Source organism: Shewanella sp. 1311 (genome assembly GCF_059338235.1).
The window spans coordinates 3,514,369-3,572,039 of the sequence record NZ_CM181686.1 but is presented as its reverse complement, the minus strand read 5'-3'; the positions used below and the strand labels follow the sequence as shown (position 1 = coordinate 3,572,039).

The following is a 57,671-nucleotide window of genomic DNA, read 5'->3' as shown; positions in this document are numbered from 1 at the left end:
ACTCTTTTTAAGCATCGAAGAAGACGACGAAACCTATCTCGCCTTCTCGATTAAAATTTCCCGCGCCCAAGTGGAACAATTATTCGATCTTGAGCAGTTCAGCGCCCTGTTCGATGAACCGGGTCATGCCGAGTTAACCACGAAAGAATTACCAGCCGACTTAGCTGAAAAACTGCAACAATGGCTTGGAAAGCAATATCACCAAGTGACGTTTGCCGCTTTTGGCTATTTCCATCGTCAGGACTACCGCGGCCAAAGGCCACCACAAGACGCCAATGGCGCCACGGGTGAGCCCTTCGAGTACTATTTACTGCTCGATGACGATGAAAGCCGCGCCGTCGAAGTGGAAGTCTACGAAGGTGGCGATACAGATGTTGTCTTGACCTTATATCGCCCACTGACGGATATTCGGGAATACTGGCCAGCGAAATAAGCCAAAAATAAGATAAAGTGCGCGCTCGCACTTTATCGATAATCCCAATACAATCTCACAGATAAGCGCTAGAAACGGTTGATAGCAATAGGTAATACGCCATGAGTAAGACCAAACACCCTCTCCCCGAGCAATGGTTAAAGAACCAACAAGCCGCGAAAGCAACGCAAGTCGCCTTTGATCTCGATGAAAAATTTCAATACTCAATTCGTAAAGCCGCGTTAGATGCAGGAGTGAGCCCTTCGGATCAAATTCGCACGATTTTGGGCCTAAGCGTGTCGAAACGACCAACGCGTCCACGTCTTACTGTGTCACTCAATGCCGATGACTATGTACAACTGGCAGAAAAATATGGTTTAAGCGCCGATTCGCAGCTAGAAATTAAACGCCGAGTCCTCGACGATTTAGTTCACTTTGTAGATAAGAAATAACTCCCACAAACATTGCACAGGCTATTGAATATATAGCCTGTGCAATTAATTGACGAAATTCGATTTTATTGGCTTAGACAATTTACTCACAGCCTAAAGTCTTTTACTTTAGTTGAGACATTCGCCGCACTTAACAGGGATCATGTTTGGCATGACAGATAAAACCCCATGGTCACTTCGCACCCTTGGCAGCCCTTCTCCATTCGAAATGGCGATGATGTTGCTATCCTTGCTGTCGGTGATCATAGTGCTCGTCATGACCTTCGGCCGCCTCGATAGCGAAACCTACCGCTTACTCTTTTTCGTCGATACCAGCATTTGTATGATTTTCATGATCAACTTCTTTATTGGGTTGTTCAGAGCTCGCGATAAACGCTTTTTCATTAAACACCATTGGATTGATTTTATTGCCAGCATTCCGGCAATTGAAGCCCTGCGGATGGCACGCTTGTTCCAAATCCTGCGGGTAATCCGCCTGATCCGCATGAGTCGTTCACTGCTGCTTCCACTGATCAAACAACGTAAACAAGCGACCTTAGCCAGTTTGCTGGTCGCCATGGTGACGATTCTAACCTTAGCCTCAGTGATCATTTTGATCGTCGAGAGCGGCACCGAAGGCGCTAATATCCAAACCGCAGAACAAGCGATTTGGTGGGCGTTAGTCACTATCTCGACCGTCGGTTACGGCGATTATTATCCGGTGACGACAGCTGGCCATATCATAGGCGGTATTGTGATTGTCAGCGGCGTGAGCTTTTTTGGGGTGATCTCAGGTTATATGGCGTCGGTATTTGTCGCGCCCGATGAAACTGAGCGACAGGAGCGCCAAGAGGCCCATAAAGCCGAAATAAAGTCAGAACTCGAATTAGCCTTAGCGAGAATGGAAGAAAACCAGCAAAAGATGGAACAGAACCAAGCGCAAATGCTCGCAAAAATTGCAGAGCTGAAGCAAGTTATCGAAAACAGAAACAACTGATTTAGCTAGTAATTGGCTAATAATAGAAAGGGCTCAAGCCAATATGGATTGAGCCCTTAGCATTATAGGGCCGAGTTAGGAACAGTGCTACGCCAGTCAACGGCTTAGCATCAGTTCAACGTTATAAACATAACCCTACCAATAGGCCTGTTGTTGCATCGCATTACGGCGTGTCGATTCCATGGCAAATAACAAACTTTGCTGTTTATCTTCCAGCCATTCAGTTAAATCAATATCCAACGCTCGGCTCGCATCCTGCACCGCGCGGTAGCAGGCTAAGGTTTTAATCCCGAGTACCAAATCTTGCCAAGGTGCACGAAATGCATCCCGTGATTTCGCCTCATACAAACTGCCATAGGCATGACCGACTAAGATACTCTCATCAAGCACTGCAGCCACTTGCAGGTAATTTGCACTGGTCATGACACTATTGAGTGGCATGACATCAAGGATTGCCACCCAAGAGGCTTGCTGAGCGCGGTCGGCATGCTGGCGTAAGCTAGGCTGATTACTGATGTCCACTTCACCTGCACTGATCTTAAGCAATAGTTCAACTATCGCCAGCTGTAATCGACCATATTCAGTTTGTTGCCACAGGGAAAGTAAACGCCCCTTCAGATTCATCTCAGTCAGTTGCACCATAAGCCGCGCGTTAACTTGGGCATGTTGGCCAAGTTTTGCGAACAAGCCCCTTTGGCTCCCAAGCAAGGCGGTCAATGCCTGTGCCTGCTCGATAAAATCGAGCTGTTTTTCAATCGACATGAATTGACTAGAGAGTTTCACATTCAATAACTCGAACTGACTTAAGGTCATACGCAGCAAACGAATACAGGCACGCATTCGCCACCACAGTGCCACACAGGCTTCGGGTTCGCTTTCCTCTGCAATCATGCTTTCTATTAATTGCCAACGCTCAAGCGCGGTTTCAAGCAGGATTTGGCAGTTTGCACTTAAATCCTGTGAAGAAGAATCATGTGACTCTGTCAGTGGCAAAAATTCCAATGCGTTTAAATCGAGCGGCTTAGCTTTACCCGCTAATCGATAGCCGCGCTGTGCTTTACTGGCTTTACCTAACCGCACAGGCACCACGCTCGCCACTTGCATCGCCAGCTTAAGTAGTGCCTCAGTATCGCCACTGAGGAGTTCAAACTCGAGCTCACACAGCGCTTCTTGCTGACCATTGGCGGTGATTTCACCTATGTCTAACGCCACTTCGACCAAGCTATTATCAATTTGGACATGCCAAGCACGGCGATAAAAATCGGTGTGAAATATACAGGTCAACTGGGCTTGTGTGGCGGCTAAATCCGCATCGGCGGGCCAAATACTGGCTGGGAATAGACTTAAATCTGGGCTATCGGCTTGGATAGTCACATTATATTCGGGCCGCGAATGAATCCCGCCCACGACTTGCCCAGCGGTTTTTATGGTCTGCTCTCTATGTGCATCGTAACCGCGCACCCGCAAACCCATGTCCCACTGACGCAGTTGTAAGTCAGGTGTGTCGAAGTAACCATTCGCCAAACGACGTTTACCTTGGGGGACGGCATTATCGAGACTATCTAACTTATTTATCAGGGATTCTTGATATATCGGCAGGAAAAACAGTTTTAATTCAATCTCAGCATTCATTGCGTTACCGCTCATTTTGTCATCAAACATTCATTGATGCGTCATCTTTAGTTCATAATGTCACAAATGTGTCATAAAAATCCCGTAGGATTTGGTTTTGCAGTTGGTATATAACCCGTTAGAATAAAGCTGTCGTTTTTTCTGAAAAAACACAGTTTCAATACGCGGACGCATAGGTTAACATGCGCCCGCTTTTTCCAATAATGGAACAATCTAAATAGGTAAACGGCAATGCCAGTAAACTCTATTTTGGGCGTGTTTGCAAAATCGCCAATTAAGCCTCTTCAAGAGCACATGGACAAAGTACACGATTGCGCATCGTTACTCGTCCCCTTTTTCGAAGCCACTATCACAGGTAACTGGGACAGTGCAGTTCAATTACGTAAGCAAATTAGTTTAGCCGAGAAGCAAGCAGATTCACTGAAGCGTGAAATCCGCCTGACTCTGCCAAGCGGTTTGTTTATGCCAGTAGAACGTACAGATTTATTGGAACTTTTAACTCAACAAGACAAGATTGCCAACAAAGCAAAAGATATTTCTGGTCGTGTTATCGGCCGTCAGCTGTTAATCCCTCAGGTCATGCAAGTCCCTTTTATTGCTTATCTACAACGCTGTATTGATGCGGTAGCACTAGCAAAGCAAGTCATTAATGAACTCGAAGATCTGTTAGAAACAGGTTTCCGTGGTCGTGAAGTCGACTTAGTGGCAAAAATGATCAACGAACTCGATATCATCGAAGAAGATACTGACGATCTACAAATTCAGTTACGCCGTCAGTTATTCGCCATGGAATCTGAATTGAATCCTGTCGATGTGATGTTCCTCTACAAAACGATTGAATGGGTCGGTGGTCTTGCAGATCTTGCCGAACGCGTCGGTTCACGTCTTGAGCTTATGCTGGCTCGCGTTTAACAAATAAGGTTATCAAGGTATCAATATGGTTGATGCAGGTATTGAGGTGGCTAACGTCTTAGTCACCAATGGCCCGTGGCTTATTGCCGTTGCGGCTGCATTTGGTTTTCTCATGGCATGGGGTATTGGCGCCAATGACGTTGCCAATGCGATGGGAACCTCTGTAGGTTCAAACGCAATTACGATCAAACAAGCGATTATTATCGCGATGATCTTTGAGTTTGCGGGCGCGTTTTTAGCGGGTGGCGAAGTCACCAGTACAATCCGTAATGGGATTATTGACCCCAGTTACTTCACTAATACACCTGAATTGCTGGTTTACGGCATGATAGGTTCGCTATTAGCGGCAGGTATTTGGTTAGTCGTCGCGTCTGCTTTAGGTTGGCCAGTATCGACTACACACTCTATCGTCGGCGCCATTATTGGTTTCGCGGCTGTTGGTGTAGGCACTGATTCGGTTGAATGGGGCAAAGTAGGCGGTATCGTAGGTTCTTGGGTGATTACCCCTGCAATCTCAGGCTTTATGGCATTTATCATATTCCAAAGCGTACAGAAGCTTATCTTCAACACTGATGACCCATTGAGTAATGCTAAGCGTTATGTGCCTTTCTACATGGCATTTGCTGGCTTTATGATGTCTTTAGTGACCATCCTTAAGGGCTTATCCCACGTGGGTATTCACTTAAGCGGCGCTGAAGCTTATATGTTAGCGGGCGCAATCGCGGTTGTGGTTGGTCTAGTGGGTAAAGTGGCGATTTCACGTTTAAAAATGAGCGACAAAACTGACCGTCAAACTCAGTTCAAAAACGTTGAAAAAGTGTTTGCGATCCTTATGGTACTGACAGCCTGTTGTATGGCTTTCGCCCATGGCTCAAACGACGTTGCCAACGCGATTGGTCCTTTAGCGGCGGTTGTTTCTGTCGTTAACAGCGGCGGTGAAATTGCATCAAAATCGCCATTAGTCTGGTGGATTTTACCTTTAGGTGCCGTAGGTATTGTGATGGGTCTGGCGATTTTTGGTCAGCGCGTTATGCAAACCATAGGTAAAAACATCACTCACCTGACGCCAAGTCGTGGTTTTGCGGCTGAATTAGCAGCGGCTTCGACAGTGGTTATCGCATCAGGCACAGGCTTACCTATCTCTACCACACAAACCTTAGTCGGTGCGGTATTAGGTGTGGGTATGGCCCGTGGTATCGCAGCGATTAACATCGGTGTAGTGCGTAATATCGTTGTGTCTTGGGTTGTGACCCTACCTGCAGGCGCAGGCCTATCAATCATCTTCTTCTACATGATTAAAGGTATCTTTAATTAAGAAGTTTCGCTAAATAAGTTGCTGAAGTTAAGCAGCATTAGCGCCTAGGACTAGAAGGTCATAGGAAAGATTGAGTGAAAAGGGAATGGTCATAGCATGGATGCAGTAAAGTTGAGGGAAGTCTATGACTTCCCTCTTGCATTACAGGCCTCAAATCCCTAGCATGTGCAGACTATTTCGTTGATGAGAATACAAAAGTGTTAAGACTCCTGACTCTGGTGGGAATGATGTTGCTGTCTTCCAACCTGCTGGCCGAAGGCCAATCCCGTTACATTTCGGATAACGTGTTCCTTTATCTTTTAGGTGGTCCTGGTACTGAGTTCCGAATTCTTGGCTCAATTGAAGCCGGTCAACCTGTGACACTGCTCAACGAAACCCAAGGTGATTACTCTAAAATCATCGACCATAAAGGCCGTGAAGGTTGGGTACAAACTAACTTAATCAGCTCGACTCAGAGTTTCCGTGAACAAGTGCCAGCGTTAACCACTGAGCTTGCACAAGCTAAAGCTAAGCTAGCGGAAGTATCAAGTTCAACGGATAACCACGCCGACGAAGTGACCGAATTGAAGGCTAAGCTAAGCGAGTTAGAAACAAACCTAGCCAAAACCACTCAAGAGCGTGATCAACTGAAGAATGCTGTAGATCGCACCGCCCAAGACGAGCGTTTTGAACTTTGGCGTCAAGGTGGGTTAATCGCAGGTTTAGGTTTAATCCTAGGCATTATTTTAGTGTATTTACCCAGACCACAACGTCGTAGTAAAAAACGTTGGATGTGAGTCTGACACACAAAAAGTCTTAATTTACCTTCCAAAAGCCAGTGTTTTCAAACACTGGCTTTTTTGTCAATCAAGCGTTACATCTACTTATTAACAAGCCAATCAAACAAGCTTCACAATCTTTCACGCTATAGTGTTGTCCGTCACATTTTGGTTGTATAATCGGCGCGCGCAAACCTTCATATTGTATACAAAATATCAAATGCGTTTGGCGCCTCCCAATTTGTTTCAACAATAGCGCCCCAATAACGGCCAAGATGGAAGCGATAACTATGTTCAAAGCGAGTGAAGTGCTGGCAGGCCGCTACGATTCTGCCAATCTCGACGAACTGTTCAAAGCGATCAGCGACAACTACATTGTCGATGAAGAACAATACTTGTCAGAGTTGATCAAACTAGTTCCCTCAAGTGATGAAGCCATAGAGCGCGTCACTCATCGTGCCCACGAACTGGTTAACAAGGTTCGTCAATTCGATAAAAAAGGTCTGATGGTTGGCATAGATGCCTTCCTGCAACAGTACAGCTTAGAAACACAGGAAGGCATTATCCTGATGTGTTTAGCCGAAGCGCTGCTGCGTATTCCTGATGCGGCCACTGCCGATGCACTGATTGAAGACAAGCTTTCAGGTGCTAAGTGGGATGAGCACATGAGTAAGAGTGATTCTGTACTCGTTAACGCATCGACCTGGGGCCTTATGCTCACGGGTAAGATTGTTAAACTCGATAAAAAAATCGATGGCACCCCAAGTAACTTACTGAGCCGCTTAGTTAATCGTCTCGGCGAGCCAGTGATCCGCCAAGCCATGATGGCCGCGATGAAGATCATGGGTAAGCAGTTTGTGCTGGGCCGCAACATGAAAGAAGCCCTGAAGAACAGTGAAGACAAGCGTAAGTTAGGCTATACCCATTCATACGATATGCTGGGCGAAGCGGCGTTAACTCGCAAAGATGCAGAGAAATACTATACCGATTACGCCAATGCGATAACCGAGCTCGGTGCTCAAAGCTATAACGAAAATGAATCACCGCGCCCAACGATCTCAATCAAGCTATCGGCATTGCACCCACGTTACGAAGTGGCCAATGAAGACCGCGTTTTAACTGAACTGTACGATACTGTTATCCGCCTGATTACACTGGCTCGCGGCTTAAATATCGGTATTTCTATCGATGCTGAAGAAGTCGATCGCCTAGAGTTGTCACTGAAACTGTTCCAAAAACTGTTTAATTCAGATGCAGCAAAAGGCTGGGGATTACTCGGCATTGTGGTCCAAGCTTACTCTAAGCGTGCCCTGCCAGTACTGGTTTGGTTAACGCGTCTTGCCAAAGAGCAAGGAGATGAAATCCCCTTACGTCTGGTAAAAGGCGCCTATTGGGATAGCGAACTGAAATGGGCCCAACAAGCTGGCGAAGCCGCTTACCCACTTTACACTCGCAAAGCCGGTACTGACGTTTCTTACCTCGCCTGCGCCCGCTACTTGTTATCGGATGCGACTCGCGGCGCTATCTACCCACAATTTGCTAGCCACAATGCGCAAACCGTTGCGGCGATTTCAGATATGGCGGGCGATCGTCACCATGAGTTCCAACGCTTACACGGCATGGGACAAGAGCTGTACGACACGATTTTGTCGGAAGCTGGCGCCAAATCGGTACGTATTTATGCGCCCATCGGTGCCCATAAGGATCTACTGCCCTACTTAGTGCGTCGTCTGCTGGAAAACGGCGCTAACACGTCGTTCGTCCATAAGCTTGTCGATCCTAAAACCCCCATCGAGTCATTAGTGGTGCATCCGCTAAAAACGCTGACGGGCTATAAAACCCTGGCTAACAACAAAATCGTATTACCTGCCGATATTTTCGGTAGCGAACGCAAAAATTCCAAGGGACTCAATATGAACATCATTTCCGAATCTGAGCCGTTTTTCGCAGCTTTAGAACAATTTAAAAATACCCAATGGCAAGCGGGTCCTCTGGTTAACGGTAAAACTTTAACTGGCGAACATAAAACGGTTGTTAGCCCATTCGATACCACTCAAACCGTGGGTCAAGTGGCCTTTGCCGATGACGCAGCCATAGAACAAGCACTGGCATCCGCCGAAACGGCATTTGCCTCTTGGGCACGTACGCCAGTTGAAACCCGTGCATCAGCACTGCAAAAGCTAGCGGATTTATTAGAAGAAAACCGTGAAGAATTGATTGCACTTTGTACCCGTGAAGCGGGCAAGAGCATTCAAGACGGTATCGACGAAGTCCGTGAAGCCGTTGATTTCTGTCGTTACTACGCAGTACAAGCCAAGAAGATGATGGCGAAGCCTGAACTGCTTCCTGGTCCAACGGGAGAGCTAAACGAACTCTTCCTCCAAGGCCGCGGCGTGTTCGTGTGTATCAGCCCATGGAACTTCCCACTGGCTATCTTCTTAGGTCAAGTGTCTGCGGCATTAGCGGCGGGTAACACAGTTATCGCAAAACCCGCGGAGCAAACCTCGATTATTGGTTACCGTGCAGTGCAACTCGCTCACCAAGCAGGTATTCCTGTCGAGGTGCTGCAATTCCTACCGGGTACAGGTGCGACTGTGGGTAACGCAATTACGGCCGATGAACGTATCGGTGGTGTGTGCTTTACCGGTTCAACTGGCACGGCAAAACTGATTAACCGTACACTGGCCAACCGTGATGGCGCGATTATTCCTTTAATCGCCGAAACTGGCGGTCAAAATGCCATGGTGGTTGACTCTACTTCTCAGCCAGAACAAGTGGTTAACGATGTGGTTTCATCGTCATTCACTAGCGCAGGTCAACGCTGTTCAGCATTGCGCGTACTCTTCCTCCAAGAAGACATCGCCGATCGCGTGATCGAAGTGCTGCAAGGCGCAATGGATGAGTTAGTGATTGGCAACCCAAGCTCAGTGAAAACTGACGTAGGCCCAGTGATTGACGCCACCGCCAAAGCCAACTTAGATGCGCACATCGACCACATCAAGCAAGTCGGCAAGCTTATCAAGCAAATGCCGCTTCCTGCTGGCACTGAAAACGGTCACTTTGTTTCGCCAACGGCGGTTGAAATCGATTCGATTAAAGTGCTTGAGAAAGAACACTTTGGCCCAATCCTGCACATTATTCGCTACAAAGCAGCCGAGCTAAGCCAAGTGATCAACGAGATCAATAGCACAGGCTTTGGCTTAACCTTAGGTATCCACAGCCGTAACGAAGGCCATGCCCTTGAAGTTGCAGATAAAGTGAACGTGGGTAACGTGTACATTAACCGCAACCAAATCGGCGCAGTGGTGGGTGTACAGCCTTTCGGCGGTCAAGGCCTGTCAGGCACTGGCCCTAAAGCCGGTGGCCCACACTACTTAACTCGTTTTGTGACTGAAAAGACTCGTACTAACAATATCACCGCCATCGGTGGTAACGCGACGTTGTTATCACTGGGTGATGGCGAAGAATAAACTCGCGCACCTAATAACGCCTGCTAAAAAGCCAGACTGAGTCTGGCTTTTTTATTTGCTAATGAATGCTTATACCTAAATTCAATTCGAGAAATGAACACAGGAATCAGTGGCTTCCCCATCATTTTTTAGAAATAGCTTTTAGAGACCTGAGCATTGTAGGAGTCTTCGCATTTTCTATTTGAGTTTATCAATAAAAATCAAAGTCGTGGGGCTTCACCCCTCACCCGACCAAGGAGGACTGCTCGTCCTATCCTCCTTGGATGCTCCAAGACGCCCCTAGCGAAGTTACATGCATTTAATACTGGCTTCGTGCTTATTCGAAAATCGCTAACGCTTCCGATGGTATATCCTCTTTCCGTTCAACAGAGAGTCCGAAAGCTAGCGAGGCATCCATGCCTCGCTCACGCGATTTTCTTCGACGCCCTTCAGCAACTTCGCAGGGGAAGGTGAACTTCTGAGATTACAGTGCTAACTGTTAATCTGAAAAAAGTTCTGCCTGTCCTTCTTTGTGAGCATTGGCCTTGCTATGCCCGAGGTGACCATATGTCTTGATAAATTACAAATTATCTCGTTAATTCCTGAGCATACCTGTCGCTAAATTTAACAATGGATGTCCCAATAAAGTTTCACGGGATACTTTTCTGCCCTGACTTATTAGTTACTTAATTTATAGTTTTTTGGAGCTTTTTGTCTGAATCATTTTTCGATTTATTGTTAGTTATTTCCTTATGCCAAATCTCAATTTCGTTCTTTGACTTAAGTATTTCTTCATCTGATAACAAACTTTGAACGTGAGGCAAGTATTTATCGACAGCAGAATTTCCTAGTTCTTTCGATACAATTAGAAGGCTATAGGCTTGCAATATGTCTTTCTTGACGCCCAACCCCCTATAAAAATGATTGGCTAGCCTTTGGGCAGCTAAGGCATTGCCGTTTAATAATGCACGTTTGCAATACTCAAAAGATTTTCCGTAATTGATTTCCGTACCCCAGCCATTTTGATAATAATCACAGACTTTGCGTTGCTCTGTATCGTCGCCTTGCGCAGAAGCTGCCAAATGCCATTTAAGAGCTTTTTCATAATTTATTTCAACGCCTTCACCCGTTTCATACGCAGATGCTAAAAATATTTGTGAAGGACGATCTCCTAAACTAGCTCCGGAGGAAAAAGCTTCAAATGCTTGTATGAAATCATTCTTCCCCGTTACTACGCCATCTTTATGCATAATACCAAGATGAAAATATGCATTACCTACATCATGTTTTGCTGCAAAGGAAAAGTACTCAAATGCTGTTTGGTAGTTCTGTTCGACTCCTTTCCCATATAAGTAAAAGACCCCTAGAGCTGATGCACATTTTGGTTGGTTTTCTGCACAGATTTTTAAGTCGTTCATGTCAATTTTATTTGAGATAACTTCAACATTAGGAGGAGTAAAAGATATATTTTTAGTCGAAGTATCTGTTGAGCTTTTGGCTTCAACAAGACCAGTAACTGTGGTTAAGGAGATCATAAAAATAAAAGACTTAAGCATATTGGTTCCTTCCTTATGGTCTAGATGATCTTGTTACAGTGGTTATTATAATAAGTCATTTGGCAGATACGATATTAGCATACATATCTTTATCATTTAAGGTAAAGAGCCAGATACGGTTTATGAAGAGGTAAGGGAATTTATTAAGAAACTCATGAAAAATTTAATGTGTCACCCATTTTTAAATGTCCAGTTATTAATAACTCAATTTCGGGTTTATAAATGGTTAGGGTAATTGAGCATTGCCATAATTGACCATTCGCAGCATTATAACTAGTCTTTTGAACCAGCAGATTACGCTGATTTTCAAAAGGCAAACCATGGTAATGGGCGAGACGACCGTCCGCCCCATGGATGGGGCGGTCGAGCATCCACGGACGGACTCGCTGCGTGTCGGTGAGCGAATGCAATGGCGAGCCTCTGTCGGATGATGTCATATAGCAACAAAGCTTTACTCACTCAGCACACTGCTCCAAGGCACTACCCCAACGCACTTTTCTAACTAACTTACCTCACCAGAATTTTCCCCAAAACTGAGCCTCACTAAGCAAGAGGCTTCAAAACCAATGTGAGCGGCTTCAAATTGTGAATAGGATGGATTTCAAAATGATACTAGGGGATTGCGCATAAGAGATAAAAACCATCATAATCACCCTTCAATCAATCGATTGATTTTCACTTTCTCAAGGTCACTTTCTCAAGGTAGCTATGACATTTTCGCTGTTAGATATTTCTGCATTGGTGTGGTTTATCGTTTCTTGGGCTGGCTATACCGCCTTTGCCCGTCGTAAGGCGAAAGATACCGACTGTATTGCCCGAGGTCTGCATAAGCATAGAATTTACTGGATGCTTGAGGTGATGACCCGCGGCGTGCGTGTGGGTGATGCGGCGCTGCTGGCCAACCTTGAGCGCAATATTGCCTTTTTTGCCTCGACTACGCTGTTTGTGCTCGCGGGTGTGCTGACCTTATTTGCACAAGTTGAGCGACTAGAAAGTGTTATTGCGACGATTCCCTTCGCCACGCCACCGAATCATGCGTTGGTGCAAGTCAAACTCGCACTGTTAGTCGGTATTTTTGTGATGGCCTTCTTCCAGTTTACTTGGTCGATGCGCCAATACGGTTTTGTGAACGTGATGATAGGCGCGGGTCCTTTAGACAGCGATGGCTCGAACGACAATCTCAAAGCCTACGCAAGGCAGATGGCGACGGTACAAGATCAAGCGGCGCACTCCTATAACTATGGCTTACGCGCCTATTACTTTTCGATGGCAGTATTGTGCTGGTTTGTGCACCCGATACTCTTTATCTCAGCGAGCTTATTTGTGGTCGCGACCTTATATCGACGCGAGTTTAAGTCCCGCGCGGTTTTGGCGATCACAGCTGCAAAAGGCCATCTGCAAATAGAGAGTCAAGTGCGGGAAACTGCACGTAACCACAAAATAGAGTCATAACTTTAGCGGTTTAGGTTGCAGGTATCATCTTGGTTGAAATTATTGTTCTATACTCTTTGGGTTATGTTTCTATTGAAATACTGGGAGAGTGCTATGAGCGATAACTTATTAACCTTAGATGAAGTGTGCAAAATGTTAGATAAAACACCTGCGACCATCAAACGTTTCGCTCGGGAGAATTTACTCTCGAGTGTTCAAGATGGTGACGAATTGAAATTTCCTGAAGCGGAAGTGAAACGCTATCTCGCCTTTTCACAACGCTTAGGCTAAAACGCATTTGGCAATTAACGGCAAATAAAGCGGGGTAACCGCAGCTTGAATCGTTTGATTTTGATTTTGAGTTTAAGTTTGTGAAAGTGGCTTGAATGTAAATGCGATGCTTAAGTTTAAATACAAGGCTTAAGTTTAAGTCGTCGATAGCGAGTTAAAAACAAACAGTGAATGCGATATGGACAGTGACGCTCAAAGGGATTTGAACTAAGCCATAGCGGGTTGTTGCGAGAGATTGCTTAGCCGGATTTAGCATCCGGCCATTAAACTTACCCCGCTAATCTTTAAGCTATTAAACGTTAAGCCATTAAACCTCAAGCTTTTAATCCAACAAGATTGAACCATCACTGTTCATTTAAAGCCTGCTGCAACTGCCGATAGGATAACAACTCCCGCTGCGTTTCACTTAAACCCAAATCGGCGGCGAGTTGTTGTAATTGCGCTTCATATTTAGGCAACAAGGTTTCATCGTTAGTCATAATCGCAAGCTCGGCAAAATCTCCTAAGCCTTCGAGATGATCGATTGTTAGATGAAATTCACCGAGAAAATAGATACTGCGGCGCTTTTTAATTTCCAGTACGCACTCATAACCTAAGGTATGCAGCATACTTTTTGCCTTGGTCGCTTCTGTGATATTAACGGCTTCACAGCGGTCTTTTTCCGGCCCTTTCACTATCCACAGCATAATCCCCGATGGCTGCATCTCACGGATACACAAGCTCTTGTGTTCGCCTTTAAGTGATTGTGATGGCAGATCAAAGTAACAGTCATGCTCAAGATTATCTTCGAGCATGATCTCAGGATTTCTCATTTGCAAGGCAGCGAAAAAAGCGTGGCGATCCAATAAGCGATATTTAAGCTCGACCTCAAACTTACCATTAAAATGGGCATTGATTTGTGGGGCTAATGCTTCTGGCATCACAGGGTTCATCGATTTATATCCGCTTTTAATGGGTAAAATATATCGCTATTCATCATATTGAACGTCAAAGGTTTGAGCGATAAAGGCTTGAATACAGGAGGCTTAAGCGAGTCTTTGGTACAAGGCCTGATACTCTGCACTGTCTTCAATTAAGCTCTGGTGAGTGCCAGACGCAATAATCTTACCCTGACCGAGTAGATGAATGTGATCCATCTTCGCCATAGCAGTTAAACGATGGCTAATCATCAGTAAGGTTTTATCCTTAGCAAATTCAAACAGTAAACTTAAAATCTCTCTCTCGGTACGTTTATCAAGCCCTTCGGTTGGTTCATCGAGCAATAGCAGCGGCGCATCACGCAGCAGCGCTCTTGCAACACCAATGCGGCGCTGCTCGCCGCCCGAAAGCTGACGTCCACCTTCACCAATCCACATATCCAGTGGTTTATCACCCGTGAGTAAAGCGCTAAGTCCAACCCGCTGTAACACATCAATCAAGCGCACATCGTGGGCCGTGCGTTTCTCACCTTCGATAACAGGTAGCGCTAATACTAAATTTTCCCGCAAAGTGCCCGCAAACAGATAGATGCGTTGGCTAATCACAGTTATCGCATCCCTAAGGCCGCGCTCGCTATACTCTGAAAGAGGAAGACCATCGAGCTTGATGTGCCCTTGCTGCGCTTGCCATTCGCGGGTAATCAGCGCCAGTAAGCTCGACTTACCGCAACCCGTTGGCCCAAGTAGCGCGACTTTTTGCCCCGCTTTTATCTCAAGGGACAAGCCTTGCAGCACGTGTTGATCGTCTCGATAACCAAAGTGGATATCTTCAATCTGTAAGGCGCCAGATTTTGCCCTCAGGCCAGTATCGGCAACAAATTGAATATCGGCCTCTTGTTCGGTGATTTCATTAATCCGTGTCGCCGCCAATACGCAGCCAGACAAATGCTGAAACGCGCCCGCAATCGGCATCATCATCTCAACGCAGGCCATAGTGGCAAACACCATAAGCGCAAACATGGGGCCCGGCGGCACCGCATCACCCACACCTTGAGCGGCTAAATAAAGCATCATGATCAAGGCTGAACCAGTGGAGAGGATCAACATGGCTTGGCTGAGCGCTGTGATATTGGCCATCGCACTTTGGCTGCGAAACAGCTCTGTTTGCGCATCATTCAGTTTTTGCCTGAATCTGTCGTTGGCGCCAAATAGGCTGAGTTCGGCTTGGCCTTGCAACATATCCAATAATTGCACCCGATAATGACGCTTGGTTTCGAGCATAGTCCGGCTCGGCGCGTGTCCAAGGCGATAAAATAGCAGTGGCATCACCAGCCAAATGGCGACTAAAAACAGGCAAAGACTGAGGGCAAGTTTGGCATCGAACCAAGCGAGAAATAGATACAAGAGCCCAGTCATCAGCAGTGATGCAGCCATAGGCGTGAGCAGTCGCAGATATAGATGATCTAGGGTATCGATATCGGCAACTAAGCGATTGAGCATGTCGCCACGGCGTAGCCCCTGCAGATTTTTAGCACTGAGCGGCAAGAGTTTACGCCACGCCCAAACGCGAAGCTCAGTCAGCAACTTAAAGGTCGCCTCATGGGTCGCTAAACGCTCGCCATAACGACTGGCAGTACGGGCAATCGATAAAAAACGCACGCCGCCCGCAGGAGTAAAAAAGTTAAATGACTGCGCCGTAATTATCGTCAAACCCGCGACCGCGGTAGCGGAAAGAAACCAGCCCGACAGTGACAGTAAACCTATGCCAGCCATCAAGGTAATAATGGTCAGCAGCAAGCCCACGGACATCATCAGCCACTGGCGCGAGAACAATCGAATAAAGGGGATTAGCACTTTCATTGGGCCTCTCCTTTAGTTGGCTCGGCGGCAATATCGACCGAAGTGGCGCTGGTTGATAACGGTACAAGTTCAATATCCGCCACGGACTCAATATTCTCACGCAGTAAGGTTTGGAATAAGCCGTGCGTGTTAGACAAAGAGGTAAAGTCGCCCCGCTGTACTATCAAACCTTTATCGAGCACAAGAATAGTATCCATTTGATCTAACTGATCTAATCTATGGGTCACCATAATGTACATTTTACCCGCCATGGCCCGATTTAACGCAGAACTCACCGCCTGCTCACTCTGGCTATCTAAGCTGGCCGTAGGCTCATCAAGGACAAACAAACTCGCCTTTTGCCCAAGCGCCCTTGCCAAGGCAATACGCTGGGCTTGGCCGACGGATAAACCGGAAGATTGCTCACCGACTGGCGCATCTAAACCCAGTGGCTGCGCCTTAACGAAGTCGCTGATATTGGCCTCTGCCAGCAAGTGCCACAGCGTATCGTCGGGCAAAGTTGGGTAGGCTAAGGCAACGTTATCCCGCACTGTGCCGTGGAATAACTGCGGTTCTTGGCCCAGCCAAGCTAAATGCTGTCGCCAATGGGCTAAATCTAATGCGGATAACTCATGGCCATTGATCAGCAAATGCCCCTTATAGGGTAAAAATCCCAATAAGGCATTGAGTAAACTGGTTTTCCCCGCGCCGCTTGGGCCAACTAAGGCTAAACGTTGATTGTCTTTTAATTCAAAACTCAGCGGGCCGAGTAAACGCGTGCCATCAACACTAAACACTTCAAGATGATCAGCACTCAGGGTTTCTATGCTATTGATACGCACTTGGCCGACAAACTCAGGTTCGGGATGTTCGAGCAAGGTAATCAAGGCTTCCGCGGCGCCGACGGCCTGCGCCTTAGCGTGGTAATGAGTACCCATATCCCGCAGCGGTTGATAAAACTCAGGGGCTAAAATCAGAATAAACAGCCCAGTAAACAGGCTAAATGGAATACCGACTATTTGAGGATCTGTACTTGAGCTGATATTGGCATGCGCGCCATAGTAGCCAAAATCTAAGTGACCTAAGTAACTGAAACCAAAATAAACCGCCAGCACAGCAATCGAAACCGCCGCAAAAAACTCTAATACCGCCGAGCTTAAAAAAGCCATGCGCAGTACCGACATAGTGCGACTACGGAACTCTTCCGAAGCAGTGGCGATTACCTTTAGCTCAGCATCACCACGGTGGAAGAGCTTCAAGGTGCTTAAGCCTTTTAATCTATCCATAAAGTGGCCGCTTAATCTTGCTAGCGCACTGAAATTTTTGCGATTCGCATCGGCAGCGCCCATGCCAACTAAGATCATAAACATAGGGATTAACGGCGCTGTGAGTAACAGAATTAATCCTGCCGCCCAGTTAATCGGGAAAACCGCCGCTAAGATGAGTACGGGAATAAAACCAGCAAGGCTGATTTGTGGGAGGTATCTGGCATAAAAGTCTTGTAAATCTTCGACTTGCTCTAACACTATGCTGGCCCAACTGCCTGCGGGTTTACCTTTAATAAACGCCGGACCTAGCTTAGTCAACTTGTCCATCACTGCCGCGCGAATATGACCACGTAGACGCTTACCCGCCTCAAAACTGGCGCGTTCACGTCCATAAGCCAGCAAGGCACGCAGTAACATCAAGGCGATTAACGCAATCAAATGAGGAGTATAGGTATCAATACTCACGCTGGAACTGACCATTTGGGCATTATCAGTTAGCGGTACGACTTGCTGCCCCATGATCACGCCATCAAGAATCGTCGCGATAATATAAGCCTGCGCCACCATAGCGACGGCGCTTATCATCCCAAGCCATAACGACAATTTAAGGAACAAGCCACAAGCTTTTTTCTGGGCTTTAAGCCAAACAAGAAGGGATTTTTCTAACGACTTATCCATGGTGCTCCAACAAGAAAACAATTAAGCGACTCGTAGCGGGGATCGGCTATCGATAACACTCAGTTTAAGGGGGCTTGCAACAGCTAAAAAGTTCCGATAGGGACGCAGTATCGCAGGCATCTAAAGCAGATGAAACCCTATTACAGACTTTTGCTAGCAGACTCACAAAAACGAGCTAAAGATAAACAAATCCCTGAGTTAACGGAACTTTCCCTAGTACTAGCCTGTTTGGGGAAACTTAGGTAGCATGAACCTCTTTGTATTAATTATCCTCTACCTATGCCAAATAAACATGCCGGTTTTACCCTGATTGAACTCGTTGTGGTCATTATTATTCTAGGAGTCTTAGCTGTAGTTGCTGCGCCTAAATTCATTAATATACAATCAGATGCCTATAAGAGTCAGCTTTCAGGTGCACAGGCTTCGATGAAATCCGCCGTCACCCTATTCAAAGCTAAGTCGGAAATTGCTAACAGCGGCACCACCAATCGAGTCGTTTACGATGGGATCCGTGGCGAAAACTACCAACCTTGGGCAGCCAGTGCCAGCGGTACAGCACCAAGCGCCGCTTATACTACGCCGCCAGAGATCTTTAAGGCTGCTGGGCTCAATGTTGATGAATGGTCCTATCGAATCCATACTACTGGCGGTACCTACCAAGTCATTGCCACACCGAAGCAAAAACTGAACCTTGACACGCCGACTCAGGCGCAAGTCGAAGCGACAAATTGCTATATCGACTACAAGTGGGAGACGACGGGAATCCCCACCTATAACAAGGTCGACACAGGTTGCTAGAACGACCTTAAAGCTGAAATATAATAGAAAAACAGCGAGCTAACCTGAGGTTATCTCGCTGTTTTTGTTAGCGTCACATTTTACAATCAAACGTTTTTTGAAAACGTAACCCTTACTGCACTGCGCCGTATTTCACTAACACATGCCAGAGCAACTTAAGTTCGTGGGCGACTTGGGCACGGTTACCGCGTTCGCGCCAATGCTGGGGTGAATGATATAAATCCCGCGCGGCCACACCTATCGCATACGCATCGACTCTGTCTTCTATGGCGATATGATTAGCGAGCGATGGCATAGTCGGCCCGCGAAAATCGCTGGGGATCTGCGCCGTATGTAGGCTAAAGCCATCATGATATTGCAGCTCGATATCATATCTGTCGCAAATCTTGCTTAAGCTGGCGCCAATATCAGTGCCTTTAAAACTTGGATCGGCCACCAGCATGGCGATATCTTCATCGAGGGAAACATCGCCATGGATCTGCGCCTCTATATAATGGTCAAGATTATTCGATAACGGCCGCTCAAAACGTGACAGCAAGGAAGCATTGAGCTGATGCCCCAAATAATGAATCACATTCAACGGCTTAAAGTCGGATTTGCCTAAGGCATAGTGACGCTCAAAACTCTCGGTCAGCAGCGCCGCTAACACATCATCAAAGCATGATAGCGTGCCCTTCTCTTTCGGATTGCGGTACGAATCGAGATAACAAAAGGTCGAACGTGCCATCACACTGGCGTGGGTCAGCAAATAGCAGCTACCAAAACGCGGCGCGGGGCCGTCCTGCCACATGCCCAGATCGAGTGCGCCATATTTAGGCCGAGATTTAGTGCCCTTATACACATCACCAAACAGCTGATTTTCCCAGTGATCCCTTGGGCCACCTAATTCAGGGGATAACTGGCCGTTGGAAATATGGGTCTCAAACTGACTGCGGTATTGACCATCGCGCAGCAAACCTTCGGCCACTGTCATACCACGGCTGTCGATTCTATCGGGGTGAAAATGCAGCGCAATTCGGCCGCAGTTAAGTAATTGTTTGAGGGCGAGTTGCATCTCATGCATGGGGATGTTCGACATCTGCTGCACATTTTTAATCACAGCGACGGCCTGTTCACTGCGACCTCGAGCAAGGCGTTCAATATGCTGTATCGCTGTCATAGTCCACCTATAAATGAGAGGCGTTTAACCGTTTCCCGCGTTAGCTCATCCTAAAATAAACACGAGAGTCATCGCAAGCATGCAGAGAATAGATATTGATGAATTCTACTCCTATCGTCTTGAGTTTATACCACTCAAATTAATCTAGCGTGATCTACCGCTAACTCACTCTAACTTTTAGATAAAAAGAGTCGACGAGTTAACTTTAAACCGATCTGTTTAGTAGATTGAATCAGCCTGATAGCCATACTGTACATTTGGTGAGTCCATTAGGCTCAACCGCACCCAAAAATAACAGTAAAAGTCCAACTCCAAAGCCTCTGCCAGTACAATACAGCACTTAACCGAATGCAGATTCGCCCTCAATAAGCTCAAATTCGACTGAGGAAACTTGCGCTTAAAAGATAAGCGAGACCGAGTGAAAGCCGCTGACAAGCGATTTATGTGCCAATATGAATGAAACCCGCTGTAAAAGTCTTTATTAGATGGCACTTAAAGCCCTGATCCTGTAAGCTGCACGCCCGCCAGCAGACCTGGCTATTGACCATAAATGCAGCAAAGCGTTGCCACAAGAGACCAATCTATGAGTTTTACCTCCCTGGGCTTATCGGCCCCGATACTTAAAGCCGTTGCCGAACAAGGCTACGACACACCTTCGCCAATCCAAGCTCAAGCAATTCCCGCTGTGCTTCAAGGCAAAGATGTGATGGCGGCCGCCCAAACAGGAACAGGTAAAACAGCAGGTTTCACCCTACCTATGCTCGAACTCCTGAGTAAAGGTAACCGTGCCCAAGCAGGCCAAGTGCGCGCATTAGTGTTAACTCCAACACGCGAATTGGCGGCTCAGGTTGCAGAAAGTGTTGAAACCTATGGTAAGAATTTACCACTGCGCTCAGCGGTGATATTTGGTGGCGTGCCTATCAATCCACAAATCGCGAAATTACGCCACGGTGTCGACGTATTAGTCGCCACACCAGGTCGATTGATGGATCTGTACAATCAAAAAGCGGTGAAATTCAGCCAGCTTGAAATCTTAGTATTAGATGAAGCCGATCGCATGCTCGACATGGGCTTTATCCGCGACATCCGTAAGATCCTGGCCATTTTACCTAAGCAACGCCAAAACCTGATGTTCTCAGCCACCTTCTCCGATGAAATTCGTGAGCTGGCAAAAGGCTTAGTGAATAATCCGGTCGAAATTTCGGTCACGCCACGTAACGCGGCGGCGACCACAGTAAAACAATGGGTTTGCCCAGTCGATAAGAGCCAGAAATCGGCACTGTTGATCCAACTCATCAAGCAAAACGATTGGCAACAAGTGCTGGTATTCTCGCGCACTAAACATGGCGCTAATCGTCTGGCGAAAAGCCTTGAAGATGCGGGTATTAAAGCCGCAGCTATCCACGGTAACAAGAGCCAAACAGCGCGCACTAAAGCCTTGGCCGACTTTAAAAATGGTCAAGCTCGCGTACTGGTTGCGACCGATATCGCCGCCCGTGGTTTGGACATTGACCAATTGCCACAAGTGGTTAACTTCGACTTACCGAACGTGCCAGAAGATTATGTGCATCGTATCGGCCGTACTGGCCGCGCTGGCGCATCGGGTCAAGCCGTGTCACTGGTGAGCAACGAAGAAATCAAACTACTGAACGATATCGAGCGTTTGATCAATCGCGTATTAGACCGAGAAATGGTTGAAGGCTTTAACCATGTATTGCCTGAGTCACGTTTAGGTGGCGGCGGAAAAAGCAGCGGTAAATCAGTACCAAGCCGTAGAAATACCCGCAGCTCAAACCAACCTAGCTCACGCGATGGTGCCCCAAGAAGCGCCGAGCATAAAGATGGTCAACGCAGCGGTGACGTCGCGCGCGGCCACAAGCCAAACGACAAGAATCCAAGACACAGTGGTGAAGCCAGTAGCGCACCCCGTGCCGATGCCAAACCACGTCCAGCACGTTCAAACGATGGCCGTGCCAATAGCGCAGGCGCTAGTCGTCCAAGTGAAAGCCGTTCAGGCGCTGGCGAAAATCGTGGCCAAGCGGGTGAGAACCCTTACGCCAATGGCCCAAAGAAAAATACTCGTCGCCCAAATAACGGCGCGAGTCGCCCAAGAAATTCACAGGATTAATGCACCCATTGAGCGAACTCGCTTGGCGATTTAGCCGCATTAAGCCCTAAAAAGAAACGCCCAACTTCGTATAGAATTGGGCGTTTTTGTTTGTCTTTGTTTATTGTTCTTCGCTTTGACCAATAATCGGCTTGAACAATCACAGCCTTAAACAACAGCCTAAACAATAACCTAAGTTAATTCGCCTTAATATCTGGCAACTGCTGCAGGACTTCATCCGTAAAATAGGGTTCGTCTTCAACCCAAAAAATATAGTCTAGCCCTAGGTAGTTTTGTGCAAAATCCAGCAGATCAGGCACAGTATTCTTTTTACCTGTTTTGGGATTAATCTGCCGCAAATTACCGTCTTGCACCGCCATGCCTTTCACCAATGCCGCTGGATATTCTTTAATAAAGGCGTAACTCTGTCCCATATGGCCTTTACGATATGGCATTAAATCTGGGCCACCTACGCCCATATTGAGCGCTTTGGCTTGCGCAAATAAGCCTCGCATATAGCCTTTGTCATTCCATGGCAGCCATTCGTCTGGTAAAAAGTTCAAATACACCATAGCGGTTGAATGCTGAAATGACTCAGCTAATACCTGCATGTTTTCGCCAATCGCATCGATATAGTCTTTAGGATTAAAATCACTGGGGAAGGTGGTTGTTCCGTCGGCGTTTTCAGTCCCCACTTCAATTGAGCTTTCACTAAAGTTAATACCAGTGATTTTCCCATCAAACTCTTGGCCTAGCTGACGCACCAATTGCTGATAACGCGCACGTACTGCAGGCTCCCACATTTTGGCAGACCAACCATATTCGTCATCCGTCACAGGTTTATTAGGATCACGCTCTGGCGCGCTCAGCATGCTTTGCTTCAACACACCACCTTGATAAATCGGATCATCAAGTAAATACTGAGGCACGTTAAACCTCGGCGTAAAGGATTTATCTTGCAGCTGGATCCACAATTTTTTGCCTATCGAATCGAGATACGCAATATCGGCCTTAATCGCGCTGAAATCATATTCGCCCTGCTTAGGCTCTAAACTGCGCCAGGTATAAACAATCTGCGCACCGCCAAAACGGGGATCGCGCAGCGCCTTGTCGGCACGAATGTTTTCTCCGTTGGCCTCACGATGATTAATGTAAATGTAGTGCTGTAAAGGTTGCGACGCTGGCTGAGACTCTAATTGCCGCTCTGGTTGTGACTCTGGTTGCAACTCTGGTTGAATTGATGCAGCGCTCGCTGCGCTCAAAAAGATACTTAGTAAAATAGTCCTTCGAAACATAAATACTCCAAACCGATGCACGCCTTATCACCTGACAAAGCTGTTAATCTGCTCATTTATTTTTTACTCAGAATCACTTCTACCACAGGCAAGCTGAGGGGTATATTAATTAAGCAGGCGAATACAAAGTGTTACTTAACTGCCCACCTTAATTAGCATTTACAAAACAAAAAGACTCAGTCATTGCATTAATCACACCCAACAAAAAAGGGAATAAACCTGAGTTTATTCCCTTTAAAAGTGAAGTGAATTAAATCGAGGTACGATTCAACTCAAGCTAAGCCAAGCTTACTTCATTGGCCAAGCGCGGTAAGATTTACCTTTAATGCGGCCGCCAGTAATTTTGTTGAGTGCTTTCTTGGCAACCTTACGATTAACGGCCACATAGGCGCGGTAATCGGTCACTTGGATTTTACCCACCTGTGAGCCTTCGATACCGTTTTCGCCCGTCAGCGCGCCTAAGATATCCCCTGGACGCAGTTTCTCCTTCTTACCGCCATCGATCTGCAAAGTGATCATGGTTGGCGCTGCAGGCGTGTTGCCGAGCAGGCTTTCAGATGGCAGTGATTCGCTGGTAATTTCGCGCTCTAAATACTCTTCTAACAAGGCAATCTTGTAACCATCTTGGTCGTTATAGAAGGTATAAGCGGCGCCTTTACTGCCCGCACGGCCAGTACGACCGATACGGTGAATGTGGACTTCAGTGTCGTAGGCAACGTGATAGTTAAACACGGCATCCAGCGCATCGATATCTAAACCACGGGCGGCAACGTCAGTCGCCACTAAGACACAGGCACTCTTGTTAGCAAATTGCAGCAAGGTTTCGTCCCTGTCTCTTTGCTCTAAATCACCGTGCAAAGCCAATACGCTAAAGCCTAAGCCTTCAAGCTCATCGGCCACTTTTTGGGTTTCGCGTTTAGTGTTACAAAACACCACCGCGCTTTCAGGCTTATGTTCTAACAACAATACTTGCAGCGCTTGCATACGCGCCTTGTCATCGTCTAAATGATAAAAATGTTGGGCTATGCTCAAGCTGTCGTGATTACCTTCAACTTTAACCATGCTTGGGTCATACATGATTTGCTTAGCAATCGATTGAATTTGCTCAGGGAAGGTCGCGCTGAATAGCAACGTCTGACGCTCACGCGGGGCTTGTTCGATAATCGCATCGAGGGCGGGTTGGAAACCCATTTCTAACATGCGATCGGCTTCATCGAGCACTAACATGTTGAGATTACTTAAATCTAGGCGATTGCGATCTAAGTGATCGACGATACGGCCAGGCGTACCCACAATAATGTGCGCGCCGTGTTCCAGCGAGCCGACTTGTGGCCCCATAGGCACACCGCCGCAAAGTGTCAGTACTTTAACGTTATGAATACCACGGGCAAGGGTACGGATTTCCTGCGCCACTTGGTCGGCCAACTCGCGGGTTGGACATAACACTAAGGTTTGAATGCGAAAGCGTTTAACGTCTAACTTATTCAGTAATCCTAAGCCGAAGGCGGCCGTTTTACCCGAGCCAGTTTTACCCTGACCTATCACATCCTGCCCCGCTAAAATGGGTGGCAAACTTTGCGCCTGAATTGGCGTCATCTCGTTGTAGCCCATAGAAGAAAGGTTCTCAAGCAGTTCGGGTTTTAGCTTAAGAGTCGAAAAAGCCATTGATGGATTAGGCTTAGTATCAGAGTTGCTCAAGGTGAATATCCTGTGGTGGGTAACGAAGCGGCTGCTAGGTTACTGAAATTGCGTTACTTATCGATTTAACTGGTCTATCAAGATTCAGGCTAGCTTGAGTTAAGAATAAAGCGCTAGGCTCGCTCAACCCAAAAGCACGGCTATTGTAGCAACAAAGCGCGGCTTTTGCCTCAAGTCCTTAAGCAATAGAAATAGCTGGCGTGAACAGCAACAAAAAAGCCCTGTAGGAATACAGGGCTTAGACTTAGATTTAGGCTTGGGTTTAGAATTAGCTTAGCGCGGCAGATTTAACAAATTACGCGATGTGGCCGAAACGCCCTTCTTGATAATCGCGAATCGCCTGCTGAATTTCCGCTTGGGTGTTCATTACAAATGGACCCATCTGGACGATTTTTTCACGGATAGGTTTACCGGCAAACAGTAGCATCCCAGCGCCGCGCTCATCGGCTTTAAGCTTAAGCACACTTTGGCTATCAAGCACTAAAAACTCGCCCTGATGATATGACCACTGTGAATCTTCACCCTTGCTTAAGTCACCTTGGTACAAGTACAAGGCGACAAACTCATGTTGATACAAATCAAGCATGGCCTCAGCGTTTGGCGCTAGGCTCAAATCAGCAATGGCAGCTTCGCCCGCTAATCCTTGGATGGCCGCACTAATAAGCGGTTGATCTTTAAAGCCCCAATCACCCGCTAAGGCTTTTAAGCTCGCGCCAGTGTTATTGGTCGCTTCAACGCTAGCGCTACCCGCAGTATCTTGATACTTTGCTGGACGCAGCTTGTCTTTGGCGGGCATGTTGACCCAAATTTGGAATCCATGCAGACCATCGACAGCATCGGCCAGCGGCATTTCAGAGTGCACCACCCCGAATCCGGTACTCATCCACTGCACATCGCCGGCACGAATCGCCTTCACATTGCCCATTTGGTCACGGTGCTCAAAACCGCCCTTACGAATATAAGTAAAGGTCTCCATTCCGCGATGGGGATGTGCGGGGAAGCCGCCGATAAAGTCTTGTTCATCATCGGATTTTATTTCGTCGATCATCAAGAAAGGATCAAATTTAGTCGTCACAAAATCGGCGACACGGCGAATATTGACCCCATCGCCATCCATCGCGGCTTTGGCGGAAAACTGACTTAATACTTTCATTGCTGCTCTCCTATCGGTTGAGCAAAGCGGTGCGTGAAAGGCCAAAATCATGTGGCTAACACAAGACGCAAACGCTTTGCTGATGGAGGCAGAATAACAAGGAAGTTTACAAAAGAATAACGCGAAATCACGGCCTAAACATTCGAAAAAATAGAACGGTAGATTGCTGATATCCACTCACACAGGTTTGCCATGGCATTTACTCGTCAACTCACAGACAGTCCGTTCTTGGATGCTCGACCGCCCCGTCTGATGTGAAAGGATTCACAAATGCCGCGATGGCATGGACGCCAAAGAGCGGCCATGGGGCGGACGGTCGTCTCGCTAATCACCCTAGCTCACCGTTTTGGCTTTAGCGTAACCTGTAGATTTAAAAGCCTTACGCAGCACGCTTTTGGTCATCTCCGAGTTAGATTTTTAGCTCGAGTAAGTGAGTTTCGGATTAAGATTTCTATGGGTAACGCCCGCCATCAGCCGAGCGAGGTTCGAGCGTTAGTTGCATGGCATTGTTATAGCGCAGCCGGTTCATCACGCATTTTTTCCCATGTTTGTACCATCAGCTTCTTGGTTGGTCCCCAGCGATACCCCCCCAGCGCGCCACTTTGCTGGATAACCCGGTGGCAGGGAATCAGCAAGGCAACTGGATTTGCTCCAATAGCGTTACCAACAGCCCTTGCAGATCGGGGTGCGCCGAGTGATCTGGCGACTTCGGCATAGCTGGCCACAGCGCCCGGTGGTATTTTCAACAAAGCACGCCACACGGCGATCTGGAAATTTGTCCCTGTCACATGGAGCGACAGCGGACCTTGCCCGGAAGCAGTGTCACTGCTAAAAAAGGCATCAATAGCGTGTCGCGTCGATGCCAAATTTTCTCTGATCGAACTGAGAGGCCAATCGTTATGCAAGTCATCCAGTAACTCTTCCATGCTATTGAAGTCCATAAACGCTGCCCGGCAAACACCACGCAGGGTTACGGCCACAAACATCGGCCCCATTGGGGTCGGATGGACTCCATACTCGATCTGTACGTCCTTACCTCGATTTTTATACTCGCCGGGTGTGACTGCTTCCAGCTGCACAAAGTGATCATGCAACCTTGAACTGCCGCTTAATCCAAGCTCATGTGAGACATCAAGCAAGGAGCGAGAATTATTAAGCAATCCTTTGCCCCGCTCCAATGTCAGGACCTGTAAAAAGCGCTTCGGCGTAGTACCTGCCCAACGACAAAATAGCCTTTGAAAGTGATACGGACTCAGATGCACATGGGCGGCGATCTCTTCAAGGCTGGGCTGATCAATTGCCCGATCAACCAAATAGGCCATAGCACTAGCGATTCGGTCATAGTCTGACATGGGCCGGCCTCTCAAACACGATTTATAGATACACCGCCATCGACCAGCATTGCAGATCCAGTGGTGAAGCTGGAGGCGTCGGAGGCAAGGTACAATGCAGATTGGGCAATTTCATCTGGTGTCGCCATACGCTTAAGAGCATGCAGATTATGCACAAATGCCAATGCTTCTGGCGTATTGGCAAACTCACGTCCTGCCGGCGTATCAGTACCACCGGGCAAAAGGGCATTGACCCGGATATTCTGGGGCCCGTGCTCGGATGCCAGCACTTGAGTCAGTCCAATAAGTCCCGCCTTACTGGCTGCGTAGGCTGCCATGCCTGGCATACCTGCGGTGTAACCTACGAAGGTAGAGGTGAAAATTAACGAACCTCCTTTTCGGGCAGCCATGGCGGGCAGCTGGTACTTTGCGCCCAAAAATGCGCTGGTTAAGTTGGTCGCAATAACTTGATTCCAGTTCGTGAGCGACATCTCAGGGACAGGGCCCATAGCACCCAGAATGGCAGTGTTAAAAGCGATATCCAAGCCACCAAAGTGGCTTACTGCCTTATCTACCAATGCTTTCGCAAAAGCTTCTTCGCTAACATCACCGGCTAGTGCCAGTGCCTGCCCGCCTTCCGTATTGATTAAGTCCACCAGGTCATCAAGCTCCCTCTGTCGCCTTGCAGCCACCACTACGGCAGCACCTTCTCTGGCAAAAAGCTTCGCGGCTGCGTAGCCAATGCCGGTACTGGCACCGGTAACAATAGCGACTTTGTTGGCAAGTATAGTCATCGTTATTCCTCTAGGATCTGCTTACTATAAAAGGGCATATGCCCGAACAGATGCTATATTAGGAGGCCGAACGACTACTGCCGACCCGAATCTTGCTGTATTTCAATTGCGCTATAACGCCGCATTCAGTGGCTTGTCCGCTGCAATGCCTTGTTAGGCCATGCTCTATTTATGCGGATCGCCTCTATTTCGGAGAGGAACTCCTTTCTTTCGTGTTTGTAGTCGAAGTGCCTATCAATTTCTGCGAGATATTTGTTCCCGTTGTAGACCCAATTATCATGAGGGGAAAGAGTATCAACCATTAAATCCCCTGCTGTACTTACGCCAGCGGCATGAAAAGTAAAAACCAGAAGAGATGAATATGCTTCACTTAATAACTCTGCGACTTCTTGAAGCTGTTCCGCACGATCAAGGCCAATAGTGATACCTTGCTCATACAAGGCAAAACGCTCTTCTATTTGCTTTGTAGATGCGTGAACATACTCGCAAGCTTTGTAATATGTTGATTTGTATTCAGAAGTGAATTCTGACTTCAAATCTGGTGACTTTATCATGTGTAGATCGATATCTTTGATGTACTTAATATTTGATTTATCGACTTTTTTGTCAAAGAACACCAGCTTTTCTTCAATGCTACCACGCCAAAGTTGTTGGTCTACATAGAGGTAGCGCATGCTAGAGTCAATCAAGTATCGAATTTCTCGTTTTGCTGGATTAATACCCCCTTCCTTTAATATCGTCATGATCATGATTGCTGACATGAAATAGTCATCGATGTGGCTTAAGGAGAGTGAGTTATCTCTAAATTCAGCGCCGCGACTACAATACATCGAGCATGCCTTCATGCCCTTTATAAAATCCGAGGTAACTACATTCAGTAGGTTTAAGGCACTCTGGTATTCTTCTGAGGACAGATGTTGCTTGTGCTCCGCAAGCTTATCTTCTCGTGCTTTTTCCATTTTTTCTAGAAATTCGTGGATATTGTCCATGCTCAACTCTTAACGGGCCTAACGTCTTAGTATTTATGCGCTGCGCTGTTTGCAGGGCATAAATCGCTTGTTGGACTTGGCCGCTGCCATATCCGTGTAAATCGGTATGAATGATGCTATAGGAATTTGCTTTTTTGCGGTAGCGGTTTTCTATACAGTTTGATGGGTAATTACTTGATATTGTTTTAGCTTTCTCATTCTTTTACGCTCGCTTCCGACTGATTATTGACCTTAGTTGACAGCATTTTGGCCCCAGATTTAGGCTGACACTCACACCCTATCCCCTCATCGGCTTAACCCCATAAGGCTGGCTGCTTTTCACTGTCGGTCATTACGCTACGTCTTGAGGGGTGGTTATTCTGACATGCGTACTGGCTGACTTTGGTTGTTTATCAACACTAAATCCCTGCCACTTATCTATCCAATAAGCTGCAAATGATCTTGCAGGCATTTAGGGCAAAGCACGAGCATTACTCCTTGACCAAAGAGCCATCAAATTTTGCCTACGGTTTACGTAATGACTGATGGATATAAGGGCTGACTTTTTATGGTGACTGACATTGGTAAAAAACAAAGTGCCTAACACACATCAATCCTTTGAGGAGAAAGTTTAAGTACATATGTACTCAGAAATGAATCGAATTAAGCACTGGCATGGAAGTGACCGTTGGCGGCATGGATGCCGCCGTCGAGCCTATAGGGATAATTCTTTTGAAACCAAAGGCGGCGTGTCACTGGAATGCGAGTGGTTAATGAGTTGCACACCTTTACTCGCAAAGGTACAAACGGAAAAATAAGACATAGGACAGAGGCGTCCTCAGCCAAAGCGATCCAATTGAATTGAATCTTCAACCTAATCCGGTTTAAACACGCCGATTACAGCGCCGGTGGCTTTTTCTGTGACCTTTTCATCGGTTTGCTGTTCACGGTAATCACACTCAGTACATTCAACGGTTTCGATGCCGTTTTCCTTGTAGAGTAAAATGCTGTCTTTAGCGCTGCATTTTGGGCACTTAGCACCGGCTACGAAACGCTTTTTGATTTTAGTGTTTGTCATAATAGATAAAGGACCAGATAGCAGGGCCAAGGGACTCGGCCGAAGAAATTGCCGCTATTTTGCCACACTGATGATTGAATACTAGTGTTACCTGAAAGTATGAGGCCTTAGGTCGATGTGATGCGATTCGCTTAAGATCGTCCTGAAAAGTCGAATAATTGTCCGAGTTATCGGGTCAGGCTGTGGTTTGAAACTGGGTTGTACGCTATTATCTGTGCCCTGACGAATTCACGTTCTAACCAAGTTGTAGTCAATGATCAGCATCAACCAAGCGCAATTAATCCGTGGCAGCAAAACCCTGCTAGATGAGACCTCTCTCACGATTTATCCCGGCCATAAGGTCGGTTTAGTCGGTGCTAACGGCACAGGCAAATCTTCACTGCTCGCATTAATTTTAGGTCACTTAAGCCTAGATAAAGGTGAATTTAGTCTGCCTTCTGGCTGGCAAATTGCCACTGTGGCCCAAGAAACCCCTGCGCTCGACGTCTCGGCACTGGAATATGTGATCGATGGCGATAGCGAATATCGTCAATTAGAAGCCCTATTACACAAGGCCCAAGAAGATAACGACGGCAATGCCATCGCACTCTTACACGGTAAAATCGACGCTATCGGTGGTTATGCGATTCATTCGCGCGCGGGTTCATTGTTAGCGGGTCTGGGCTTTAGTGAAGCCGATCAAAGCAATCCAGTGAAAAGCTTTTCGGGCGGCTGGCGTATGCGCCTCAACTTAGCCCAAGCGTTACTGTGCCGCTCTGACTTATTGCTCCTCGACGAACCCACCAACCACTTAGACTTAGATACCATGTACTGGCTCGAAGGTTGGATTAAGTCCTATCAAGGCACGCTGATTTTAATCAGCCATGATAGGGACTTTATCGATGAAATCGTTGATGAAATCGTCCACGTTGAAAATCAAAAACTCAATTTCTACAAAGGCAATTACAGTGCCTTTGAGCGCATTCGTGCCGAACGTATGTCGCAGCAACAGGTTGCCTTCGAACGCCAACAAAAAGAACGTGCGCACATGCAGTCCTTCGTTGACCGTTTCCGTTACAAAGCAAGTAAAGCCAAACAAGCCCAGAGCCGCTTAAAGGCGTTAGAGCGCATGACTGAGTTGTTGCCGTCTCAAGCCGACAGCCCATTTTATATGGAGTTTCGCGCCCCAGAAGCCCTGCCCAATCCACTGATTAAGATGGAGCAAGTCGCGATCGGTTATAGCGATAAGCCAATCCTGAGCAAGGTGCATTTAAACTTAGTACCGGGTGCGCGTATTGGTTTGCTTGGCCGTAACGGCGCAGGTAAATCGACATTAATCAAGCTTTTATCGGGTCAGTTATCGCCAATGACAGGTTTGTATGAACCTAATCCTGGCGTCAATATCGGTTACTTTGCCCAGCATCAAATCGAATTTTTGCGCCTCGACGATACGCCGATGCAGCATTTAGTGCGTCTGGCGCCCAATGCCAGAGAGCAAGAACTACGCAACTTCTTAGGCGGTTTTGGTTTTAACGGCGATATGGCGCTCTCACCTGTGCGGCCCTTTTCTGGCGGCGAGAAAGCCCGTTTAGTGTTGGCGCTATTAGTTTGGCAACGCCCTAACCTATTGCTGCTCGATGAACCCACCAACCATTTAGACTTAGAGATGCGCCATGCTCTAACGATGGCATTGCAAACCTTTGAAGGTGCTATGGTTGTCGTCTCGCATGATAGGCATTTACTGCGTTTAACCTGTAGTGATTACTACCTGGTCGATCAAGGTGAAGTGCGCGCCTTCGACGGTGACTTAGACGATTATCACCAATGGTTGCTCGATGCGGCGAAAGCCAACTCGAATCAAAACAGCACCAGCGACGAGCTCAAACCTGCCGCCGATAAAAAGCAGCAAAAACGCCTCGAGGCCGAAATCCGCCAAAAGGTATCGCCGCTCAAGCGCAAACAAACTAAGTTAGAAACCGAACAGCAAAAGCTGAGCGAACGCCTCGCCGAGCTAGAACACTTGCTGGCCGATAGCGAATTGTATGATCAAGATAACAAAGCCAAGCTAACCTCGGTATTAACTGAGCGAACGAGCTTGACGCAAACCTTAGAAGACAGTGAAATGCAATGGCTCGAGTTGCAAGAAGAAATAGATGCAATGGAACTTGAGGTCATGGAGCAACAATAACTCCAGCGTTCTTTTACATAAAAGTCAGTAGCAGCGGCAATACAAGGAAATAGTATGGCGGTTTTAACCCAGTTCGACAGTCAACTCTGGCAATGGTGTGATATGAGCTATGCGCAAAACAAAGCGCTCTGCCTCAAATTGCAAAATAGCTGTCAGGTGAACGTCAATCTACTGCTACTGGCACAATATTTAGATATCACTATGGATGTGTCTGGGCCGCAGCAATACAACACAGACCAATGGCAGACGCTGATGAATGCTGTAGGTGAATGGGATGAAAGATTCCTCATGCCCTACCGCAAATTACGTAAACTCGCTAAGTCCAGCCTGAATGAGCAAGAGTATCAGCAGATGCTCGCCGTTGAGCTAATGATGGAACGTAAAGCGCAGCGAACCATCTTGAATAAACTCAATGAACTCAGCCCAAGCGGCCAATCAACGAATCTGGTGAGCTACTTAAGCTTGTTTGGACTCAGTGACATGGACGCCAACGAAATCGGCCTCATCGCGCCCTGATCTAATCCAAACAAATCACGTTAAATCAAGCACAGCTAAGTTAGATCGAGCTCAATCAAATTAACACTATGATCATCTGAACCGCTAACAGCTGCGGCCTTGCGGATAGCGTTCACAGTCATCCTTGATCACCAACCAATTCAGCTGACTCTCAGTGTAAATATGGTACTTAGGCTGAACTTGGTTAGCGTCGTCCAGACTCGCTATGCTCAAGGTCGAGTAATCGGGATATTGAATATGTCGGTAGGTTAACGATGTACCACATTGGTCACAAAATCCACGGCGGATAAGCTCGGACGATGCGAACTCAGTTACCTGACCTTTCAACCATCTAACTTGGCCTGTTTTAAAATCCATCCAAGCCCCAAATGCAGAGCCCGTACTCTTTTGGCACGAACGGCAGTGGCAATAATCCGCATCGAAGGGTTCACCTTCAATCTGATAACGAATCGCGCCGCATAAGCAGCCACCTTCCCGTAATGTATTTTTAGGCATACACACTCCCATTTCCGACCAGCCGCAGACTTTATCGAGTAGTGTTCCATCAAGTAGCGCTTCATCTCGATAAAATAAACCGCTGCGATTTACTTTACCGACATTGAACCGCTACAAAGGAAAGTTAATTAAGCATCGATTTCTTGCTGTAACTTTTCCAGCTCATCCAAAATATGCAGAAATTTTTGGCCAAACTCAGTCACTTGATACTCGACACGCGGCGGCAGCTCGTTATAAATGACCTTATCTAAGATGCCAAATTCTATGTTCTTTTTTAAACATTGATTCAATACCTTAGTTGAGAGCCCCTCAACGGAGCGCACCATTTCCCCCGGTCTTTGTACCCCACTGGCCAACAGCTGATAAACCGTTAATGACCATTTACAGCCATAAATCGTCTCGACCATACGGGCAGAACGCTCAGGGGGCGATTTGCGTGAAATAATTTTTTCATTGTTATTCATAAAGATGTACCAAAAAGTACCTGCCTTACCTATTTGTACTTACTGTTCAAACAGTTATTGAGTTCTTAAGATTACCACCTTGATAATACTTAGGAGTAGAAAATGCAATTTAATACCTCAAATCTCGCCATTATTGTCGGTGGTAGCAGCGGCATAGGTTTCGAAACGGCCAAACAACTGGCCGAACAAGGCGTATCAGTGCTCATCGTCGGTAATCAGCAAGATAAACTCACCGCAGCCGTTGCTGCGATCAAACATGCCCATCCAGCAGCCGAGTTACGCGTCGACGGTTTTCAAGCCAACCTTTACCAAGCTGCGGATGTTAATCGGCTGATTGCGCACATCACCCAGCTTGAGCAAAAGGTTGGCTACCTAGTCAATGCGGCGGGGTATTTCAATCCCAAATCCTTTATCGACCACTCAGAGGCTGATTACGATCTCTATATGGCGTTAAATAAAGCCCTATTCAAAATCACCCAAGCCGTAACCCACAAGATGATCGATGCGGGCGGTGGTAGTATAGTGAACATAGGTTCTATGTGGGCAAAACAAGCGGTTAAAGCCACGCCGTCGTCGGCGTATTCCATGGCCAAAGCCGGATTACACGCATTAACCCAGCACTTAGCGATGGAACTGGCAGACAAGCATATTCGCGTCAACGCGGTTTCACCTGCCGTGGTGAATACGCCCATCTATAACGCTTTTATCCCAGAGGCAGAGCTAGACCAAGTGATTGAAAGCTTCAACGCTTTTCACCCGATTGGTCGAGTCGGCACGCCAGCCGATGTAGCAAACAGCATTTGTTTTCTTCTATCCGATGACACTAGCTGGGTTACCGGCGCGATTTGGGATGTTGATGGCGGCGTGATGGCTGGACGCAACTAATATTGCAGACACAGCGAGTATGCTAGTGCGTAGCTAACGGTATGCTTACTCAATTAGCACACTGTTAGCGCAGCAAGACGCAACGAACACAGTAAACAATCACTATTCTAAGTTAAGGTTAAATAAGGTCTAACACTATGCTCAATATGAACTTTAGCGAACGCGTCGTTATTGATACGCAGCAGCAACCCTGGTTGCCAAGTCCTGCTCAAGGCGTTTGGCGCAAACCACTCGAGCGAGAGGCTAAAGAGTCAGGACACACCAGCAGCATAGTGAAATATGACGCGGGTTCGCAGTTTGCGACCCACCCGCATCCGCTAGGTGAGGAAATCTTTGTGCTCGAAGGGGTATTTTCCGATGAAAACGGCGATTACCCCGCGGGCAGTTATCTTCGCCATCCGCCAGGGAGCCAACACGCGCCGTTTAGTCACGAAGGCTGCGTTATCTTAGTAAAACTCAATCAATTCAATCCGCGAGATCTAGATGTGGTCAAGATTAACACTCAGAAGACTGAGTGGTTACAAGGCATAGGCGGCTTACAAGTGATGCCGCTACATGAATTCGAACATGAACATACTGCATTAGTGAAATGGCCTAAGGGTGAAACCTTTCAACCCCATCGGCATTTTGGCGGCGAAGAAATATTGGTGTTATCGGGCAAGTTTCAAGATGAGCAAGGGGAATATCCGCGCCACACTTGGATACGCAGTCCGCACATGAGCGGTCATTTTCCTTTTGTCGAAGAGGAAACCATTATCTTAGTGAAAACAGGACATTTACCGATTCAGCCCTAACCCACAGCGAGCATGGTCTTAGGCAACATACGTTTTTACAGTATAAGTTGCTGCTACATACGTTTTTGTAACTAAGCCTTCTGCAGCTGAGCTATCTGCAAGTAAGCTTCTGCATCAGAATCATTGGCGAAGGTAATATCACCCTTTGCCGTCGGTGAGTTTTTGCGCGAGTGCGGTGGCATTACGTGCTGTGATGCCATAAATCGACAGCTGCGGGTTAGCGCCAAGGCTGGTGGGGAAGATAGACCCATCCATTACAGATAGATTTTCTAAATAGTGCGACTGGCCATAACTGTTGACCATAGAAAGCTTTTCATCTTCGCCGAAGGGACAACCGCCCATCACATGGGCCGATGCGACGATAGTACGCAGTGGCGCGAGTGACATCTGCGCAATGCTCTCTTTGGCGTCTTTCCACGAAGATAAGTAAGGCATACCATCGCTGATCGGCAACACTTTTAAGGCGCCCGCCGAGAATTGTAACTCCGCCATACTGGCAAAAGCGCGTCTTGCGGCCCGCCAAAAGGCATCGGTCAACGGATAATCTAGGGTAAATCCCTTAGGGGTTAAGTGCACTTCACCGCCCTGACTGTCAGGATGATAACCATCGCGGATTAAGGCAATCGTCACTTGCAACTGATTGAACTGCGCCATTAACTCGGCATGACTCGCGCCATAACCTAAAGTTTTAGAGGCGATTAAAATCGGGTGCACTGGCGGCACTTCGAGTTTATAGCCGAGCTCCCCATCGGCGTCATTCTTCCACACAAACTCATCGGAATAGATAGATTGCGGCGCGCCACTATGGCCATTGATCGAATCGGCAAACACGCCGCCGGATAACAAAGTCGGATGTAAAAAAGTGCGTTTACCCAAAAGTTTGTGGGGATCGGGCACCTGCGAGCGCATCAAAATCGTCGGCGTATGGATAGCGCCCGCACTCAAAATATAATGTTTAGCCTTAAATAACAGCTCAACGTTAGTGGGTCGTAAATTCACATCCAACGCCTGCGCCTTTAACGCAAACACTTGACCGTTATGGTGCTCAATCTTAGTCACTTTAGCGCGGCTGATCAGCTGCGCGCCTTTCTCAAGTGCCGAGGGAATAGTGGTGACTAACATAGATTGCTTCGCATTAACCGGACAACCCATGCCGCAATAGCCGGTATTCCAGCAACCCGCCACATTGCGTTTAATGACTGTGTATTCCCAGCCAAGATTGATACAACCTTGCTTCAGGGCGGCATTATTGCGATTAGGCTCATAGTTCCATTCATGGATATTGAGCCGCTGCTCCATTTGCTCAAACCAAGGGTCTAAGCTCTCGCGATTAAGCCCTGCAACCGACTTATGTTGCGCCCAAAAAGCTAACGCCTCGGTCGGCGTGCGAATAGAAGTGGTCCAGTTAACTGTGGTTGAGCCACCGACTGCGCGGCCTTGAAAAATCCCAATCGCCTTGTCGGCGGTTTTCATCGCCGCGGCTTGTTGATACAAGTTGGGATAAGCGACCCGCTCTTCCATATTAAAATCGCTGGAGGATTTTAGCGGCCCCGCCTCAATCATGATCACGCTTAGCCCAGCTTGGGTGAGGATTTCGGCCGCCACACCGCCGCCAGCACCTGTGCCGACAATAATAACATCGGCTTCAAACTGTTGGTTTTCTTGCAATTGGCTCGCATCGGTATGTAACCAACCTGAGTTTAAACCATTCACTATGGGATCTATGACTGCCAACTTGAGTGCTCCACTGTCGCGGGTAAGATGCTTATTATTGGGTGTTTGATTCGGTTACAAACGAGCGAGCTATTTGAACAGTTCAGGTTTGGCATAATGCAGGCGGCTCCAGTGTTCAGGGCAAGCGTAGTAACTGGCCATCACTAATTCCCGCAACCCGAGATAAGCGGTTTGTAACAGCGCAAAATAACTGTGGCGCCAGGTTTCTAGCATTTCAGTTAACTCGGCGGGAGAGCGCATCAATAACGGTGTCATGCTTGAGGTCAGTACGAGTAAGCCGAGGCGATTTTCGAGCATATCGAGCAGTTCAAATAACTCGGTTTGCTGTTCCTCGGGTAACACAGAAATTGACTGTTTGATGGCATCTAGAGTGCGATTTTGCGCCGCAAGCTTATGGGTTGCCACATCGGGCAAAGCACCGTCGAGCATCACAGGTAAAAGCACGCTAAACAGCAAACGATAATCTTTGCCTTCGCTGTCCTCGGGCAAACTAAACTCAGGAGAATAGAGATTGACCCCTAAGGCTAACGCCGCCGTACCGGCAAACGCGCCCATCAAAAAGGTTCGTCGCTTCATCTCTATCTCCTAAATATCAATCTAAATGTCGGCCTAAATATCAGCATAAAAAACAATTGTGCTACACTGCCCACGCGTTTATATCCAAGCGACCTCAAAATAAGAATTTCAGCATTTTGAAGTCGCTTGGATATAAATTAAACACACGTTTTAATTTTCAGCAATAGCCGATACCAAGATAAACACCCATGCCAAATTCCTTTATGCCGCCTTGGTGGGCCAAGAGTCCCCATGTACAAACGATTTTACCCGTATTCACTAAAGTGGCCAAACCAGCATTACAGCGGCAGCGCTTAGAGTTGCCCGATGGCGATTTTGTCGATTTAGATTGGCAGGATTTTCCGCAGTCTGGCAAACCTATCGTGGTGATCATCCACGGCTTAGAAGGAAGTGCTCAGTCCCATTATGCGCGGCGGATACTGCAAGCCTGTAAAGCACAGCAAATCGCAGCCGTCGTGCACCATCACAGAAGTTGCTCGGGTGAGGCCAATCGCCTTGCGCGCAGTTATCACAGTGGTGACACGGACGATTTACAGTTTAGTCTATCGACACTGAAAAGCGCGTATCCGCAATCGCCCTTATTCGCCGTAGGTTACAGCTTAGGCGGCAATGTACTGACTAAGTATCAGGGCGAATATCAGGATGACAGTTTATTAGCTCGCGCTGTGGTTGTCTCGGCGCCGCTGCAATTGTCCGCCTGCGCAAAACGTTTAGAAAATGGTTTTTCAAAGGTATATCAAAGCTATTTAATCAAACAGTTGCAGCAAAAAATCAGCCATAAGCTGAACGATCCCGACTTAGCCATCTCTATGCCGTTGAGCCAGTTGCAGGTCGACCGTTTAAATACCTTCTATGATTTTGATGATAAAGTCACAGCGCCATTGCACGGCTTTGACGGCGTCGACGATTACTATACGCGGGCCAGTGGTTTACCCTTTGTCAGCCGCATTACTAAACCGACGCTTATAATCCATGCCAAGGACGATCCCTTTATGACCGATGAAGTGATCCCCCAGCCAAACCAATTATCGGGTTATGTAGAATACGAACTGCATCCCTATGGCGGTCATGTTGGCTTTATCGAAGGCGGTACACCTTGGAAACCGCGCTTCTATCTTGAGCGACGGATTTTACACTTTTTACTCGGCGATCAAAGTGTTGACCCGCTTAGCGTAGACCCCATCAACGGCGACAATATTCTCCAAGGAAGCACCGATGCTCATTCCCTATGAAACCCTGTTACAACTCCCGAAGGAAACGCTCGCCAATCTGATCCGCGAATATCTTTTCGGTCAAGTGGAGGATGGCAGCTTTGCCAGTCTCGATGAGCAGGAACTGGCGCAGGCGATAGTCCAATGTCAACAAGCACTTAAACAAGGTAAGCTGAAATTAGAGTACAGTGAAGACGATGAGTCCTTCGCGATACGCTCAGCGGATCAAATAGCACAGCAGCAAGATTGACCAGTCCTACCTCTGTACCGTATAAATAGTACTCGCGTTTTTATCGCTTCCCCATAAGCGGCTCTTTAGGTTCCTAGCTAGGTAGAAAAAATGTCAGCAAAACATCCCATTATTGCAGTTACAGGCTCATCAGGCGCGGGAACCACTACGACGACCACCGCCTTTAGCCATATTTTTCGCCAACTAGGGATTAACGCCGCCTTTGTCGAAGGCGACAGCTTTCATCATTTTACCCGCGCTGAAATGGAAGTGATGATCCGTAAATCCCAAGCTGAAAACCGCAACCTCAGCTATTTTGGCCCAGAGGCCAATAACTTTGCCCGCTTGGAACAATGCTTTCGCGATTACAGCGCCACAGGCCAAGGTGAAACCCGCAGCTATTTACATACCTTCGATGAGGCCGTGCCTTTTAACCAAATGCCCGGCACTTTTACCCAATGGCGACCCTTGCCAGAAAATACCGACATGCTCTACTACGAAGGCCTACATGGCGGCGTGGTTACCGGTGACGCCAATGTCGCCCAGCATGTCGATCTATTGATCGGCATGGTGCCCATAGTCAACTTAGAGTGGATCCAAAAAATTATCCGTGACACTTCGGAGCGCGGCCACAGCCGTGAAAAAGTCATGGGGTCGATTGTGCGCAGTATGGATGACTATATTAAGCACATGACGCCGCAGTTCTCCCGTACTCACATTAACTTTCAGCGGGTGCCAACGGTCGATACTTCTAACCCCTTTAGCGCCAAAGATATTCCGAGCTTAGACGAGAGCTTTGTGGTGATCCGCTTTCGCGGCATCAATAATGTCGATTTCCCCTATTACCTCAATATGATCCAAGGATCATTTATGTCACGGGTCAACACCTTAGTAGTGCCCGGCGGTAAAATGTCGCTGGCCATGGAGCTTATCCTCACGCCTTTGATTAAAGATTTGATGGAAAAACGCCAGCAACTCAATACTCCAGAAGCGAACTAAACCCTAGCGGATTGAGAGCGGGTTTGACTAAAGGCTAAGGAAATAAAGTCTTTTTTTGCAATAGATTAAGTTTGATTTAAGCCATTAGCGCTAATCTTATCGGCATCGGGATTTCAGGCGAAAGAACGATAGTTGGCATACTCTTGGGAGTTAATTCCCCCATCTTGATCTGTTGATTTCCTTGAGTATGTCAGCAACCTCTAAGTCTTCAGAGTTAATTCCACATCCATGCTTGATCTGTTGATTTCCTTGAGTATGTCAGCAACCTTTAAGTCTTCAGAGTTAATTCCACATCCATACTTGATCTGTTGATTCCCTTGAGTATGTCAGCAACCTTTTAACGTAACGTTAAATCTTTAGAGTTAATTCCACATCCGTGCTTGATCTGTTGATTCCCTCGGGTATGTCAGCAACCTTTTTAATATCACTTTATATAAGTTAATTCCGCATTCATGCTTGATCTGTTGATTTCCTTGAGTATGTCAGCAACCCCTTAATAAACAGTTAACTCCATACCTGTGCTTGATCCAGCCTGTATTTTAAACTGATTTTCTACGCACGAGATTCTTGTACATCACCATGCACTCTAAGGCTATGCCTCTGGGCGAGCAGTAGATGGATTCCTCTTCTAAACCTTCACCACCAAAACCACAGTGGCGATAAAAATCCACCGCATTCAAAGTCGATTCCAACCTCAACTGGGCAATACCTTGATTAAAAGCCATGGTTTCAATAAATTGCAGTAGCACTTTACCGACCCCAAGCCCCATGACATCGGGGGAGACAAACAGCGCCTCTAACTGGGCGTAGGGTTCATCCAACATGACCATACCGACCACTCTCTTAAGCGGCGGCTCGTCATTGGATTGTTCTGCCACATAAAAATGCGCATCGACGATACGACTAAATTGCTCGGTCAGTTCGCCTTCGGTCCAAATAATCAGATCGCACGCATCATAAAATCCGGCGCAGCCTTTATTGATAGCCGCATTGCGGATATCCCAACAGGCCTGAGCATCTGCTTTTGTTGCTTTTCGTATAGTTATCATCATGTTTCCCGATTAAAAACGCTCAGCCATAACATGCCATGAAGCCGCTGAAACGCCAAGTAAACTATCGGCCTAGTATTTCACCCAATAAAAAACCGCCAGTAGGCGGTTTTAATCCAGTCAGCAGAACCTTAATGGATCTGCGCTGACTTATCTAACTGAGTCTTAGCGCTAGACTTAAATCTAGGCTTAGCCTTTGATCAATTCACTAATGGTCAATACGCCGTGGGTCGTTGCACCCGCGCCCCACATAGCAGAAGCTGAATCTTCAAAGGCGCCCGCTAAATCAACGTGCAACCATTTAGCTTCTGGTGAAACAAAGCGCCATAGGAAACCAGCCGCATTAGAAGCACCACCTGCACCGCCACCTTTCATTGCGCGGCTGTTGGCTGTGTCAGCATAGGCTGATGGACACATTTCTTTGTGCCAAGGATCCAGCGGCAGCGGCCATACACGCTCGGCAACACTCGTGGCTTTTTGCTGGGCCAGTTGCAACACATCAGTCTGTGGCGAGAAAATCGCGTTGTAGTTAGAACCCACTGCCATCACAGCGGCGCCTGTAAGGGTCGCTGCATCGATAATAAAAGGAGCGCCTGTCGCAGAAGCGGCTTGCAGACCATCGGCCAACACTAAGCGCCCTTCCGCATCTGTGTTCACCACTTCAACTGTCACGCCATTTTTGTAGGTCAGGATATCGCCTAACTTATAAGCACGGCCGCTGATCAAGTTTTCAGCACAACATAAGAAGAGTTTAACCCGTTTGTTTAGGCCAGATTTAATTGCTAAACCGAGCGCTGCAGTCACAGTCGCCGCGCCGCCCATGTCGCATTTCATGCCTAACATGCCTTCAGAGGCTTTGATGCTGTAACCGCCAGAATCAAAAGTAATTCCTTTACCCACAAGCGCCACAGACACGGATGCATCAACAGCTAATGGGTTGAAGTCTAACGCTAACATTGCCGGTGGACGCTCACTGCCGCGACCGACTGCATGGATACCAATCCACTGTTCTTCGAGCAGCGCTTCACCTTCGATAATCCGATAACTCACCTTGTCGCCACCAATTTCAGCTAACCATTTCGCCGCTTGTTGGGCAAGCTTCACTGGCGACAGGTTTTCAGGCGTATCGTTGATCAGTTGACGGGCAAAGGTTGCCACATCGAGTCGACGTTGCAATTCAGCTTGTACAGCTTCATCACCACACCAGTGGACTTGATAACCAGGTTTTGCCGTCGCGAAACCTTGGGCAAACACCCACTGACTATTGAGATCCCAAAGCTGCCCAGCTAACACCACACTGCTAATACCTTGGCTGCGCAGTTTACGGGCCGCCATTTGAATTTGACGCAGCTCATCGCCACCCGCTAAATGAATTTGCGCACCGTCGGTAGTATAAGTCACATCGGCTTTGCCCCAGTGGGCGGCCGGCGCTTCTTTGGTTAATTGCACTTTCATTAATTCAGTTACTTTTAGTTCACTCATTAGGGATCCTTATTTTTCGATTCGTTTTAGAACAATCAATCAGAACAAACTTTATGGCGGCAGTTTACTGCTAGCAGGCGATGACGCAAAGCGATTGGCTGAAGTTACTCAGGTAAAATCTGTAAACATTTGCGAAATTTGCTAGGCTTTGCGGCCTAGAACAGCCGATATAGGTCTACCGATGGAATTTACTCCGCCACTACAACAGGGCATTTTACTGCGCCGCTATAAACGTTTTCTGGCCGATGTGCAGTTAAGCGACGGCAGTGAGATCACTCTGCATTGCCCCAATACGGGTTCTATGCGTAATTGCCTGTATCCCGGTGAAACAGTATGGTTTTCTACCTCTGATAACCCTAAACGTAAGTATGCCCATACATGGGAACTGATGACCACGCCAGATACTGGCCTAATCGGTATCCACTCGGGTCAAGCGAACACCTTAGCCGAAGAAGCCATCAATAAAGGTATCATCAAGGAGCTCACGGGTTATGACAGCCTAAGCCGTGAAGTTAAATATGGTGATGAAAACAGCCGCATCGATATCCTGCTACAGGGTGCTCAAAAACCCGCCTGTTATATAGAAGTCAAAAGTTGTACTTTGCTCGAGGATGGCCAAGGTTATTTTCCTGATGCAGTGAGTCTTCGAGGTCAAAAACATTTACGTGAATTGATGCACATGGCCAGTCAAGGCCACAGAGCCGTATTGCTGTTTGTGGTGCAGCACAGTGACATCTTTAGTGTTGCCCCCGCAGCACATATCGACCCTGAATATGCTAAGTTACTGAAAAAAGCAGTGTTAGCTGGAGTTGAAGTCCTTGCCTATCGCTGCGAAATGTCCCCGACTGAGATTCACCTAGCCCAAGCCTGTGCTGTCCGAGTATGATGTTAAGGCTGAGTTAAATTTGATTTCATTTGAATTAGCGAACATAGTCAAAAAATTCAATCAAAGCAGAATGAAAAGTTTGCCTCGATGTAAAGATTCTGCTATAGATAGCGGCCGTTCTTAAGGACGCCCTACAAACGCAAATGATTACAGGAGATGCGTTATGCCTGAAGGCACCAAAAAACTTGGCGTACTCGCTATCGCAGGTGTAAATCCTTACCAGGAAAAACCGGGTGAGGAGTATATGAACGCTAAGCAACTGGGTCACTTCAAGACAATTCTTGAAGCTTGGCGCAATCAGTTGCGTGAAGAGGTCGACCGTACTCTTAGCCACATGCAGGACGAAGCCGCAAACTTTCCCGATCCTGTTGACCGTGCAGCACAAGAAGAAGAGTTTAGCCTCGAACTTCGTGCTCGCGATAGAGAACGTAAGCTGATCAAAAAAATCGAAAAAACACTGCAAAAAATTGAAGAAGACGATTTCGGCTTCTGTGATTCTTGCGGTATCGAAATCGGCATCCGCCGTCTCGAAGCGCGTCCAACAGCCGATCAATGTATCGACTGTAAAACGCTTGCAGAGATCAAAGAGAAACAAATGGCTGGTTAATCAAGCATACTGGGCGGGGATTTCCCCGCCTATTTGTTTCTAACAACACCTTGACTCTTAGAGTTGAAGCCAAGCTCACTCCAATTTACCCCGATTCGCTTTTATCTTTGTATCCCTCTAAAATACGCCCACTTTGACTGACACTAACTGCTAACTCAGTAATATGGCGACTTTATCTTCTCCAACTTCAACTCATCGCCCCTATGTCGGACGTTTTGCGCCTTCGCCTTCGGGTGCCTTGCACTTTGGCTCGCTTATCGCCGCCCTTGGCAGTTATCTGCGTGCGCGTTCGCAACAGGGTAAATGGTTAATTCGCATTGAAGACATCGATCCTCCACGGGAAGTCAAAGGCGCCGCCGATGATATCTTGCGCACCTTAGAAGCCTATGGATTTGAGTGGGATGATGTGCCTTTGTATCAGAGCCAGCGCACTGCGGCCTATCAAGCACAAATTGATTCACTACTCGCCCAAGATAAAGCCTATTTCTGCCAATGTAGTCGCAAGCAAATTCAAGCCATGGGCGGTGTCTACGATGGCCGCTGTCACCGCTTGCCACAAACCCAAGCTGCAAATGTGGTTAAGTCTGGGGCGGTGCGGATAGTTAATACCGCGCAAGTGCAACAATTTGACGATAACCTCATGGGGCATATTTGCGTCGATAGCCATTTTGCCGCCGAGGATTTTATTATCAAACGCAGCGATGGCCTGTACGCCTATCAACTGGCCGTAGTGCTCGACGATGCCTATCAAGGCATCACAGAAGTGGTTCGAGGTTGTGACTTAATCGAAGCCAGTTGTCGCCAACTGAGTTTGTATCAAAACTTTGGCTTAGCGGCACCGCAATGGTTGCACTTGCCACTCGCCTGTTTAAGTCAGGGATTTAAACTCTCCAAACAAAATCATGCGCAGGCGATTGATACACGTCATCCACAGTCGAGCCTCAATGCGGCGCTGGCATTTTTAGGCCAACAACCTGTTGAGACCCAAGGTTCTGTGGCACAAATGCTCGCTCAAGCCGTGGATCAGTTTCAATTATCCACTATACCGCAACAATCTGAGATACTGATCGAGCCCTGATATACTCATTAGGCTGCATTTGGTATATGATAGCCGCCAGATTTTTAATCAAATAACAGATCATATTTCGAGGTGTCCCATTTTTCGCCGTATCAGCCAATTCTGCAAACAGCTATTTGAAGACGCGCCTAAAACGACCGCTCCGACTCAAGCTCAGATTGAACCAACAACACCTGAACAAAGTTCCGGTGCGTTAAGCTTAGAGTTAGTGCCGAGAGATGCCCATACCATCTCGCGCAAACAAATCAGCGAAAATGCCCTTAAGGTATTATACAGACTGAATAAATCAGGTTTTAAAGCCTATTTAGTCGGCGGCGGTGTACGCGATTTACTCTTAGGGATTGAACCGAAAGATTTCGACGTAGTGACCAACGCGACGCCGGAAGAAATCAAAAAACTATTCCGCAACTGCCGAGTCGTTGGTCGTCGTTTCCGTCTGGCCCATATTGTTTTCGGCCGCGATGTTATCGAAGTGGCGACCTTTCGTGGTCACCATGGCGAAAGCAATGAGAAAGTTTCCAAAGCCAATGCCGAAGGGCGTTTGCTACGTGATAACGTCTATGGCGAAATCGACGAAGATGCTGAGCGCCGCGACTTTACCGTCAATGCCCTCTATTACGATATCAGCGATTACTCTATCCGTAGCTACGGCGGCGGTATGACAGATCTCAAAGCGGGCACACTAAGACTCATTGGCGATCCAGAAACCCGTTACCGTGAAGATCCGGTGCGTATGTTAAGGGCGGTGCGTTTCGCCACTAAACTCAATATGGGTATCGAAACAGTTACAGCAGCGCCGATTAAACAATTAGCGCCACTGCTAAAAGATATTCCCGCAGCGCGTATGTACGAAGAAGTGCTGAAACTCTTCTTTGCAGGCAAAGCCTTAGCCAACTTCGAACTGATGCAAGAATACAAGCTATTCGCGCCGCTGTTTCCGCAAGTGGCCGCTCTGCTAAAAAATGATCCTAAAGGCACGACCATGAAAATGGTGCAAGCCATTATGAAGAGCACAGATCAAAGAGTTAACGAAGATAAGCCGGTGACGCCTTCATTCTTCTATGCTGCGCTTCTCTGGTATCCACTGCGTCAACGCGCCGAAGATATTGCCGTTGAAAGTGGCCTGACCTTATACGATGCCTTCTTTGCCGCTATGGGCGATGTGATGGAGCAGCAATGCCAAACCATCAGTATTCCACGCCGCTTTAGTACGCCAGCCAAAGACATTTGGCAGTTACAGTTACGCTTTGATCGTAGCCAAGGCACTCGCGCCTTTAAACTGATGGAACATCCTAAGTTTAGAGCCGCATACGATTTACTTTTGCTCAGAGGCGAAGTCGAAGCGGGTAATGTCGCTAAGAGTGCCGCTTGGTGGCAACAGTTTGTTGAAGCCGATGAAACTGAACGATTAGCCATTGCGCGTAGCGGCAGTAAATCGCCAAATCGCAACCGTAATGCCACTCAACGTCGTCGCCGTCCTCGCGCGCCGAATGCCGATGGTTCAGCGCCGACGAGCACACCTAAGGCAAGTGGCACACCAAAAGCGAAAGCGGCGGAATAATGCCTCGCGTCTACGTCGCATTAGGCGCGAATCTTGAAGATCCCAAGACTCAATTGGACAATGCCGTCACTGCATTGTCCGCATTAGCCTTAGGCAATAGTCTACTGGTTTCCCCCTATTACCATTCGACGCCCATGGGCGATGTGGTGCAACCCGATTATGTTAATGCGGTGGCCAGTTTCGACACTGAACTCATGCCATTAGCCTTACTCGATGCATTGCAGCATATCGAAAACACCCAAGGACGAGTGCGCCTTGAACGTTGGGGGCCCAGAACCTTAGATCTCGATATACTCCTGTATGGCAATGAGAACATTGACATTCCCAGACTCAAAGTGCCCCACTACGGTATGAAAGAGCGCAGCTTTGTGCTCGTGCCTTTAGCCGCAATCGCACCGAATCTTATTCTGCCGTGCAACACTGCAATCGGCAGTCTTATCGATACAAAAATGTTGGCCGAGTTACAACAACTGGGCATTGATCATTGAAGTCCGTCCCCAGTTAGCTTATAACACCACTTCTATTTGGTTTGAAGATCATCCATATGTCTAAAATTACTAGCTCAACCCTGTTGAAATACAAACAGGAAGGTAGAAAATTCACGGCACTGACAGCCTATGATGCCAGTTTTGCCAGCGCGTTCGATAGCGAAGGTGTAGATGTGCTGCTCGTCGGCGATTCTCTAGGAATGGTTCTCCAAGGCCATGACGATACCCTGCCCGTCTCTACAGCAGATATCGCTTACCATACTCGCAGTGTCCGTCGCGGTATCGAACGTGCCCTGCTGATCGCCGATATGCCCTTTATGAGTTACGCCACACCAGAACAAGCTATGGTTAACGCCACAGAGTTGATGCAGGCTGGCGCGAACATGGTCAAAGTCGAAGGTGGCCACTGGTTACTTGAAACTGTCACTAAGCTCACGGAACGCGGTATTCCCGTGTGTGCTCACTTAGGCTTAACACCTCAGTCAGTCCATGTGTTTGGTGGTTTTAAAGTACAAGGCCGCGACGCCGAAAATGCCCAGCGCATTCTCGACGAAGCAAAAGCATTAGAAGCGGCTGGTGCTCAACTATTGGTTGTGGAATGTATTCCTGCGCCACTCGCCGCGGCGATCACTCAAGCCTTAACGATTCCAGTTATTGGGATTGGCGCAGGCGCATCGACCGATGGCCAAATTTTGGTCATGCATGATGTGTTAGGTATTTCAAGTGGTTATATTCCACGTTTCTCGAAAAACTACCTAAAACAAACCGGTGAAATTCGTTCTGCCGTGCGCGCCTATATCGACGAAGTTGCCCAAGGAACATTCCCTGGCGACGAACACACTTTTAATTAATAACCGATTTATGCAAGGTAAGGCTCAATGATCACTAGCGCCCATATTGATGATATTCGCACCCAAGTGCGTGCATGGCGTGCCAAGGGCGAAACCGTCGCCTTTGTGCCCACCATGGGCAATCTCCATCAGGGACACATTACTTTAGTCAAAGAAGCCGCGAGCAAGTGTGACCATGTGGTGGTCTCAATTTTCGTTAATCCAATGCAATTTGGTCAGAACGAAGATTTAGATGCTTACCCACGCACACTGGCTGCCGACAGCGAAGCCCTCACGGCTGCTGGCGCTGAGCTGTTATTCACGCCAACGCCAGCCGTGATGTATCCCAAAGGTCTAGAGCAACAAACCTATGTCGAAGTCCCTGGGATTTCCAACGTGCTTTGTGGTGCGAGTCGTCCGGGGCATTTCCGTGGCGTTGCGACTATCGTTTGTAAACTGTTTAACATAGTGCAGCCCGATGTGGCCCTATTCGGTAATAAAGACTATCAACAGCTATTAGTGATCAAAACTATGGTTGAAGACTTGTCATTGCCGATTGAAATTATCGGTGTCGATACCATACGTGAGGACTCAGGTTTAGCCATGAGTTCGCGCAATGGTTACCTCACTGCCACAGAAAAAGCCGCAGCGCCTGCGCTAAAACAAGCCATAGATGCCATGGCCGCAGGGATCAAGCAGGGTGAGAGCTTTGAGCAAGTGACTGAGCAAGCAAAAGCTAAGTTAGTCGCAGCAGGTTTTACGCCGGATTACCTCGAAATTCGCCACGCTCACACGCTTGAACAAGCCCAAAATCAACACCAAGCCTTAGTGATTTTAGCCGCGGCCTATATAGGCAAAGCGCGGCTTATCGATAACTTAAGGTTCGATCGCTAACACTTAGCGTTATCAATCAATAAAAAGGAGCACTCGCTCCTTTTTTTATGTTTTCAATCTCCCTAGCACCCTCAATTTTCTTGTTTAGAATCAACCCTAGCGCCAAAAAATTGAATCGTCAAAAAACTGGTTTTATCCCTAAACTTACGCCATAGTATGATGCAGATGTTAACGCTAAGTAAAAAGTTGACCGCAACAATAAACGCAGTAGATTTGCCCCTTTACTGATATATGGCTAATACTTTAATGCCTTAGGTTTAATGGCTCAAGAACCCAGCGTCCCACCTGGACGAGACATAAATCACTGGTTGAACAGACTTAATAACGCGAGCGTTAAACTGACTTTTTATCAACTGTAATCAAATGATTAAATCATAATCTCTATGCTAGTGTACAAAGGATTTGTGGCCTAATGGCAAGACTGATACTCACCCTAATTTGTGTTATTTTGCCTAGTGCAGTACAGGCAAATACCATTTATAAATGCCGTAAAGATGACAAAATTGTCTTTAGCCAAACCGCTTGCCCGCAGGAATTTAGCCAACATAAAATCGAATATCAGCTGGGGATCACCACTGAAGTCGACTCAGATAAAAGGGACATTCCAGTCGATCCCCTGCAAGCGCTACTGAATCGCCAAACCATTTCTAAAGAAAAATTACTGCAATTACTCGATGGCGAGATCTATCGGCTTAAACAAGAGAACAGCTATTTTGAAATCCTGCGCGCCAGTGAATTACAAAAACTAGAACGTAAGCGTTATTGGCAAAATAAAGAAAAAAGCGATCCTGAATACATCAACGAAATGGACGATATCAATAACCGTTTCAATGCGTTAACCGTGAGCAATAACAGTGCGATGCAGCAACTGAAAGATCGTAAAAGCCAAATCAGTACTGAGGTATCCCCTGAAGAATCAAAACAACCAGAAAAACACTGATCTCATATAAAAGGTTAGTGCTCAGCTTGTCACTCATTCACCAAGGAATTCGACCACTATGGTCGAATTTTTCAACTCATCAAACCGCTCATTGACTCTTCATCCTCTTTAAGGACTGCTGTAGATAAAACCTCCTAGTTCGCCTTTTAACACGCTGTAATACCGCTAAATAGACCTTGAATTGAGTCAATCCAACAGCACTATTCCCACCATATTTCCTATAATTTGTTTCCCCGAAAAATATCACGCTACAGTCGATGCATTGCTTGATTTTGTTGCAGCATTGTTTAAAAACGGAAGAATAACTTAGCAACGAGTACGACTTAACTACTAGACCAACTAGACTACTCTGCCTAAAAAAATACTCTCTAAAAAATAGATAAAAACAACTGAATCAATTGGATAACGATACATCCATCATTTATCTACAGTGAATCCTTTGCGTAATAAATACCCTTTTGGCCAATTGCGGCATATTAACGGGACTCGTATCTTCAGGGCTGAATTTGGAGTGTCTGTTGTTTTAGGCAACCCAAGATATTTGATGCAAGGAGTCACCCGTGCCAAATACCTCTATACGCTTTTTGGTACCGCTGATCTTGCTCTGTAGTTGTATGACCTCAGCACAAGAGCTGAATGTCAATGAGTTACCCGTAACCCTGCAGGCATTAATGGAACGTTCCGGTCGCGATAACCTTATCGAACTGGTGCAACAAGGCAATGCTAACCAAGGATTACTGTTCCAATCAGGCAACGATAACAAGGCCGATGTGACACAAGTGGGCAATGATAACGATGCGCTAATCACACAGATTGGTTCAAACAATGAGGTGCAACTACTGCAGGTCGGCAGTCGAAATACGGCTTCAGTGACACAAATTGGCAACAACAATCTAGTGCAACTGAACCAACTAGGAAGCGGCAATTTTTCGATTCAACAGATTGCAGACGGTGCTGCAATCTCAATAACTCAATATTAAACAGGGAGCGTCACATGAAATCACAAGCTAAAAAATCACTTATTGCTTTGGCCATTGCAACAGGTTTAAGCGGTCAAGCCTTTGCTGCCAGTACAGTGAGCGAAATTAGCGTAGTACAGTCAGGCCAAGCTCTGGACACGTTAGTCTCACAAACGGGTGGTCTTAACGCTGCAGCGGTTGTGCAAACAGGTAACGATCAAACCGCAACCGTTATCCAAGATGGTGTGTGGCATGAAGCCGCGATTAATTCGACGGGTGCTGATAACAAAGTCCAGATAACGCAACAAGCTGATTGGCATGTAGCAAGCGCAAATGTTGTAGGTGACAGCAACAATGTCAATGTGTCGCAAGACGGTTTCTTTAACCAAAGCAGCAATGATGTTACTGGCAACAATAACACGGCAATCGTTAGTCAATTAGGCGAAGTTAATGAAAGCCAAGTTGAAATCACTGGCGCTGAAAACAGCGTATTTGTTGAGCAAGAAGGCGATGCTAACTTTGCAGTATTCCGCGTTGAAGGCAGCAACAACGATGGGAAAATAACCCAAGTGGGTGACAACAACCAAGCGGGTTTAATCGCTCTCGACTTAACCGCTAACGTAGGGAACAACAACGACGTTTCTGTTAATCAAGCGGGTAACAATAACTTTGGCGCGGCTAAAGGTATTGCAGGCGACAACAACACAGTAGACATGGTCCAAAAGGGTGATAACCATGTTGGTTTCGTTTACGCACTTGCAGGCAGCGACAACGATATTTCAATGGATCAAAAAGGTAACGGCAACACGGCTTATCTTGCTATGACTACGGGTGATGACAACACTGTCGATATTACCCAAAATGGCAGCGGCAACACTATCGGTGATACTTTAGTGGCCGATATCCAAGGTAATGATAACGATATTACTATCACCCAAAAAGGCGATGTCAACGGTGCAGAGTTCCAAGTATGGGGCGATAGCAACGATGTTGACTTGAAACAAAAAGGCGATGATAACTTCGCGACCTTTGGCGCATACGGCACAGATAACGACTTCGATTTATCTTCTAAAGGTGATAACAACGAAATCGTGGCCTTCGCATCAGGTGAAGACAACAGCATTGAAGTGAGCCAAGAAGGCGATATCAACTTTGCCTATGTCGATGCAGTGGGTAGCGATAACGAAGTTGATGTTGAGCAAGATGGCGCTCAAAACGAAGCCGTCATTTCCATTGCTGGCAACAATAATGCCGATGTCACTGCACTGCAAGATGGTGATCTTAACCTTATCGATTTGATTATCGACGGTGATGAAAACACTGCACAAATTGCTCAATCAGGTAACGGTAACTGGGTCGGTGGTGACGCAAGTAGCTCATTCGCAGTTAGCGGTGATAATAACAGCCTGTTGATCACTCAAACGGGTAATGACAACTTAGTATTAGGTTCTCAAGCAGGCAATAACAACAGCATCAGCGTTAATCAATCAGGCAATATGAACGTTGCTACTGTCGTGCAATACTAACGAGTGCAGTTAAGTCGTCACAGTTAAATTCTTTGGCTGTGACATTTAAACGACAATCAAACAAAAAGCGGGAATGTTTATTCAAACATTCCCGCTTTATTTATATTGATGAATCACTAAATGAGCTAGTCGTTATTAAAATCAACTGTCACGACAAAAGATTCATTACCAAAACCTTTCACTGACTAGCTGCATAACTCAAAGTGGGTCTGATAGGTTTGCGCCCAACGCAACAATTCAACACGATTACGGGACTGGGTTTTACGGAAGATAGAGGAAATGTGTGCCTTCACCGTATGTTCGCTGATGCACAATCGGTGGGCGATTTCTTTATTCCTTGCGCCACTCGACACAAATTGAATAATAGTGCGCTCACGGGATGTCAGCATCTGCAGCATAGCCACTGAATCGGAGGGCATCTCATTATTGCCATCGAGCTTTTGTACTACCCGACGGAACACCTTACTCAGTAGTGTTCTATCGTACCACAGCTCCTCTGCCACCATTTTACGTAAACCCGTCAACATCAAATCCAAACGTTGATCGGCAAACAACAGGCCACGAATACCGAGTAACATAGCCGACTCTTGATCTAAAGAGTCTCGCTCGACTTGGTACAGCGCCACGGGGAAATGTGATACTAAGCGTGAAGCCAGTAAAGGTATTCCCTTGTTATCGAGTGCAGAGCCTTTTTGGGTGATCAAATAGAAACTTCGACGACTTTTATCTAAATCCAATTCCGCCGCATGTTTAACGACGCGAGTTTTCAAACCTATGGATTCAGCGAGTAACGCTAAATGACATGGCGCCGCCATTTGGTGTAAAAAAACTAACTCATTAATTGTGCTCAATGACTCTCCTCCCTGAAAAGTATTATCTATTAGCAAAATGGTATGTTTGACCAGCCTCTTTAGTTTGATTTTTAAACATTCCATTAACCTAGTTGATTCTGACTAGTTAAAGACTGAAAAACATCACCCAAATGTACTATTCCCTCTTTAATCCTAGTAAGTTCGACTAACTGACCTAAGACAATTGGAATAACAGTAGAAAACACTATTGAGCTTAACCGACTCACGAAACCTAGTACTTTCAAACTATGAAGATATCAACCCAAAGTTGCAACAAAAAACTAACACCATAGTGTGACAGCTAAATGCCATCACACTCACGCCGAATGTTTTATGGAAGGATGAACTTATGATTCGAGCAGAAACAATCAGCAACTCAGTGCCACTAGCTCCTGAGTTTAAGTGCCGCTATTTGTTTATCTTGAAAACGAGACAATAAAACGAGTGCGACAATTGCGCCAATTAATGCCATCAACATATCTGATTGAGTGTCCCATACATAACCTTGGGTACCCAAAAAGGCTTCGGCGCCTTCACCTGTTGCCACGGCAACCCACCATTCGATGAGTTCATAGAAAGCCGAAAACGCGAGCACAAAACACGTGACTAAAAACGCACACCAAGCACCGGGTTTGACAGCTTGATTACGCAGCATAATTTCACGCGCTAACATGGCAGGGATAAAACCTTGCGCAAAGTGGCCTAACTTGTCGTAATTATTACGTTCTGAGCCCATCCAATGGGCAATAGTGTCGAATAATGGCACTTCAGCATAGGTGTAATGCGCGCCGACAAACAACACACAGCAATGGGCTAACACTAAAACATACACCAGCGGCGTTAATGGGAAGCGTTTGCGGGTAAAAAATAGCAGTGGCACAGCCACTAATGCGGGAACCGCTTCGAGCCACCAAGTGAAAGGATCTGCGGGATTTATCACCGACCACACGAGCACTAAGAGGTAAATAGCACACCACGCGATTTTGTTATTCAATGTTTCTTCCTCTTATGCGATATTGTTCTTAATTTAGAATATTAACTTTAGCCATCTAGCCCTCCACACTGAGTAAAAAAAGTGCTATTTTGGTGGGTGAAGGTTGTCAGCATATCATAAGAAACATTTCTATTAATTAGAGGGTACCCATATCATGGCGAAACATTCGCTGGACAAGGATAAGATCAAGATCCTGCTGTTGGAAGGCGTCCACCAATCTGCAGTCGATGTACTTGAGCGTGCGGGATACACCAACATCGAATACCACAAAGCCTCATTAGGCGATGAAGCATTAATTGAATCCATCAAAGATGCACATTTCGTGGGACTTCGTTCACGTACCCAATTAACTGCCGAAGTGCTGAAACGTGCCGAGAAGTTGATCGCGATCGGTTGCTTCTGTATCGGAACCAACCAAGTTGATCTTGCCACCGCCGAATCCCTTGGTATCCCAGTATTTAACGCACCATTCTCCAACACGCGAAGTGTTGCGGAACTCGTGATTGGCGAAATCATTATGCTGATGCGCGGTATCCCTGAGCGTAACGCCATCGCCCACCGTGGTGGCTGGATGAAAACCGCCGCTGGCAGCTACGAAGTGCGCGGTAAAACCTTAGGCGTAATCGGTTACGGCCATATCGGTACTCAGCTTGGTATTCTGGCTGAGACGCTGGGCATGCGCGTGGTGTTCTTCGATATCGAAGACAAACTGCCGCTAGGCAATGCACAACAAATTCATTCAATGGAACAATTGCTGGCGCAAGCTGACGTAGTGAGCTTACACGTACCAGAAACCCCACAAACCAAAGACATGATAGGCGCAGCTGAATTTGCGGCAATGAAAAAGGGTAGCATCTTTATCAACGCCTCACGCGGCACTGTAGTCGATATCGAGGCCTTAACAGTCGCACTCAAAGAGCGCCACCTTGCGGGCGCGGCGATTGATGTATTCCCAGTTGAGCCGCAATCGAATGACGATGAATTTATCAGCCCACTTCGAGGTCTTGATAACGTATTGCTGACACCGCATGTGGGTGGGAGTACTGCTGAAGCCCAAGAAAACATTGGTATCGAAGTCGCGGGCAAGCTCGCTAAATACTCAGACAACGGCTCGACCGTATCTGCAGTTAACTTCCCTGAAGTATCGCTACCTATGCATAAAGGCACCTCACGCTTGCTGCATATTCACCAAAACCGTCCAGGCGTGCTGATCAAGATCAACCAAGCCTTCTCGGAAAAAGGCATCAACATTGCCGCGCAATATCTGCAAACTACCGCTGAGATTGGTTATGTGGTCATGGAAGTCGACACTCACCAAGCCGAAGAAGCCTTAGTGGAGTTGAAAGCGATTGAAGGCACACTGCGTACCCGCGTGCTGTTTTAAGAGTTAAGCCCAATCGTATTAAGCGTTTCGGCTAAAGTACACAGACTAAGGCGCACATATCATTCACAGATATGTGCGCCTTATGCTTTTGAGCCAACAGGAATTCCGTTACAATCTAGCCTCTCACATCGCCTTCATTTTCAGGATCTCGCTATGACTATTTCAGTTTCTACGCCCCATTGGGATCTGGACGCTTCTTTGCCTCCACTCATGCTTGCCAACTTATCTCATATGGGCCTTATCAAAGTGGTTGGAGAACAAGGCCGCAGTTTCATCCATGGCCAAGTGACCACTGACATCAGCTCATTAGCCGATAACCAATGGCGCTGGGGCGCACATTGTGATCCAAAAGGTAAAATGCTGGCCAGTTTCAGGACCTTTGCCATCCAAGATGCGCTCTTTATGCTAATGCCAAAGGATGCCATCGAAGTCGATTTACCCCAGTTACAAAAATATGCCGTATTTAGCAAAGCTACCTTAAGCAATGCATCCGCTGAATGGACTCTGCTCGGGGTCGCCGGTGAACAAGCAAGCCAGTTCGTGAGCGAACATTTTGGCGACATTCATCAAGAATTCACGCCCATTGAACATGGCGCGATTTTAAAAGACGCTGACCGTTTCATTTTAATGTTAACCCCAGAAGCTGCTGCAGCTTTAGTGGCCAAATCAAAGCTGAGCGTATTTGATGCCAGTGCTTGGCAAGCGTTAGAAATTACCGCGGGTTATCCCAACCTTGCCGCCAGCCATGCCAGCCAATACGTACCGCAGATGTGCAATCTACAAGCGGTTAACGGTATCAGCTTCAACAAGGGCTGTTACATGGGACAAGAAACCATAGCGCGGATGAAATATCGTGGCGGCAATAAACGCGCCCTGTATATTTTGCATGGTCATACTAACCTGCAAATCAGCCCAGAGTCAGGCCTTGAAATCGCGATGGAAGATGGCTTCCGCCGTGGCGGCCATATTATTGAGTTTGTACAACGTGGCAACCAAGTGTTGTTAACTGCGGTGCTTGCCAACGATACCAGCAACGATACTAAACTGCGTTTTGCTGACGATAAGCAATCAAGCTTAACCATTCAAGCCCTGCCCTACTCATTAGACGAAGCATAAGGCTTTGATTTAATAACACGGTATAGAGATTGAAACAGAATAAAGGCGCCAATGGCGCCTTTAGCTTATCTTATACTCAAGCCCTCGAGCATTCGAGCATCAGTTTTCCAAATAAGTATCTCGAATAGCGATCGCCTCAGGCAGGATTTCTTTAAACATTTCCACCAGCTTAGGATCAAAATGTTTTCCCGCTTGATTGTCAAATAACTCCATCGTCGCTTCGATCGTCCAAGCCTGTTTATAGGGCCTTTGCGAAGTCAAGGCATCGAACACATCGGCAATCGCAGTGATACGCCCTTCAAGGGGAATATCCTCTCCCACCAAGCCATTAGGGTAACCTGAACCATCCCACTTCTCATGGTGAGTTAAGGCGATGCGACGGGCCATCTGCAATAACGGATCGCTATGTTCCCCGATAATTTCGGCGCCGATAGCGGCATGTTGCTGCATGATGCGCCACTCCTCGGCATCAAGCTTACCCGGTTTTTTCAGCACAGCATCGGGGGTGCCGATTTTACCGATATCGTGCATCGGCGCCGCATTAAAAATTAAGTCGCAGAAAGTACTAGGTAACCCAAGCTTTATCGCCAATATTCGGGCGTAGTGGCTCATGCGTACCACATGTAAACCTGTCTCGTTGTCCTTATATTCGGCGGCGCGGCCAAGACGGCGGATGATTTCGAAGCGGG

General features: G+C 47.1%; 52 protein-coding genes (2 of these 52 only partly in view). 30 read left to right on the top strand and 22 right to left on the bottom strand.

From position 1 onward, the window contains the following. The 3 genes from AC5YB3_RS15955 to AC5YB3_RS15945 form a co-directional block, all read left to right on the top strand. Positions 1-433, top strand: the 3' portion of a protein-coding gene (locus tag AC5YB3_RS15955; RefSeq protein ID WP_220775920.1) for a DUF4178 domain-containing protein. Its footprint begins 221 nt before the window's first position; the window shows 433 of its 654 coding nt (coding positions 222-654); the start codon falls outside the window, past its left edge; its stop codon occupies positions 431-433. Between the two features lie 101 nt (positions 434-534). Then, a complete protein-coding gene (locus tag AC5YB3_RS15950; RefSeq protein ID WP_106649567.1) occupies positions 535-864 on the top strand; it encodes a hypothetical protein in 330 nt (109 codons plus the stop codon). Positions 865-1,015: 151 nt separating this feature from the next. Further along, positions 1,016-1,840: an ion transporter gene (locus AC5YB3_RS15945; RefSeq protein WP_106651766.1), complete on the top strand. Its 825-nt coding sequence runs from the start codon at positions 1,016-1,018 to the stop codon at positions 1,838-1,840. Between the two features lie 135 nt (positions 1,841-1,975). On the opposite strand, the gene AC5YB3_RS15940 is transcribed toward AC5YB3_RS15945, so the two are convergent. Continuing rightward, positions 1,976-3,472 carry a CYTH domain-containing protein gene (locus tag AC5YB3_RS15940; RefSeq protein ID WP_494527197.1) on the bottom strand — a complete coding sequence of 499 codons (1,497 nt, stop codon included), beginning with the start codon at positions 3,470-3,472 and terminating at the stop codon, positions 1,976-1,978. A 231-nt stretch (positions 3,473-3,703) separates the two neighbouring features. On the opposite strand from AC5YB3_RS15940, the gene AC5YB3_RS15935 reads away from it, so the two are divergent. The 4 genes from AC5YB3_RS15935 (at position 3,704) to putA (ending at position 9,927) form a co-directional block, all read left to right on the top strand. Further along, positions 3,704-4,384, top strand: coding sequence for a TIGR00153 family protein (locus tag AC5YB3_RS15935; protein ID WP_105251552.1), 681 nt, complete (start codon positions 3,704-3,706; stop codon positions 4,382-4,384). 25 nt (positions 4,385-4,409) lie between these two features. Beyond that, a complete protein-coding gene (locus tag AC5YB3_RS15930) occupies positions 4,410-5,699 on the top strand; it encodes an inorganic phosphate transporter (RefSeq protein WP_006082932.1) in 1,290 nt (429 codons plus the stop codon). Positions 5,700-5,926: 227 nt separating this feature from the next. Continuing rightward, complete coding sequence (locus AC5YB3_RS15925) at positions 5,927-6,475, top strand: TIGR04211 family SH3 domain-containing protein (RefSeq protein WP_259216056.1); 549 nt, start codon at positions 5,927-5,929, stop codon at positions 6,473-6,475. Positions 6,476-6,732: 257 nt separating this feature from the next. Next, positions 6,733-9,927 carry a bifunctional proline dehydrogenase/L-glutamate gamma-semialdehyde dehydrogenase PutA gene (putA, locus tag AC5YB3_RS15920; protein WP_494525693.1) on the top strand — a complete coding sequence of 1,065 codons (3,195 nt, stop codon included), beginning with the start codon at positions 6,733-6,735 and terminating at the stop codon, positions 9,925-9,927. 665 nt (positions 9,928-10,592) lie between these two features. Here the strand turns inward: putA and AC5YB3_RS15915 are convergent. Further along, entirely contained in the window at positions 10,593-11,462 is an 870-nt protein-coding gene (locus AC5YB3_RS15915) for a tetratricopeptide repeat protein (RefSeq protein ID WP_494525692.1), read from the bottom strand. A gap of 708 nt (positions 11,463-12,170) precedes the next feature. On the opposite strand from AC5YB3_RS15915, the gene AC5YB3_RS15910 reads away from it, so the two are divergent. Further along, on the top strand, positions 12,171-12,914 hold the full coding sequence (locus tag AC5YB3_RS15910) for a DUF599 domain-containing protein (RefSeq protein WP_300481399.1): 744 nt from the start codon (positions 12,171-12,173) through the stop codon (positions 12,912-12,914). A 93-nt stretch (positions 12,915-13,007) separates the two neighbouring features. Continuing rightward, the gene (locus AC5YB3_RS15905) at positions 13,008-13,184 is read left to right on the top strand and encodes a helix-turn-helix domain-containing protein (protein WP_006082937.1); all 177 of its coding nucleotides are present in this window, start codon (positions 13,008-13,010) and stop codon (positions 13,182-13,184) included. A gap of 344 nt (positions 13,185-13,528) precedes the next feature. Here the strand turns inward: AC5YB3_RS15905 and cyaB are convergent, their stop codons facing one another. From cyaB to cydD, 3 genes are all read right to left on the bottom strand, one after another. Next, positions 13,529-14,116 carry a class IV adenylate cyclase gene (gene cyaB, locus AC5YB3_RS15900; RefSeq protein ID WP_411356690.1) on the bottom strand — a complete coding sequence of 196 codons (588 nt, stop codon included), beginning with the start codon at positions 14,114-14,116 and terminating at the stop codon, positions 13,529-13,531. A gap of 93 nt (positions 14,117-14,209) precedes the next feature. Beyond that, positions 14,210-15,961, bottom strand: coding sequence for a heme ABC transporter ATP-binding protein/permease CydC (cydC, locus tag AC5YB3_RS15895; RefSeq protein ID WP_494525691.1), 1,752 nt, complete (start codon positions 15,959-15,961; stop codon positions 14,210-14,212). Continuing rightward, positions 15,958-17,886: a heme ABC transporter permease/ATP-binding protein CydD gene (cydD, locus tag AC5YB3_RS15890; RefSeq protein ID WP_494525690.1), complete on the bottom strand. Its 1,929-nt coding sequence runs from the start codon at positions 17,884-17,886 to the stop codon at positions 15,958-15,960. Before cydD ends, cydC begins: the two co-directional genes overlap by 4 nt. Positions 17,887-18,165: 279 nt before the next feature. Here cydD and AC5YB3_RS15885 point away from each other — a divergent pair, with 279 nt between their 5' ends. Next, positions 18,166-18,684, top strand: a complete 519-nt coding sequence (locus tag AC5YB3_RS15885) for a type II secretion system protein (protein ID WP_342898949.1) — start codon at positions 18,166-18,168, stop codon at positions 18,682-18,684. A gap of 112 nt (positions 18,685-18,796) precedes the next feature. Here the strand turns inward: AC5YB3_RS15885 and AC5YB3_RS15880 are convergent, their stop codons facing one another. After that, a complete protein-coding gene (locus tag AC5YB3_RS15880; protein ID WP_259562510.1) occupies positions 18,797-19,843 on the bottom strand; it encodes a DUF3626 domain-containing protein in 1,047 nt (348 codons plus the stop codon). A gap of 583 nt (positions 19,844-20,426) precedes the next feature. Between AC5YB3_RS15880 and AC5YB3_RS15875 the strand changes: the two genes are divergently transcribed. Beyond that, a complete protein-coding gene (locus AC5YB3_RS15875; RefSeq protein ID WP_413472179.1) occupies positions 20,427-21,971 on the top strand; it encodes a DEAD/DEAH box helicase in 1,545 nt (514 codons plus the stop codon). Positions 21,972-22,147: 176 nt separating this feature from the next. Here AC5YB3_RS15875 and AC5YB3_RS15870 read toward each other — a convergent pair whose 3' ends face one another. The 7 genes from AC5YB3_RS15870 to AC5YB3_RS15840 all read right to left on the bottom strand — a co-directional run bounded on the left by AC5YB3_RS15870 (position 22,148) and on the right by AC5YB3_RS15840 (position 30,267). Beyond that, complete coding sequence (locus AC5YB3_RS15870) at positions 22,148-23,245, bottom strand: hypothetical protein (protein ID WP_006082944.1); 1,098 nt, start codon at positions 23,243-23,245, stop codon at positions 22,148-22,150. 288 nt (positions 23,246-23,533) lie between these two features. Further along, the gene (gene dbpA, locus AC5YB3_RS15865) at positions 23,534-24,910 is read right to left on the bottom strand and encodes an ATP-dependent RNA helicase DbpA (protein WP_494527196.1); all 1,377 of its coding nucleotides are present in this window, start codon (positions 24,908-24,910) and stop codon (positions 23,534-23,536) included. A 328-nt stretch (positions 24,911-25,238) separates the two neighbouring features. Further along, positions 25,239-26,096, bottom strand: coding sequence for a pirin family protein (locus tag AC5YB3_RS15860; protein ID WP_494525689.1), 858 nt, complete (start codon positions 26,094-26,096; stop codon positions 25,239-25,241). Between the two features lie 509 nt (positions 26,097-26,605). Further along, positions 26,606-27,448, bottom strand: a complete 843-nt coding sequence (locus AC5YB3_RS15855) for a bifunctional transcriptional activator/DNA repair enzyme AdaA (protein WP_494525688.1) — start codon at positions 27,446-27,448, stop codon at positions 26,606-26,608. An 11-nt stretch (positions 27,449-27,459) separates the two neighbouring features. Beyond that, positions 27,460-28,221 carry an SDR family oxidoreductase gene (locus tag AC5YB3_RS15850; RefSeq protein ID WP_494525687.1) on the bottom strand — a complete coding sequence of 254 codons (762 nt, stop codon included), beginning with the start codon at positions 28,219-28,221 and terminating at the stop codon, positions 27,460-27,462. Positions 28,222-28,346: 125 nt separating this feature from the next. Further along, the gene (locus AC5YB3_RS15845) at positions 28,347-29,210 is read right to left on the bottom strand and encodes a hypothetical protein (protein ID WP_259213610.1); all 864 of its coding nucleotides are present in this window, start codon (positions 29,208-29,210) and stop codon (positions 28,347-28,349) included. An 853-nt stretch (positions 29,211-30,063) separates the two neighbouring features. After that, positions 30,064-30,267, bottom strand: coding sequence for a YheV family putative zinc ribbon protein (locus AC5YB3_RS15840; RefSeq protein ID WP_012088350.1), 204 nt, complete (start codon positions 30,265-30,267; stop codon positions 30,064-30,066). A 253-nt stretch (positions 30,268-30,520) separates the two neighbouring features. On the opposite strand from AC5YB3_RS15840, the gene AC5YB3_RS15835 reads away from it, so the two are divergent. Both AC5YB3_RS15835 and AC5YB3_RS15830 read left to right on the top strand, forming a co-directional pair. Continuing rightward, positions 30,521-32,434 (top strand): ABC transporter ATP-binding protein, encoded by a 1,914-nt coding sequence (locus tag AC5YB3_RS15835; RefSeq protein ID WP_494525686.1) that lies wholly within the window; start codon positions 30,521-30,523, stop codon positions 32,432-32,434. A 54-nt stretch (positions 32,435-32,488) separates the two neighbouring features. After that, positions 32,489-32,950: a TIGR02444 family protein gene (locus AC5YB3_RS15830; RefSeq protein WP_494525685.1), complete on the top strand. Its 462-nt coding sequence runs from the start codon at positions 32,489-32,491 to the stop codon at positions 32,948-32,950. A gap of 84 nt (positions 32,951-33,034) precedes the next feature. Here AC5YB3_RS15830 and AC5YB3_RS15825 read toward each other — a convergent pair whose 3' ends face one another. After that, the gene (locus tag AC5YB3_RS15825; RefSeq protein WP_071940083.1) at positions 33,035-33,445 is read right to left on the bottom strand and encodes a GFA family protein; all 411 of its coding nucleotides are present in this window, start codon (positions 33,443-33,445) and stop codon (positions 33,035-33,037) included. Positions 33,446-33,573: 128 nt separating this feature from the next. Further along, a complete protein-coding gene (locus tag AC5YB3_RS15820; protein WP_006082956.1) occupies positions 33,574-33,909 on the bottom strand; it encodes a winged helix-turn-helix transcriptional regulator in 336 nt (111 codons plus the stop codon). 102 nt (positions 33,910-34,011) lie between these two features. Here AC5YB3_RS15820 and AC5YB3_RS15815 point away from each other — a divergent pair, with 102 nt between their 5' ends. Beyond that, positions 34,012-34,794, top strand: a complete 783-nt coding sequence (locus tag AC5YB3_RS15815; protein ID WP_071940082.1) for an SDR family NAD(P)-dependent oxidoreductase — start codon at positions 34,012-34,014, stop codon at positions 34,792-34,794. 137 nt (positions 34,795-34,931) lie between these two features. Next, complete coding sequence (locus AC5YB3_RS15810; protein ID WP_494525684.1) at positions 34,932-35,588, top strand: cupin domain-containing protein; 657 nt, start codon at positions 34,932-34,934, stop codon at positions 35,586-35,588. Positions 35,589-35,726: 138 nt separating this feature from the next. On the opposite strand, the gene AC5YB3_RS15805 is transcribed toward AC5YB3_RS15810, so the two are convergent. Together AC5YB3_RS15805 and AC5YB3_RS15800 are read right to left on the bottom strand one after the other, a co-directional pair. Further along, positions 35,727-37,322, bottom strand: coding sequence for a GMC family oxidoreductase N-terminal domain-containing protein (locus AC5YB3_RS15805; protein WP_311900746.1), 1,596 nt, complete (start codon positions 37,320-37,322; stop codon positions 35,727-35,729). Positions 37,323-37,391: 69 nt separating this feature from the next. Then, positions 37,392-37,898 carry a hypothetical protein gene (locus AC5YB3_RS15800; protein WP_006082960.1) on the bottom strand — a complete coding sequence of 169 codons (507 nt, stop codon included), beginning with the start codon at positions 37,896-37,898 and terminating at the stop codon, positions 37,392-37,394. 188 nt (positions 37,899-38,086) lie between these two features. On the opposite strand from AC5YB3_RS15800, the gene AC5YB3_RS15795 reads away from it, so the two are divergent. The 3 genes from AC5YB3_RS15795 (at position 38,087) to AC5YB3_RS15785 (ending at position 40,337) form a co-directional block, all read left to right on the top strand. Then, a complete protein-coding gene (locus AC5YB3_RS15795; RefSeq protein WP_494525683.1) occupies positions 38,087-39,130 on the top strand; it encodes a hydrolase in 1,044 nt (347 codons plus the stop codon). Further along, a complete protein-coding gene (locus AC5YB3_RS15790) occupies positions 39,114-39,359 on the top strand; it encodes a YheU family protein (protein ID WP_006085983.1) in 246 nt (81 codons plus the stop codon). The genes AC5YB3_RS15795 and AC5YB3_RS15790 overlap by 17 nt, the downstream gene beginning before the upstream one ends. A 90-nt stretch (positions 39,360-39,449) precedes the next feature. Beyond that, positions 39,450-40,337: a phosphoribulokinase gene (locus tag AC5YB3_RS15785; RefSeq protein WP_006082963.1), complete on the top strand. Its 888-nt coding sequence runs from the start codon at positions 39,450-39,452 to the stop codon at positions 40,335-40,337. 539 nt (positions 40,338-40,876) lie between these two features. Here AC5YB3_RS15785 and AC5YB3_RS15780 read toward each other — a convergent pair. Continuing rightward, positions 40,877-41,386 (bottom strand): GNAT family N-acetyltransferase, encoded by a 510-nt coding sequence (locus AC5YB3_RS15780; protein ID WP_494525682.1) that lies wholly within the window; start codon positions 41,384-41,386, stop codon positions 40,877-40,879. Between the two features lie 189 nt (positions 41,387-41,575). Next, the gene (gene pepB, locus AC5YB3_RS15775; RefSeq protein ID WP_494525681.1) at positions 41,576-42,868 is read right to left on the bottom strand and encodes an aminopeptidase PepB; all 1,293 of its coding nucleotides are present in this window, start codon (positions 42,866-42,868) and stop codon (positions 41,576-41,578) included. 181 nt (positions 42,869-43,049) lie between these two features. On the opposite strand from pepB, the gene sfsA reads away from it, so the two are divergent. From sfsA to AC5YB3_RS15725, 10 genes are all read left to right on the top strand, one after another. After that, positions 43,050-43,754: a DNA/RNA nuclease SfsA gene (gene sfsA / locus AC5YB3_RS15770; protein ID WP_494525680.1), complete on the top strand. Its 705-nt coding sequence runs from the start codon at positions 43,050-43,052 to the stop codon at positions 43,752-43,754. Positions 43,755-43,917: 163 nt separating this feature from the next. After that, positions 43,918-44,361: an RNA polymerase-binding protein DksA gene (gene dksA / locus AC5YB3_RS15765; protein ID WP_006082967.1), complete on the top strand. Its 444-nt coding sequence runs from the start codon at positions 43,918-43,920 to the stop codon at positions 44,359-44,361. Positions 44,362-44,524: 163 nt separating this feature from the next. Next, entirely contained in the window at positions 44,525-45,439 is a 915-nt protein-coding gene (gluQRS, locus tag AC5YB3_RS15760) for a tRNA glutamyl-Q(34) synthetase GluQRS (protein WP_259574622.1), read from the top strand. A 19-nt stretch (positions 45,440-45,458) separates the two neighbouring features. Beyond that, on the top strand, positions 45,459-47,000 hold the full coding sequence (locus tag AC5YB3_RS15755; protein ID WP_494525679.1) for a polynucleotide adenylyltransferase PcnB: 1,542 nt from the start codon (positions 45,459-45,461) through the stop codon (positions 46,998-47,000). Further along, complete coding sequence (gene folK, locus AC5YB3_RS15750; RefSeq protein ID WP_259569613.1) at positions 47,000-47,488, top strand: 2-amino-4-hydroxy-6-hydroxymethyldihydropteridine diphosphokinase; 489 nt, start codon at positions 47,000-47,002, stop codon at positions 47,486-47,488. Before AC5YB3_RS15755 ends, folK begins: the two co-directional genes overlap by 1 nt. Positions 47,489-47,544: 56 nt before the next feature. Next, positions 47,545-48,339, top strand: coding sequence for a 3-methyl-2-oxobutanoate hydroxymethyltransferase (gene panB, locus AC5YB3_RS15745; RefSeq protein WP_494525678.1), 795 nt, complete (start codon positions 47,545-47,547; stop codon positions 48,337-48,339). Between the two features lie 27 nt (positions 48,340-48,366). After that, positions 48,367-49,212, top strand: a complete 846-nt coding sequence (panC, locus tag AC5YB3_RS15740; RefSeq protein WP_494525677.1) for a pantoate--beta-alanine ligase — start codon at positions 48,367-48,369, stop codon at positions 49,210-49,212. Positions 49,213-49,624: 412 nt separating this feature from the next. After that, positions 49,625-50,152, top strand: coding sequence for a DUF4124 domain-containing protein (locus AC5YB3_RS15735; RefSeq protein ID WP_432360019.1), 528 nt, complete (start codon positions 49,625-49,627; stop codon positions 50,150-50,152). A 560-nt stretch (positions 50,153-50,712) separates the two neighbouring features. Further along, positions 50,713-51,132 (top strand): curlin, encoded by a 420-nt coding sequence (locus AC5YB3_RS15730; RefSeq protein WP_006082974.1) that lies wholly within the window; start codon positions 50,713-50,715, stop codon positions 51,130-51,132. Between the two features lie 14 nt (positions 51,133-51,146). Further along, positions 51,147-52,637: a curlin gene (locus AC5YB3_RS15725; RefSeq protein WP_259580078.1), complete on the top strand. Its 1,491-nt coding sequence runs from the start codon at positions 51,147-51,149 to the stop codon at positions 52,635-52,637. Positions 52,638-52,822: 185 nt separating this feature from the next. Here AC5YB3_RS15725 and AC5YB3_RS15720 read toward each other — a convergent pair whose 3' ends face one another. Both AC5YB3_RS15720 and AC5YB3_RS15715 read right to left on the bottom strand, forming a co-directional pair. Then, positions 52,823-53,488: a helix-turn-helix transcriptional regulator gene (locus tag AC5YB3_RS15720; protein WP_006082976.1), complete on the bottom strand. Its 666-nt coding sequence runs from the start codon at positions 53,486-53,488 to the stop codon at positions 52,823-52,825. Between the two features lie 385 nt (positions 53,489-53,873). After that, positions 53,874-54,482, bottom strand: a complete 609-nt coding sequence (locus AC5YB3_RS15715) for a DUF2238 domain-containing protein (RefSeq protein WP_006082977.1) — start codon at positions 54,480-54,482, stop codon at positions 53,874-53,876. Between the two features lie 154 nt (positions 54,483-54,636). Between AC5YB3_RS15715 and serA the strand changes: the two genes are divergently transcribed. Both serA and ygfZ read left to right on the top strand, forming a co-directional pair. Beyond that, on the top strand, positions 54,637-55,866 hold the full coding sequence (gene serA, locus AC5YB3_RS15710) for a phosphoglycerate dehydrogenase (RefSeq protein WP_012088338.1): 1,230 nt from the start codon (positions 54,637-54,639) through the stop codon (positions 55,864-55,866). A 153-nt stretch (positions 55,867-56,019) separates the two neighbouring features. After that, a complete protein-coding gene (gene ygfZ, locus AC5YB3_RS15705; protein WP_259545162.1) occupies positions 56,020-56,982 on the top strand; it encodes a tRNA-modifying protein YgfZ in 963 nt (320 codons plus the stop codon). Between the two features lie 99 nt (positions 56,983-57,081). Here the strand turns inward: ygfZ and AC5YB3_RS15700 are convergent, their stop codons facing one another. Further along, positions 57,082-57,671, bottom strand: the 3' portion of a protein-coding gene (locus AC5YB3_RS15700; RefSeq protein ID WP_006082980.1) for a response regulator. It continues 427 nt past the right edge of the window; 590 of the gene's 1,017 nt are visible here — the last part of the coding sequence; its start codon lies beyond the right edge, outside the window; the stop codon is at positions 57,082-57,084.

Excerpts from the sequence above, each read along its gene's own strand:
- AC5YB3_RS15950 (WP_106649567.1), top strand. The coding sequence starts at position 535 with ATGAGTAAGACCAAACACCCTCTCCCCGAGCAATGGTTAAAGAACCAA.
- AC5YB3_RS15785 (WP_006082963.1), top strand. The coding sequence starts at position 39,450 with ATGTCAGCAAAACATCCCATTATTGCAGTTACAGGCTCATCAGGCGCG.
- AC5YB3_RS15945 (WP_106651766.1), top strand. The coding sequence starts at position 1,016 with ATGACAGATAAAACCCCATGGTCACTTCGCACCCTTGGCAGCCCTTCT.
- dksA (WP_006082967.1), top strand. The coding sequence starts at position 43,918 with ATGCCTGAAGGCACCAAAAAACTTGGCGTACTCGCTATCGCAGGTGTA.
- AC5YB3_RS15875 (WP_413472179.1), top strand. The coding sequence starts at position 20,427 with ATGAGTTTTACCTCCCTGGGCTTATCGGCCCCGATACTTAAAGCCGTT.
- AC5YB3_RS15860 (WP_494525689.1), bottom strand. The coding sequence starts at position 26,096 with ATGAAAGTATTAAGTCAGTTTTCCGCCAAAGCCGCGATGGATGGCGAT.
- sfsA (WP_494525680.1), top strand. The coding sequence starts at position 43,050 with ATGGAATTTACTCCGCCACTACAACAGGGCATTTTACTGCGCCGCTAT.
- AC5YB3_RS15845 (WP_259213610.1), bottom strand. The coding sequence starts at position 29,210 with ATGGACAATATCCACGAATTTCTAGAAAAAATGGAAAAAGCACGAGAA.
- AC5YB3_RS15840 (WP_012088350.1), bottom strand. The coding sequence starts at position 30,267 with ATGACAAACACTAAAATCAAAAAGCGTTTCGTAGCCGGTGCTAAGTGC.
- AC5YB3_RS15820 (WP_006082956.1), bottom strand. The coding sequence starts at position 33,909 with ATGAATAACAATGAAAAAATTATTTCACGCAAATCGCCCCCTGAGCGT.
- ygfZ (WP_259545162.1), top strand. The coding sequence starts at position 56,020 with ATGACTATTTCAGTTTCTACGCCCCATTGGGATCTGGACGCTTCTTTG.
- AC5YB3_RS15800 (WP_006082960.1), bottom strand. The coding sequence starts at position 37,898 with ATGAAGCGACGAACCTTTTTGATGGGCGCGTTTGCCGGTACGGCGGCG.
- cydC (WP_494525691.1), bottom strand. The coding sequence starts at position 15,961 with ATGAAAGTGCTAATCCCCTTTATTCGATTGTTCTCGCGCCAGTGGCTG.
- AC5YB3_RS15725 (WP_259580078.1), top strand. The coding sequence starts at position 51,147 with ATGAAATCACAAGCTAAAAAATCACTTATTGCTTTGGCCATTGCAACA.
- AC5YB3_RS15855 (WP_494525688.1), bottom strand. The coding sequence starts at position 27,448 with ATGTCAGACTATGACCGAATCGCTAGTGCTATGGCCTATTTGGTTGAT.
- AC5YB3_RS15915 (WP_494525692.1), bottom strand. The coding sequence starts at position 11,462 with ATGCTTAAGTCTTTTATTTTTATGATCTCCTTAACCACAGTTACTGGT.
- AC5YB3_RS15885 (WP_342898949.1), top strand. The coding sequence starts at position 18,166 with ATGCCAAATAAACATGCCGGTTTTACCCTGATTGAACTCGTTGTGGTC.
- AC5YB3_RS15940 (WP_494527197.1), bottom strand. The coding sequence starts at position 3,472 with ATGAATGCTGAGATTGAATTAAAACTGTTTTTCCTGCCGATATATCAA.
- folK (WP_259569613.1), top strand. The coding sequence starts at position 47,000 with ATGCCTCGCGTCTACGTCGCATTAGGCGCGAATCTTGAAGATCCCAAG.
- pepB (WP_494525681.1), bottom strand. The coding sequence starts at position 42,868 with ATGAGTGAACTAAAAGTAACTGAATTAATGAAAGTGCAATTAACCAAA.
- AC5YB3_RS15835 (WP_494525686.1), top strand. The coding sequence starts at position 30,521 with ATGATCAGCATCAACCAAGCGCAATTAATCCGTGGCAGCAAAACCCTG.
- gluQRS (WP_259574622.1), top strand. The coding sequence starts at position 44,525 with ATGGCGACTTTATCTTCTCCAACTTCAACTCATCGCCCCTATGTCGGA.
- serA (WP_012088338.1), top strand. The coding sequence starts at position 54,637 with ATGGCGAAACATTCGCTGGACAAGGATAAGATCAAGATCCTGCTGTTG.
- AC5YB3_RS15735 (WP_432360019.1), top strand. The coding sequence starts at position 49,625 with ATGGCAAGACTGATACTCACCCTAATTTGTGTTATTTTGCCTAGTGCA.
- dbpA (WP_494527196.1), bottom strand. The coding sequence starts at position 24,910 with ATGGCTTTTTCGACTCTTAAGCTAAAACCCGAACTGCTTGAGAACCTT.
- AC5YB3_RS15810 (WP_494525684.1), top strand. The coding sequence starts at position 34,932 with ATGCTCAATATGAACTTTAGCGAACGCGTCGTTATTGATACGCAGCAG.
- AC5YB3_RS15930 (WP_006082932.1), top strand. The coding sequence starts at position 4,410 with ATGGTTGATGCAGGTATTGAGGTGGCTAACGTCTTAGTCACCAATGGC.
- AC5YB3_RS15850 (WP_494525687.1), bottom strand. The coding sequence starts at position 28,221 with ATGACTATACTTGCCAACAAAGTCGCTATTGTTACCGGTGCCAGTACC.
- cyaB (WP_411356690.1), bottom strand. The coding sequence starts at position 14,116 with ATGAACCCTGTGATGCCAGAAGCATTAGCCCCACAAATCAATGCCCAT.
- AC5YB3_RS15780 (WP_494525682.1), bottom strand. The coding sequence starts at position 41,386 with ATGATAACTATACGAAAAGCAACAAAAGCAGATGCTCAGGCCTGTTGG.
- AC5YB3_RS15910 (WP_300481399.1), top strand. The coding sequence starts at position 12,171 with ATGACATTTTCGCTGTTAGATATTTCTGCATTGGTGTGGTTTATCGTT.
- cydD (WP_494525690.1), bottom strand. The coding sequence starts at position 17,886 with ATGGATAAGTCGTTAGAAAAATCCCTTCTTGTTTGGCTTAAAGCCCAG.
- panB (WP_494525678.1), top strand. The coding sequence starts at position 47,545 with ATGTCTAAAATTACTAGCTCAACCCTGTTGAAATACAAACAGGAAGGT.
- AC5YB3_RS15925 (WP_259216056.1), top strand. The coding sequence starts at position 5,927 with ATGTTGCTGTCTTCCAACCTGCTGGCCGAAGGCCAATCCCGTTACATT.
- AC5YB3_RS15825 (WP_071940083.1), bottom strand. The coding sequence starts at position 33,445 with ATGCCTAAAAATACATTACGGGAAGGTGGCTGCTTATGCGGCGCGATT.
- AC5YB3_RS15870 (WP_006082944.1), bottom strand. The coding sequence starts at position 23,245 with ATGTTTCGAAGGACTATTTTACTAAGTATCTTTTTGAGCGCAGCGAGC.
- AC5YB3_RS15815 (WP_071940082.1), top strand. The coding sequence starts at position 34,012 with ATGCAATTTAATACCTCAAATCTCGCCATTATTGTCGGTGGTAGCAGC.
- AC5YB3_RS15880 (WP_259562510.1), bottom strand. The coding sequence starts at position 19,843 with ATGACAGCGATACAGCATATTGAACGCCTTGCTCGAGGTCGCAGTGAA.
- AC5YB3_RS15905 (WP_006082937.1), top strand. The coding sequence starts at position 13,008 with ATGAGCGATAACTTATTAACCTTAGATGAAGTGTGCAAAATGTTAGAT.
- panC (WP_494525677.1), top strand. The coding sequence starts at position 48,367 with ATGATCACTAGCGCCCATATTGATGATATTCGCACCCAAGTGCGTGCA.
- AC5YB3_RS15935 (WP_105251552.1), top strand. The coding sequence starts at position 3,704 with ATGCCAGTAAACTCTATTTTGGGCGTGTTTGCAAAATCGCCAATTAAG.
- putA (WP_494525693.1), top strand. The coding sequence starts at position 6,733 with ATGGAAGCGATAACTATGTTCAAAGCGAGTGAAGTGCTGGCAGGCCGC.
- AC5YB3_RS15830 (WP_494525685.1), top strand. The coding sequence starts at position 32,489 with ATGGCGGTTTTAACCCAGTTCGACAGTCAACTCTGGCAATGGTGTGAT.
- AC5YB3_RS15795 (WP_494525683.1), top strand. The coding sequence starts at position 38,087 with ATGCCAAATTCCTTTATGCCGCCTTGGTGGGCCAAGAGTCCCCATGTA.
- AC5YB3_RS15790 (WP_006085983.1), top strand. The coding sequence starts at position 39,114 with ATGCTCATTCCCTATGAAACCCTGTTACAACTCCCGAAGGAAACGCTC.